This is a genomic window from Paenibacillus glucanolyticus (genome assembly GCF_037333485.1).
Classification (GTDB): Bacteria; Bacillota; Bacilli; order Paenibacillales; family Paenibacillaceae; genus Paenibacillus_AQ; species Paenibacillus_AQ glucanolyticus.
Map to the genome: position 1 here is coordinate 1219235 of NZ_CP147845.1, position 57671 is coordinate 1276905.

The window sequence follows — 57671 nt, forward strand, 5'->3', positions numbered from 1 at the left end:
CATGGGGGCAGAGGACGAATTCCAGCATCATATCTTTATGAAGGCAAATGCGGCCGAAGCACTGGAGAAGCAGCTATTGAGCGCGGCGAGGAAGTTTGATCATGATATTGAAGCGATGCGCACATCCATTGGACAGGTTACGATCGGTACGGCAACGGACCCGTATCAGCCGATCGAGGGCAAAGAGGGAATCACGCGGGAATGCTTGAAGCTGCTCGCCAAATACCGTATCTCTACCAGCATTACAACGCGCTCTCCACTCGTGCTGAGGGACATGGACATTTTGACCCGGATGGAGAATGTGTCGGTCAACATCAGTTTGAATACGCTGAACGGGGACATCATCCGGAAGCTGGAGCCTGCATCACCGCACCCAGGGGGCAGGCTTGAAGCGATGCGCGCTTTATCGGCAGCCGGCATAACGACAGGACTGTTTGTTGCACCCGTGCTGCCTTTTCTGACGGATGATGAATCAGAGTTGAAGGAGCTTTTGTCCCAGTCGAAGGAGAGGGGCATTTCTTTTGCCATGATCTCATTGCTGAGGCTGTCTCGCGATGTGAAGAAATGGTATATCGAGACGCTTAAAAACCAGTTCCCCGATGTGGTTCAGTCTTATCGCGAATTATATAGGCAAGGCGCCTATGCAGAAGAACACTACGTTCATGCTTTTAAGTCGATGGCGGCCCGACTGCTCAGCGAATATGATCTGAGCGGTCAGAGCAAGCGGGAGCCTGCTGCCATCACGGGTGCGAATGGGACGAATTCGGGCTTCTCTCAACCATTCGAAATATCGGACGAAGGGGGTCATAATCTTCATCTGCCACAGCCAGACATGGCTGGATCTCCAAAGCCGAAAAAGCTGCCCCAACCGGCTGTGCCAGTTTCCCGGGAGGAACTGATGCCGGATATTGAGCAGCTAGCCTTTCCTTTTTGACGCGTTCTTTCCTTGGGATGACAGGTGACGGATGACATTTTCGATCGGTTGCGGAGGCAATGCTTGCAGCAGATCCCCCTTTTCTTGCAGTCGCTCTACAATGTTCAGCAGGTGGAATTCTGTAGGCGAAACATCCCGATGGACCTCTTCCCAGGTCAGCGGGGTAGAGACGGTCGCAAGCTTGCGCGCCCGAGGTGTATAAGGAGCAGCAAGGGTTCTTCCGCTATAGTGCTGTAGATAATCGAAATAGATTTTATCGCCGCGATTTTTCTTAAGCCGCTCGATGGTGAACAGCTTAGGGAATTTCTCCGTCACATATTGGCCTACGAATTGACCGACTGCGCGAAGCTCATCAAAAGTTACGCCTGCCGGAATCGAGACGATGATCTGAACCCCGGTTGCGCCGGAGGTTTTTGGCACAGAGTTCAGCCCCAAGGAGTTCAGCACATTGCCAACGATTGCAGTTGCCTCCATGATCCGGGGTTCCTCTGGCAGGGTCGGATCCAGATCAATCATCCATTCGCAGGGCTGATCGCTGCCTGCCAAATGCAGCGACGGATGAAACTCAAGTGCAGCCAGATTCCCGAGCCAGAGCAGCTCGGGCAATCCATTCAGCAGCACATAATTAATGTTCTCATGCACATAGGTGTGCACAAAAGGAGGCAGCGGCTCCGGCGCATTTTTCTGATAGAACGATTCGCCTTGCACCCCATGCGGGTATCGGATGGTAGTCAGCAGCCTTCCCTGGCAATATCGAAGCAGGAAAGGCGATATCGCTGCGAGTTTTTGCAAATACATGGCCTTGGTAATGCCGACCTCCGGCCACAGCGGTTTGTCCGGATTGGTAATTTGAATCTCCTGACCTTCAATGTTCAAGGTTCCTTTGACGGTACGGGCCATGCTGCTTACACCCCCTCAATCGAGACAAGTTTGGGATGGCGCATCATGCCGTCCTGACTCCACTCGAGAAATGTAACCTGCACCGTCAGCGGCTGACTGAGCCAGGCAAGCTGTTCTTTTTTCAGGTCATTATGGAGTGCGTGCCAAGCGGCCCCAGCCTGGTGGCTTTCCGCATACTGCAGCAGCTTTTTTTTGGTCTGTTCATTAAGCCCGAGGGATGCTCTGCCGATATAGCTGCCCTCGTCATCGGCAATAACCAGGCTGGCTACGCGGCCCTCCCTCATGATGAGTCCAACAGCCGTGGCTTTCATGTTAACGGCAATTTTCTTTTTGTACCAATCCCGATGCTTCTTGCCTTCGCGATATGGAGAGCTGAGGCGCTTCATTACAATGCCTTCCCAGCCTCGTTCCTCGGCCCAATTCCATAAATGCTCGCCCTCAAGAAACAGATCTGCGATCAGCAGACCCGGCGTGGCGGAAACGGCTTCCTTCAGCCGGTGATGGCGTTCAAGATAAGGAAGCTTGCGCAGGTCCTGGTCGCCGTCCACCAGAATGTCGAACAAGACATACGTGAACAGAGGAGCGTGCGTGCTGATGGCACGCGAGCGCTCCCGCTGGAGAACCTTCTGGAACACGGGTCGACCTAATTCCGGATGAAAGTAGACAACCTCACCATCCAGGAGAAGACGCCGTTCATTCAGCCCGGATAATGCCTGAACGACTTCGGGATACAGGGAGGTTTTATCCAACAGCTTACGGGAGTACAGGGATACGCCGCTAGGGTCTACTCCGGCCAGAATTCGCACGCCGTCCCATTTCAATTGGTATCCCCACTCCTCACCCGTGGTGATCTGTTCCGTCGAGATTGGGGCCATTGGCTCCTTAGGCAGCATATTCTGCAGCTGTCCCATGCCGATCAGGAATCAGAATCGGATTTCTTGGATTTAGTGCTCCGGCGCTTCGGCTTCGGTGCATCCGTATCCGCTTCACCGCCGCTGACCTTGGCGGCAGGCTCCTTGGCCGCGGTTTTCCGGGTGGACTTACGCGGTTTCGGTTTCGTGCCGGGGTCCGTTCCGATCGGCTTCACAGCTTCGATGCTGGCCTGAAGGGCAGCCATCAGATCGACGACATTGGTCTCCTGACGGGCAGGAGCTATCTTGATCTCTTCGCCGGATACTTTGCTGTTGATAAGATCCAGCAGACGCTCTCGATAATCATCGGTATATTTCTCAGGATCGAAGGGAGTCGATAGCTGATCAATCAGCAGTTTGGCCATATCCAGCTCCTTGGAATTGACCTCGGTTTTCTCAGGCAAGTTCGGTACTTGGGAGATCGGGCGGATTTCATCGGGATAGAATATGGTCTCAATCGAAAGACATTCGTCCAGCACCCGAATCGCGGCAAGGCTGCTCTTCGAGCGGATGGCGATTTTGGCGATGCCGATCTTGCCAGACTGCTTCATCGCTTCCAGCAGCAGCCGATAGGCATTGGCGCCGGCTTGGTCCGGCGAGAGGTAGTAGGTTTTTTGAAAGTAAATCGGGTCGATTTCGGTCAAATCCACAAAGTCCAGAATGGTAATGTTTTTACTGTTCTGTTCCGCGAGCTGATCCAGCTCCTCTTTTTCAAAGAGCACGAACTTGCCCTTCTCATACTCGTACCCCTTCGTAATCTCCTCCCAGGCCACTTCCTCTTCACATACAGGGCATTTACGAATGTAAGAGAGCGGGCTGCCGCATTCCTTGTGAATGTAACGCATAGAAATATCCTTGTCTTCTGTAGCCGAGAACATCTTGACAGGCACATGCACCAGACCAAAGCTGATAGCGCCCTTCCATACCGTATGCATTCTATGAAACCTCCTATCAAATTCTAATATGTTTGAGTATGACGGTGTAGTAAACGCTATTTACTCCGACTATAAATGGTGTGTTTCAAAAAGTCAGGTTTTCAGCACCGAGAAGGTTGGATGAAGGTAGGGACTGAGGAGCGGAGCGTAGGCAAAACCTACGTGAGCACCGGAAGGCCCGTCTGAATTCAAAATTCGATGTCGATTAAGCTTCATGTGCTGCTTCGTGATCAAAAGATGACTTTTTGAATTACCTCTATTAGTGTGCCCAAAAAAAGACTCTAGTATGAGTTATAGCCCCGGATTGCATAATTAGAACTGTTTTGAGGCATATTGACGATGAACTCTGCCCGCATAAGGAGGTAATCTTCATCATGATGGAGCCTAATGAAACCAATACGTCAGAAGAGATACAGAAGGACCGGGCTTCTGATCATTCCGCTGCGCAGCCGGTCAACGGTGAAATGGTGGATTGGAACAGCCTGACCTCGGAGGAGAGCGAGCTATCTCGGGAATCTACAATGTTCGATATTGACCGGATGATCAACGAAGGTCTTGGCGGAGGCAATGTCACGCTGGACAACGGGCTGATTGGTCCTTCGACGACCGATACAATGGAGGTCGTGGACGAGTCGCCAAGAGAGACGGAGAAGGGGGATTAACGAATGGATGTACAACGCGCAGTAGAAATTTTCAACTCGAAGGATACGCATAAGGTCAACCTGGAAGGGGAGTCGGTGTGGATCGAGCATGTGGATCAGCAGAACGGGATGGCTACGGTCCAGGTGGGTTCCCGACCAACCAATACGATGACGGTCAACGTTGACCGGTTGAAAGAAGGGGAATAGTTTCCCGCTGGGTATCTGCTTCCGAGAAGCAGTATGAATACAACATGAGCATGAACACCAAAACAACACACCTTGGTCGAGATTCCATGACGCCGGAACCCGGATAAGGTGTGTTTGTGCTGGATTCGTCCGTTAAGTAATCCCCCCTGAAAAATAATCGGATATCGCCAGTCAGCAGATCAGGGGGTTACGGTGTCATTATTCATAGTGTATCTTTGTTCCGGTACAACTATAATGTTTGATCTGTGACTACATAGTATTAGTCTTCCAAACCTAGTTAACGCGTATCTTTTTTCACCTCTGTGAATCGGGAATACTCATTTTCTTGCAGCGGATTGGGAGGACCGATATAATGAAGATCAAGTATTTTTAGATATGGGCTAAATAAATAAAGGGTGGGTTATCTGTGAACAATGGCCGTACGGAAGGCCAGTTTCGAATGACTTCAAGCAGTCTGGAGGAGACGGAGCAGCTGGCTGCATGGCTGGCCATGCGGGCCGAAGCAGGGACGGTCATCGGTCTAGATGGAGATCTTGGAGCAGGAAAAACGGCATTTTCCAAACAATTTGCACAGCATCTTGGTGTGAACGGGGTTGTGAATAGCCCGACATTTACAATTATCAAAGAATATGAGGGGCGTCTGCCGCTCTACCATATGGATGTGTACCGGTTATCGGTGGATGAAGCGGATGAGCTTGGACTGGACGAATACTTTTTTGGCGAAGGGGTTTGCCTCGTGGAGTGGAGCAGCCTGATCACCGAGCTGATGCCTGAGCGGTATCTGCATATCCATCTAGAAACGACAGGGGAAGCTCACCGGAACATCACACTCACAAGCCTAGGCGAGCCCTATGGTGAGTGGTGCCGGGATTTGAATGAAAAATGGGGTAGCATGAATGAACAACAATGACACGAAGCCGCAGCAGCGGTTTTTGGCGCTGGATACGTCTACGGCATCGCTTGCGGTATCCGTGATGGAGAAGGACAAGCTGCTGTCAGAAGTGAATACGAATGCGGACCGCAACCACTCGGTGCATCTGCACTCGGTGATGGCACAAGCGCTTGCAGAAGCTGGAGTTGGTATGGACCAGATCGAGGGCATTGCTGTCGGGATCGGCCCGGGTTCATACACGGGTATCCGGATTGCGGTAACTGCGGCAAAAACGTTGGCATGGGCCAACCACATTTCGGTCGTTGGAATATCCAGTCTGCATGCCTTGGCATGGGGAGGCCTGGAATCCGGGTGGGATTCAGCTTCGGCTGAGAAGGGAACCCACTGGGTTATTCCGCTGCTGGATGCCAGGCGGGGACAAGTGTACACGGCATTATTCGCCGCAAGTGTAGAGCGCCAGGAAGAAGCCCCGGTACGTATAGAAGCAGACGGCATTCGTCTGATGCAGACCTGGGTGAATACCATTGCGGAACGAATATCCCGCCTTCCCGAAGAAGAACGACCCGTCTGCATATGGTTTGTAGGAGAAGTCGATCTCCATGCCGAGACAGCCCGTCAGCTCGAACCGGGGTTTGAAAACAGGGTGCACATCCACCCGTATTCTCTTGAAGGGCGCTGGATGGGGTACCTGGGAGCAGCCCGGCTGTTATCCGGGGAAGCGGACGATTTGCATACACTGATACCCAATTATACACAGCTTTCCGAAGCGGAAGCGAACCTGCTGCGTAAGCGGTGAAGGGAGCGTAGGATTCGTCATGGATCAGCAGAATATGCCGGCAGAAGGTGAAGACGGTTTGTCCTTTCGGTTGATGACCCTGGAGGATATACCTGAGGTTCTCGTGGTGGAGCGCGAAGCATTCACTGTCCCCTGGACCGAGGAAGCCTTTCACAATGAGCTGAAACTGAATCATTTTGCACGTTATATGATTATGGAACATGAAGGCCACACCGTTGGATATGCGGGCATGTGGACGATTGTGGATGAAGCACACGTTACGAATATTGCGCTGCTGGAGCAGTACCGCGGCCGCAAGTGGGGCGATCGTCTGCTTACGGAACTGATGAAGACCGCTGCGTATATGGGAATGGAAAAAATGACGCTGGAAGTTCGGGTATCCAACCATGTTGCCCAGCGCTTATATATTAAAAAAGGATTTAAACCAGCCGGTGTCCGGAAGGGCTATTATTCCGACAACCAGGAAGATGCACTTATCATGTGGGCAGATCTGCCCCCTTACCGGGAGGACGATGGCGAGGAAGGAAGTCATGGGCTACTATGAAGGATGAAATGACAGATCGGCAGCATAGCTGCATATTAGCGATAGAAACGAGCTGTGACGAGACTTCGGTTGCCGTTGTGAAGGACGGACACGAGGTATTGTCCAGCGTCATTGCGAGTCAGATTGAAACGCATAAAGCATTTGGCGGGGTGGTGCCTGAGGTGGCTTCCCGCAAGCACGTGGAGAGCATCACGTTAATTATAGAGGAAGCCGTGGCAAAAGCCGGAATTGACATGAAGGACTTGTCGGCGATAGCCGTCACACAGGGCCCTGGTCTGGTTGGGGCGCTTCTGGTCGGTGTTATGGCTGCAAAAAGCCTGGCGTTTGCGCTTAACAAACCCCTGATCGGCACGCATCATATTGCCGGTCATATTTATGCCAACCGATTTGTGGGAGATATCGAGTATCCTTGTATGGCGCTGGTTGTTTCCGGAGGCCATACCGAGCTGGTCTACATGAAAGACGAGGGCAGTTTCGAACTGATTGGCAGAACGCGGGATGATGCGGTTGGCGAAGCGTATGATAAGGTGGCGAGGGCGCTTGGGTTTCCCTATCCCGGAGGTCCACATGTGGATCGTATGGCACTCGAAGCCGAGGGGGTTGTGGACCTGCCGCGCGTGTGGCTGGAGCCGGATTCGTATGATTTTAGCTTCAGCGGCCTGAAATCGGCTGTATTAAATGTTGTGAATCAGAGCAAAATGCGTGGAGAGGAAGTCCGGACGGAGGCCATAGCCCGCGGCTTTCAGGAATCTGTTGTAGAAGTGCTGGTGGAGAAGGCCGTACGCGCGGTCAGAGCTTACGCTGCCAAGCAGCTGCTGCTGTGCGGTGGCGTAGCGGCCAACCGCGGGCTTCGCAAAGAACTATCTGAGCGATGCGAACGGGAAGGAATTTCACTGATCATTCCACCATTTCAGTATTGCACCGATAACGGGGCGATGATTGCTGCCGCAGCGCATTTGAAATGGAAGCAGGGCAGCTTTACGCCGCTGGATATGAAGGCCGATCCGCAAATGCCGCTCGAAATTTGGGCAGCGCTATGAAGCTAAAAGCTTCTTGACACCTCACTGCATAGCACGTATAATCATGATCAAATTCCAGATTGTTGAAACGCGATGAACAGGATTAGTATGGTTACCCTTGGATGAAGAGAACTGCGGGACGGTGCAACGCAGTCGATAGGGACCTGAACTCACCTGGGAGTGGAGCAGGGGAACCTTACGCAATGAAATGGCCTATGGTTAAGGCTTGAATGAGATTGCGGAGTTTGACTTTGCTACGGAATGGCCTCCGTGAGAATGGCTGCGCACAAATAACTTGTTATTTGGCGGCTGAGGGGGCTTCAAGGACCGGGCATGTATAGCCTGGGAGCTTAAAGTCAACAAGAGTGGTACCGCGATAGGATAGCCTGTCGTCTCTTGCATAAAGAGACGGCAGGCTTTTTTGCATGCCGGGATATCTCTAAGCAGGCTGCGGGGAACCATTGACAGATTAATGAAATCGCGCAGCGGGGGCAGGTGTCCGGAGAAGCGGTCCGCAGATAGTAAGGATTCGGCATAACAGCATATCGAATAAACGTGATGAACGGGAGCAGTAGAAGGAAGCTGTCTTACAGAGAGCTGCGGGTAGGTGTAACGCAGCGGCAGCAGCCTTTGAATCTCGCCCGGGAGCGGAGGAGGGGAACAACGCATTCGCTGATGGTTCGACAGGAACCAATGGCTCACCATGCTAAAGTACTCTCTTACGGAGAATCCTCCGTAATCAGGAGGTTCATCTTAACTCATAACCGGCCGGTATGAGGAGCAGATGGACAGTGAGTGGACGCTAATATGTCACAGCGATAGCTGTTTGTGAACAGGCGTCAATTAGAGTGGTACCACGGAGGGTCTAAGCCCGTCGTCTCTTATGTTTAAGAGATGACGGGCTTTTTTTGCTGCCGGCAGCAGCTGGGTGGGATGCGAATGCAAGTCGACGTGCGGACGTAAAGCGAACATAACTAGAATGGGATGACTGAGATTGACCCGGAATATCTATCCGGGATATACCATAACCAGGGAGGAACAAGGAAGATGACGGAGTCCATGAGAACGATCCAAATTTTTGATACCACTTTACGGGACGGGGAACAGGCACCGGGGGCAAGCCTTCAGCCTGAACAAAAGATTGTGCTGGCCGGCAAACTGGCTGAGCTGGGGGTTGATGTAATGGAGCCTGGCTTCCCAGTGTCCAGTCCAGGTGAGTTTGCCGCCGTTCAGGCCATCTCAAGACAGCTGCAGCAGGTGGAGATTTGCGGATTTGCACGCGCAGTGAAAGGGGATATTGATGCTGCTGTTCAGGCAACCCGGGACGCAGCCAGAAGACGGATCCATCTGTTCATTTCCTCTTCCGACATCCATCTTCGCCATCAACTGCGCATGAGCCGTCCCGATGTTGTAGCAAGGGCACGAGAGATGACAGCTTATGCGAAGCAGTTCAGCGATGTGGTGGAGTTCACAGCGATGGATGCCTCGCGCACAGGAATCGATGACCTGATTGAAATGGTGGAAGCCGTCATTGAAGAGGGAGCCACGATTATCAACCTGCCGGACACGGTCGGTTATGCGCTTCCGAATGAGTATGGCGAGATGTTCCGCCGTGTACGGGAAGGTGCGCGAGGCGGAAAGACGGTAGCGTACAGCGCCCATTGCCATAATGATCTGGGATTGGCTGTTGCAAACAGCCTGGCCGCCATTCAGAATGGTGCCAGCCAGATTGAGGTTACCGTAAACGGGGTAGGCGAACGCACAGGCAACTGCGCATTGGAGGAGCTGGTGATGGCTCTTTCTACACGGGGTGACATGCTGCGTGCGGAGACGGGGATTACAGCGGAAAAGCTGTACGAAGTCTCCCGCCTCGTTAGCGGAGCCATGCATTTTCCCATTGCCTTCAACAAGCCGGTGGTCGGTCGAAATGCCTTCCAGCATGAGTCTGGCATTCATCAGGATGGTCTTCTGAAGGATCGAAGCACCTACGAGATTATGGACCCGGACATATTGGGCATTCCGCGCAGCATGATCGTGCTGGGCAAGCATTCCGGCCGTCATGCCTTGAAGGATCGTCTGGCCCGTTACGGGGTTCAGCTCGATGGGGCCGAGATGGAAACCTTGTATGACACATTCAAGGAGACGGCTGACCGCCAGAAGGTGGTCAGTGATGATCAGCTGCTGCAGATGGTCAGCAGCACGCTGGGTAAACCGGCGCAGGTGTATGAGCTGACAGAGGCGCAGGTGATCTCGGGTACGGGAAGAAGCCGTGTTGCAGCCGTAACGCTTCGTCATCTGAGCGAGGAAACGGAAGCCACCTATTCCAGTGTAGCAGAGGGACCCGTGCAAGCCGTCATATCGGCGATTAGCCAAGGCATTAGCAGCTATATCACCTTTGGCGATCTGGAGCTCCATTCTTTGAGCAGCGGGGAAGATGCGCATGCGGAGGCCGCAGTTACCGTCGAGAAGGCCGGCAAGATTTTCCGCGGAACGGCTGTACACCAGGATATCGTCATGGCAGCGGGTATGGCCTATGTCGCTGCATGCAACTCGGCATTGATGTCGGTGTAGGTGGAACAGCAGAGTTCGGGATACAACCACAACCGAAAGTTTGATTACGCAGAGTTCTCGTCGCGTTGTTGATTCACATGAGAGCGGTCGATGTCATATACACCTGTCTTGATTCAGAAATGGAAGCTAAGCTCATGACATTATAAATGGGGACGGAACCGGTGGAGCCCATTACGGTGTGGATGCTGGCAAGCGTGCAGATGGAGGATTTCAGCAGATGTTGCTGCTGACGAGAATTACTTTGTAAGAAGCGGGATGTGAATCCCCGTGTAATGAGCTGTTCCCACAGCTAGTGACCTTCCGACTTTCAGAATGAGGAAGGTCGCTTTTTTTATAAAAACTCAGTATAACTTGGATTGAAATAGAAGTAATTCTATATAGCAGTTCATTATATAGGAAATATAAATCTGTCAAGTTGTGAACAACGTTATCCACATATTCGCCCGAAAATGTGCATAAGCAAAAAAAATGTCGATAAATCAGTGTTTTGCAAAGCTTTGAAAAAAGGGGACAGGATTTTCAGATTTTATGGTCAAAACTGTGGATAGTGTGCATAACTTGGTGGATAAAGTTGGATATAGGACCGGAAATGCGTGTTTAACAATAAAAAAATGGCCATTTCGGCCATTTTCAAGTTGAACTTATGCACCATTGTTGGGGATAAGTTTGTGTATAAATGCAAAACCTCATTTGAAACACTTTTGTGAAATTTTTTTTACGATTCCAGCAATGACTCCCATTCGGCAAAAATCTGCTCAAGCTGACGTTTTTTCTCCTCTAACGATTGCTGCCGTTCCTGGAGGGCCATATAATCCTGATAGATCTCAGGCAGTGTCATTTCGGTCTCCAGTTCGGAAATTTCCGATTCCAAAGTATGAATCTGCTCCTCAAGACTTACGAGCTTGCGCTGACGGTTGCGTTCCTCCCGTTTCGCTTGCTTCTCAGCTTCAAAGGAGACGGCCCCTTGTTTCTCGGCTGAAACCTCTGCTTTCCCCTCCTGTTTCAGGGTGTGGCGGGCAAACGGCTCGGAAGGCTCATCGTTCATATCCAGAATTTCCTGCTTTTTCTCCGTATAGTCGTCATAATTACCCAGGAAATGTTGAATGCCGTCCGGATGAAGTTCGAGAATGCGCTCCGCCATTTTATTAAGGAAATAACGGTCATGGGATATGAATAATAAAGTGCCTTCGTAATCCATCAGCGCCGATTCCAGAACCTCTTTTGCAAATAAGTCAAGATGGTTCGTAGGCTCGTCCAGTATAAGCATGTTGGCTTCCAGCAGCATGAGTTTGGCAAGTGAGACACGTGCTTTTTCACCGCCGCTTAAGGAGCTGACCTTCTTGAGCACATCCTCGCCGCTGAAGAGAAAGTTGCCGAGAACGGTACGAATACGCGCTTCTTCCATATGAGGATAGGTCCCCCACAGCTCTTCCAGAACCGTGTTGCTCGGGTTAAGCTCTGACTGCTCTTGATCATAGTAGCCAATTTTCACTTTTGTGCCCCATTGCAGCGATCCGGCTGAGGGCTTCATCGTACCGATCAGACATTTAAGCAGCGTTGATTTGCCGACCCCGTTAGGACCGATCAAAGCTACGGTTTCTCCACGACTGAGGTCAAAGGAAGCTTGTCTGAACAAGGGCTTGCCTTCCTCAAACGAGAGCGACAGGTCACGTACATGAAGCACATCTTTACCCGACATATACTCGGCTTCAAAAGAGAAGTGTGCCTTCTTAAGATCACCCAGCGGTTTGTCCAGCCTATCCATCTTGTCGAGCGCTTTGCGCCGACTCTGCGCGCGCTTGGTTGTTGAAGCTCGAACCAGATTGCGCTGAATAAAGGTCTCCATACGGGAGATTTCATCCTGCTGCTTCTCATATTGTTTAAGCTGGGATTCGTATTCGGCGGCTTTCAGCTCAATGTAACGGCTGTAGTTGCCCGTATATTTTTTGGAATGACGGCGTTCAATTTCAACGATGGTTGTAACAAGCCGATCCAGGAAATAACGGTCATGGGAAACGACGAGTAATGAGCCGGAATATCCGCGCAGATAATCCTCCAGCCAGGTGAGAGTCGCGATATCCAGATGATTCGTCGGCTCATCGAGCATGAGCAGATCGGGTGCCTGAAGCAATATTTTTGCAAGAGCAAGCCTGGTCTTCTGCCCGCCGCTTAATGTAGCAATGGAGGTGTCCGGCGAAAAGCTGCCAAAGCCCATGCCGTGCAGCACGCTGCGAATCCGTGTTTCGATCTCATACCCGCCTTGATCCTTGAACCAGTCGGAGCGGATTGCGTAACGATCCAGGAGCTCCTGATATTTTTTGGGGTCCTCGCTCGATTTGGGGTCGGCAATTTGCTCCTCCATCTGACGAAGCTCACGCTCCATCTCCAGCAGAGGGGTGAAGACATCCAGCATCTCATTCCATATCGACGAATCAGACTGAAGTCCGCTGTTCTGGGCAAGATAACCGACGGTGGTTTCCTTAGCCTTGAATATCTGTCCGCCATCGTAAGACATTTCGCCAGCCAAAATTTTAAGGAGCGTCGATTTGCCGGCTCCATTCACACCAACGAGTCCAATTCTTTCGCGTTCAAGCACTTGTAAATTGATCCCGTCCAGTACGGGCGTAACACCATATAATTTGGTAATGCCATTGGCTTGCAGCAGCATGTTATGTGAAACCTCCATCATTCTATATGATTCATTCTTCATTATAAGAAAAACGTCTACCGACGTACATTCTAAGAAGATAGACCGCGTTTAGAAATTGTTTCTGTTGCGATATCAGGATGGTCATGCTATTGAGGTTCATGCGCTTCTGATATCTTAAAATAAGTGTACATGAAAATGGCCGAACAATCGACCATGATTGGCGACTTCCGGCATTCTTGGCTAAAGGAAGGAACAGTGGTAAACTAAACTTAATTATGAGCGTGAGAGGAACGATCACGTTGTTGAACCCTGAAGAAGAAATTAAGCGGGTATCCGCAAAGCATGCCCTGCGCAGGAGCATGACCTTACGCAGGGATGAGTTATCCGATGAAGAACGGACCAAGCGGTCGAAGCAGGCTTGCGAGATGGCTTCGGAGGTTATGAAAGAGTGCCATGTTCAAAGCATGATGATTTATGTTCCATTCCGTTCCGAGCTGGATTCGCGGCCGCTTGTCGAGTGGGCATGGGAGCATGGGTTGCAAGTTATCGTTCCCCGCAGCCTACCCCAAGATCGATCGATGGAACTGTATGAGCTTCAGAAATGGGATGAGCTGATCCCGGGAGCATACGGTATCCAGGAGCCCGATCCGCAGAGGTCTAAGATGTTTATGAATGACGTACCTGATATCATCTGGGTACCAGGGCTTGCGTTTGACAGGAACGGCGGAAGACTAGGGTACGGCGGCGGTTATTATGACCGGCTGGCGGACAGGCTTTGTCATGAAGTGCATGATGCGGCTCGCCTCAAGGAGCCCTTGTGGGTGGGAATAGGCTACGAGGTTCAGGTGTTGGAGCATGTTCCAATGGAAGAACACGACAGAGTCTTGGACGGTTTGGTTACCGACCTGGGATATTCAGGGAAGGCCGGACCTGGTTTACGGAGGGATAACGAATGGAATTGAGTCACTTTAATAATCAAGGAAGAGCACGAATGGTAGACGTCAGTGAGAAGGATGTGACGGCACGGACAGCGGTAGCGAAGACCACGGTCCGAATGCAGCCGGACACGCTGATCCGCATCCAAGAAGGAAAGATAGGCAAGGGAGATGTACTCGCGGTAGCACAGGTTGCAGCCATAATGGCAGCCAAGAACACGTCGAACTGGATTCCGATGTGTCATCCTCTTCCGCTGACCGGTGTTAACGTGGAATTCAGTGATAATGCAAGAGATGAATTATATATAGAAACAACTGTGAAAACGACAGGCAAAACCGGTGTTGAAATGGAAGCTTTAACGGCTGCTTCGGCAGCTGCCCTCACGGTCTATGACATGTGCAAGGCATTGCAGAAAGACATGATCATCGGTCCGACCCAACTGGTGAGCAAAACCGGCGGCAAGAGTGGGGATTACATACAAGAAACAACTTAGGCATGCATAGATACAGGAGATATTCGGACGAGTGGGAAGGAGAGAGAGCAGATGGTGTGGAAAACGGCGATCCTGACGGCGAGCGACAAAGGTTCGCGGGGGGAACGCGAGGATACGAGCGCTCAGGTTATTCGGGAATTGGTGGAGGAAGAGCTGAGCGGTGAAATTATCGAATACCGGATCGTACCGGATGAGCAGGACGAGATTATTGCTGCACTGATTGAGCTTACGGACTATTACCAAGTGGATCTCGTGCTGACGACAGGGGGAACGGAACTGGCGGTTCGTGATGTTACCCCCGAAGCAACAAGACGGGTCATTGAGCGTGAGGTGCCTGGCATTGCGGAAGCCATGCGAGCTACGGTTATGCAGAAGAATCGAAGTGCAATGCTGTTTCGAGGCGTATGCGGCGTTCGCGGCCGTACCCTGATTGTCAATCTGCCGGGCTCCCCAAAAGGCGTGCATGAGAATCTGGCTGCCGTCATGGACCAGCTTCCGGAAGCATTGTTAATGGTAACGGGGCAGTATCGGGAGCAGCTCTGAGGGGAACCCTATTAGATAATTATGTAAATAAACTGTCACGATTCTAGACTGTTTATGTGATTTACATTATGGTATGATGGCGATATATGAGCTTGTCAATTGCTGTCGTGCGATAATTTCTTTGAAGTTAAAACCTGTTGTAGTGCAAGGCATGATGGATTTAGGTCATCCTGAAGTCCTTTTGAAGGCATAGAGCAGGACGAGGAGGAGAATAGATATGAGTCAAATCGGAGTGCCGGGTATTATTTTGCTCGTCATTTTGGCGCTGCTCTTGTTCGGACCGAACAAGCTTCCTGAGCTTGGACGTGCGGTCGGAAGAACTTTCCGTGAGTTTAAGGATGGTGCGCGCGAGATTATTGCTGACGATGCACCAGCGAAGAAGAAGGAAGAGGCTCCCCAGCAAGCCGTTGCCGCTGAACCGGCCAAGGTTGAAGACAAGCGTCTTCCGGAATAATACTAGAATGCAAGGCGTGAAGTCCCTTCCTTCGGGAGGGATTTTGTTTTGCCAGGGTCACATACAGGGTGGTGTCTAACATGTCAGAGCAAGTGAAAGATATGGCGCTTGTCGAGCATTTGGGCGAGCTTCGCAAACGAATCATTATCGTTCTCGTGGTATTCATAGCCGGACTGATCGCAGGGCTTTTTGTTGCGGAGCCGATCTATCATTATTTGACGGCAGCGGAAGAAGCGAAGAACTTTGAACTGCATGCTTTTTCCTTCTGGGATGGCATCGGGATTTATATGAAAATCGCTGCGATTTTCTCATTGGTTATCTCGGTTCCGCTGATCTTCTATCAGTTATGGGCGTTCGTAAAGCCTGGACTTCGCAAAGAAGAGCAGAAAGCGGCCATTCGCTACGTACCCTACGCGTTCCTTCTGTTCATCGTGGGCATTTCGTTCGGATATTACATCGTGTTTCCAATGACGCTGTCATTTACTACAGCGATTACACAGAGTATGGGGCTGCAGGAAACCTACGGGATTGCCAATTATTTAAATTTTATGTTCAATCTCGTTTTACCCTTGGCCCTGCTGTTTGAGCTGCCGCTTGTGGTAATGTTCTTAACGAAAATCCGCATTTTGAACCCGCTGCGGCTTCGGAAAATGCGCAAAGTGTCTTATTTTGCACTCGTATTCATAGCGGTTGTTATTACGCCGCCGGACTTCATATCGGATTTCCTGGTCACGATTCCACTGCTGCTGCTGTATGAATTCAGTGTGTTCCTGTCCTCTGTGATCTATCGCAAGCAATTAGAGGCGGACATGGAACGAGACAGCCGGTACATACGGGCGGACGAAGAGGATGAAGATTAATATTTACTCAAGCATGAAGAGCACCTTCGAGATCGGCAGAAGGCGCTCTTTCTTTGTATAGATGTTTGTATAGGCGTCCTTAGGACTCAGGCATATTTTGGCTGGTCATGGATACAATGGAGAAGGGGGTTGAGAGACAACCCCAACCGGAGTCCAATTTACAAAAAAATGATCAAAAAATCATGCAAAGGACTTGAAATTTTGAGACAACTTGAGTATCATAAAATTGGTTGTTAGCACTGAGGCTTGTCGAGTGCTAATACATAAAGCTTTGAAAAAAGCATCACAACATATTTAAAGGAGGCTATTTTTTCATGATCAGACCTTTAGGTGAACGCGTATTGGTAGAACCGATCGAACAAGAAGAAACTACGGCATTCGGGATTGTACTTCCTGACTCCGCTAAAGAAAAGCCGCAAGAAGGTAAAGTTATTGCTGTAGGCAGTGGCTCCCTGAAAGACGGCGCTCGTGTACCTTTGGAAGTTAAAGAAGGCGACCGCGTTATTTTCTCCAAATACGCTGGAACAGAAATCAAATACGAAGGTAAAGAATATTTGATTATGAAAGAAAGCGACATCCACGCGATCTTAGGCTAATGAACGCCTGAATATATCATGTTCCAATATTCATTAATCCACTAGGGAGGTATGTAATACCATGGCAAAAGACATTAAGTTCAGTGAAGACGCCCGTCGCGCAATGCTTCGAGGTGTAGACGCTTTGGCAAATGCAGTTAAAGTAACACTCGGACCGAAAGGCCGTAACGTGGTGCTTGAGAAGAAATTCGGAAGCCCGCTCATCACGAATGACGGTGTAACCATCGCTAAAGAAATCGAGCTGGAAGATGCATTCGAGAACATGGGTGCTCAGCTCGTTAAAGAAGTAGCTACCAAAACAAACGATGTTGCTGGTGACGGTACAACGACTGCAACGGTTCTGGCGCAAGCCATGATCCGCGAAGGTCTGAAGAACGTAACAGCTGGTGCAAACCCAATGATTATCCGCAAGGGTATCGATAAAGCGGTTAAAGCAGCGGTTATTGAGCTTCAAAACATCGCAAAAGAAGTGAAAAACCATCAGGAGATCGCTCAAGTCGCTTCCGTATCCGCAGCTGACGATGAAGTAGGTCAACTGATTGCAGAAGCTATGGACAAAGTGGGTAAAGACGGTGTTATCACTGTTGAAGAATCCCGCGGCTTCTTGACGGAGCTTGAGGTTGTAGAAGGTATGCAATTCGACCGCGGCTACATCTCTCCATACATGATTACGGATACGGATAAAATGGAAGCTGTTCTTGAAAATCCATACATCCTGATCACGGATAAGAAAGTAACCAACACGCAAGAGATCCTGCCGATCCTTGAAAAAATCGTACAACAAGGCAAACCGCTTGTTCTGATTGCAGAAGACATCGAAGGCGAAGCGCAAGCGATGCTGATCGTGAACAAACTGCGTGGAACATTCAACGCGGTTGCTGTTAAAGCTCCTGGCTTTGGCGATCGTCGCAAAGCCATGCTGCAGGATATCGCTGCATTGACTGGCGGCCAAGTGATTACCGAAGAGCTCGGTCTTGACTTGAAAACAGCTTCCATCGATCAATTGGGTACAGCTCGTCAAGTGCGCGTAACCAAAGAGAACACAATCATCGTGGATGGCGCTGGCAACAAAGAAGACATCGATGCTCGCGTGAAGCAAATCCGCAACCAATTGGAAGAAACCACTTCCGATTTCGACAAAGAGAAACTGCAAGAGCGTCTGGCTAAATTGGCTGGCGGCGTAGCAGTTATCAAAGTTGGTGCGGCTACTGAAACGGAATTGAAAGAACGCAAACTGCGCATCGAAGATGCCCTGAACGCAACTCGCGCTGCGGTTGAAGAAGGTATGGTATCCGGTGGTGGTACAGCGCTCGTGAACGTATACAACGCTGTTTCTGCTGTAGAAGTACAAGGCGATGAGAAAACAGGCGTAAACATCGTTCTGCGCGCTCTGGAAGAGCCAATCCGTACGATTGCAGCCAATGCTGGTAAAGAAGGCTCTGTCATCGTAGAGCGTCTGAAAAAAGAAGAGATCGGTATCGGCTACAACGCTGCTACAGACGAGTGGGTGAACATGTTCGAAGCAGGTATCGTTGACCCTGCGAAAGTAACGCGTTCCGCTCTTCAAAACGCAGCTTCCGTTGCGGCTATGTTCCTGACAACCGAAGCGGTTATCGCTGACAAGCCAGAACCAGAAAAACCAGCTATGCCTGATATGGGCGGCATGGGCGGTATGGGCGGCATGATGTAAAAAGGGCCTCAAAAGCCTGCCATATCAATGAAAAAGAGACCTCTCGGGGTCTCTTTTCTTGTATAAGGTCACAACAAGGTCACATTCCTTGCGAGGAAAGGCCAGCTAGGATGTCTGAAAATTGAATGTTCATCTTGCTCATCGTGACCGACGCGTTCTTCGGCTTGTTTTTTCGTATCTCCTCAACGTTTGATTTGATATTGCGTTTTCCGGTGACAATCCTTTATACATCCCCACTTAAATCCTTGTTTATTTTTTGCTGGTACCTTGAAAAAAGCTAGCCACTATTCCATCGACCTCCTAAATAATATTAATTGCTCAAGTATCGTCTCTTAATAATGGGAAAATAACAATTTACGGGATCCCAAAGCCGTCTGTCTTATTGGAAAACTGCAATCATATCATCGGTAGACGAGTCCATGGAAATGCGTAGAGGATATCTGGATCAGCTCAGCAGGGATGCTATGGAAAGGATACCTCAGCTTTACTGGATATCTGAAGGACGAGATCCCTGGGAAGTATTTCATGATGAACGATGGATCGGGAACAGTCGTGTGGCTCAGTGTTCAGCGGAACTAAAACAGAAGCTGGCACGTGAGTGGGTAGAATCAAGGTACGGCCCTGATGAAGCCTTGATATATGTCGGCAATTGATTGGATGGAAATACATCGTATGGAGGCCATACAGCGCGGTTGGCCTTATGAAGTAAAAGCAATGATGACGGAAGTCCCATATTGGGACAAACACGAAATGCTTAAGGCTCTAAAACAGGATGGGATACGCAAGCCACGACTTTATGATATGGGATTCGCTCATAACAACTGCGGTGGATTCTGTGTACGAGCTGGACAGGGACATTTTATAAATCTGCTGCAAAAAAAACGGGATTTATATCTATTCCACGAACAGAAAGAGCTTGAAATGTAAGAATATCTCGGACGTACTGATGTTTCCATCTTGACAAGAGAGGTAAAGGGCGATGAGGAAAAATTAACCCTTCGTCAGTTACGCGAGGAATGGGAGTCTGGACTAGGAAACCAAATTGACTTGAACGACTTAGGTGGATGCGGTTGTTTCGCATCCGATGCTTAACCCTTGGGGAGAGTAATCCTCCCAAACTATATACGAAATAGGTTTACCAATTAAACGCAATCCAAAGAAAACCATAGATAAATGCAAAGCAACCCAATATACCAAGTGCTGAGGCAAGTAAAATTATTAGAACCACCTTTTTACCGCTCAAAAAAACACCTCCAGAAAAGTGAAAAGCCCCCCTAATCCTTGGCTGGGGCGGGGGTCAATCGATAATATATTCCTCTCAACGATTATATCACAAAGGGGATTGAGGGGACTGGCGATGTCATGGGGGCAAGGGGAACTCTTTCCAACAGCGAATGAAGCGGAGATCCAGCGCACAAAATTCCTGCTCGGAAAATATAAAGAGATGATAATGCTCATGCAAGATTTTGAAAAATTCGAAAAAGAATTAAGGCAAGTGGCTATTGATGGTGAAGCAGCTCGCCGCATCGACCAGGAGGATCTGCATGCTGATTAGACGGCCAATGCTACGATTCTGATCGAAAAGTAGCGTTGGGTGTATCAGCGGTACCAGTTTTATACTCATCAGCTTCGCAGGGCTTTCAGTTTGATCCAGGACGATGAGGCAAAGAGAGCTGTCGATTACATGTTCATGCAAGGTTACTCTCCTACAAGGAGACGCTGCTGTTTTTCCGGCATGGTCTAAGTGACAGCACCATTCGGCGGAAGATATCTGAAGGCACTGAAAGCATGGCAAACAGTATGAAACTCATGGGGTTCTTTGAGCAGGATGACGCGGAGTTTTAGTGAGCATGAAAAAAATGAGTAATTTCCATTGATTTCTTAGTCCAATTCAATTTTAGCCACCTTCATATAATGTATTAACTCTTTTATGGGAGGAGGAATATCTCATGAGACATCATCATAAAAAAGTTATTGTTGTTATCCTTAAACCTGGGCAAATAGCAGTAGTTAAGTGCGAAAAGCACAGAAAACATCGTCGCGTATAATTTTTTTTGTCGGTGGACCTTATCTTAAGATAAGGTCCACTACCACTTTTCAAAGGGTTCATACGTTCATACTATTTCTTAATTAATGGTTTGGTTTGTTGCCTTTTTTGACTCTAAAATGAACACAACCTGAACGTAATTTGACCGTATGTTGAGCACTACATGACGGTTTTTCCGTGATAGTATGTAAGCATAGAAAAAGGCGAGAATGACACGCACCGCTGCATGAATGCGGCATATGACCGGGGCGTAACTCTTCTCGCTTTTTCTATTCAGTATTTTATTACTGGAACTAATTGCTGGATGAGATCGGGCCGCTGTATGAAGACATAAAAGTAACGAAGCCCATTTTCTTAGATATCAAACTCAATGACCACTTTCATTTCTTTGTTCAGAATAAATCATTAAATGTGTAATAGCAAAATAACAAGAAACTGGAAGGTTATCTAATACATCTGAGGTAATGGAGTTCCTGGAGGTCTCCACCAAGATTCAACAGTTCTCCAAGCAGTATCATAATCGTAGCCTTTTCCCATTAAATATCCAATGGCAACTGCTTCTGTTAATGCATGTTGATACCCAAGGTAGTGGGCTTCTCGTAATCCATGTCTAACAGCCGGGCTTATGGTTGCAAGAGTTTGATGTTGAAGATGTTGTTGATTAGTCATATTCATTTTGTTACTCCTCACTTTTAATAAATGATTTGTAATAATTTATGAGGGTATAGGTAGAGGCGGAACATGTCCTTTAAATATTTCAAGTGAGATTGTGAGGCTGCTCGTTCAACTAATGGAACACGATAACTCAATAAATCAGATTAGCAATTACAAATTCAAATTTGGCTACCGAGGACTAATTGGATAGTAAAGATATTTGAACTGACTCGGAAACCTTTATTGTTTAGAGGTAAACGTCTAATTTGGGCGGTTTTTCTTATGTTAAGGCAAATTAAAAGGAGGACGCTGTAACGTCCTCCCCATAGACCAGGGTATCCCCCGGCTGAGATAGCGGCCCGCCGCGCGCGGCATTTATCGACTCCGCCGCTATCTCGCATTCCATCATAACGGAAAGCCGAGGGAACGACAATGGGAACACCTGAGAATAAGGATTTGCTTATGCAGCATGAGCTCGCAGTCATGGAAGGTATCCTCGAGAGCAAGGGCAATACCGGAAGATCGTCAAGGCAGGCATAGCCAAGTGGGTAAAGGACTTTCAAGATGGCCGGATTGAGATCAAGACGGTGGATGACCTGAAGAAGCTGATTGAAATAGATATTGAGATACAGAAAGACACATTCTAAGCTGTCAGAAAAGAGGCCCTGAAAAGCCATTTAGTCGGGCAATTACTCCGATTTGTCCCACATGATAAGTCTCGTGATCGAACACATGATGAAATATCCAGCGTAGAGTTGGAGGAGAGGGCGGTTGCCAACCATCGGAATATGTAGGTAGCGGGATAGCCGGATCATTCTCAAGATAATGGATTGAATTGAGCTTGAGATCAGTCTGTTTCCGAATGTCTATGTAGGCTTGTAAAAGCTGCTGGGGGCTTTCAATTTTTCGAGGTAATTGTAGCTCTGTCTTCGAAGCAACAACATTGATCCATTCATCTTCGCTACGAGCGATATGTTCAACGATCCAAGCTATTGAGTTAGGGTGATCGGGGTGTGCTCCATACCACTGTTCTACGGTCAGTTCTTTTAAGTACGGAATTAATGTCTTTCTTACATCATTTCGATAGGGGAAAAAAGTTGCAAGGTTCATATGATTCCTCCTGATAGATTTGTTCGTTCTGGTTAAGTCTATCAAAACCTATAGTGGCGTCAAGGAGCATTGAGCAATTGATATATCGGGGGTGGTGATGGTGTAGCATGGCTGGAGAGAGAAGTCCCGAACGGGACAAGGCAAAACTGATGTGGCTGGGGAACGGCGGGACGATGAAGCTAAAGGACATCGCTGCTGCTCTTTCTATTGGGGAGACTCAAGTTCGTAAATGGAAGTTCCAGGACAAGTGGACTGCCTGATTTGAATAGTAACGTTACCAATGAATCGAAAGGTAACGTTACTAAACGTGGCGCTCCCAAAGGGAACAAGAACGCTGTCGGTAATCGCAGCGGAGCACCCCCGTGCAATAAAAGAGCAGTTGGTAAAATAAGGGCGGGTCTGGAGGACCGCCAAGAAACAAGAAGGCCGTTACAACGGGGGAGTATGAAACGATTTGGCTTGATGCTTTGGGCGAAGATGAGCGGGATCTGGTGATCAAGTAGATACTGATCCAATTCAACAGGCGGATGAAGCGATAAAACTGCTGTCTATCCGTGAGCGCCGGATGCTTCAAGCCCTGAAGGAGATTACAGAGCGGCATAGAGCGAAGCAAACGGAGCGTTAGCCGATGAGTAAGCCGTATAACGTTGTTACTGATTTGCTTGATCTATATTGGGATGACCCGGTTGCTTTTGCTGAAGATATGATGGGCTTTGATCCAGACGATTGGCAGTGTGACGTCATGATGGATGTCACTCAGTTCCCGAGGACCAGTGTCCGCTCTGGTCAGGGTGTAGGGAAGACGGGCCTTGAGGCTGCATTGGTCATTTGGTTTCTGTGTTGCCGTCCGAATCCCAAAGTGGTATGTACGGCGCCAACCAAACAGCAGCTGCATGAAGTTCTTTGGGCCGAGGTGTCTAAGTGGCTGGAGAACTCCATGGTGAAGAATCTCCTGAAGTGGACCAAGACCAAGGTCTATATGATAGGCCATGAACAGCGGTGGTTTGCAACGGCCAGGACGGCCAACAAACCCGAGAACATGCAGGGTTTCCACGAGGATTACATGCTTTTCATTGTTGATGAAGCATCGGGTGTGTCCGATCCCATCATGGAAGCCATCCTTGGTACGTTGTCCGGTGCTGAAAATAAACTGTTGATGTGTGGAAACCCGACTCGAACGAGTGGGGTTTTTTTTATGATTCGCACAACCGGGACCGTAGTCGTTTCCGTTCTCATAAAGTGGATATTGGTGGCGGCGGTGCTGCTTATTGTATCGGCAGCTGGAAATGTGTTCGGGTTTGAAATTTCCGAGGAATTAAGCACAAATATTACCGGGTTAGCGATGCAATCCTCGGCCTCCTGGTGATCCTCGGGATCATCTCCAATCCCAAAGAGGGAACAGGATACACCGATAAGGAAGACAAACCGAAAACGAACAAGTTTCTGTAAAAAGCGGGACCCTACCGGCTACGTGCTGGTAGGATCATTTTGCGTTCATTTGTTTTATTTACCGCTTCGCCTTTACCAAGCCACGATTAATTCATAAGCTATGATGTACTCTAAATTAAAGGAGGAAATACTCGTGAGTGAATTTGTAGGCGGAGTTGGCGCAGGTCCCTGTGCAGGTGGTTACGGTTTTGGTGGTGGAGGTATAGGAGCAATTTTGGTTCTTTTTATCTTGTTAGTGATAATTTCTAGTGCCTTCTGTGGTTGGATATAATAATAATCTATCACGGCTTTTATGCTCGGTTATACTCGCCTTAACATTAACGGTAGAACAGTGGTGTAATCCGATGGCATCGGTAAAAGAAGCCTGCTGGCATAGGCTGGCGGGGTTCTTTTATATTTCTTCTCATCCTAGTTCCGTTAATACTGGCGTCCGCAACAGCCCCGATTTGAACCAGTTTCTAAATCTAACCCGCCAAAGGCTATTCTTCCGCTTACCTACCATCCCTTCAAGTTTTCGGTTCACTATCTGATCAAACAATCCTTCTCCCGCACCTTCCACGAAGGGTATGACGCAGAAGTGCTGATTCGGCATACGTATGCCGGCAAGGATCTCTTTACGCTGCAGCAGCGGCATCTTCCGTAGGTCCTGATTTTTATACTGCAGGATATCGAACACCACATATGTTACTGGGGACGTCGCTACCAGATGCTTGATGCGTTGATCCTTACTAGCCTTAAACCGGGTCCTGACTTCTTCAAAGTCCACGCCCTCTGGCCCTGTGCATGCTACCTCACCATCCAGGAGAATGTCATCATCAAACGGAACCAATAATTCGGGGTATTGTTGGGTACATTCCGTCTCATGACGTGTATAAAGCCGGATCCGGCCGGACCGTTGGGAGAACAGGAGCCTATGTTCGTCAATCTTTGGTTCGAATATATAGTGCGAATCTGAAAAAGGAGCTGGTGCGGTTGCGAGTAACATCGGATCAATAAACATAAACAACACCTCTTTACCGAATTATAGTGCTTGGCAATGTGATAGAGAGGTGGTAAGTAATGGTGGTAGCCTTGATGTCATCTAGCTTAGTTGCTCGAACAAATGGAAGATTCGACAAAACATTTAACATGATTATACCAAATTAAGGTTCTTTAAAACTATATACTCCAATAATATCCAAATGTTACAATTGAAAACAAAGTTAATGTGAATTAACTTTATAAATATCGGGAGGTGTTAGTATGGTTAAGATGGGAAAAAAATTAGTAATATTCTCTTCGATCATTGCAGCTTTTATGACTGTAGCAGCACCAGTATCTGCAAGTTCTATCTCACAGACAGAATCTGAGATAACGCCTCAATATTGTAACCCATGTAAAGTAAAAGCAGGTTATATGTACCCGAAAAGCCAGTATAGCAGAGACTATTTTACGCCATTACATTACATTACTGTTGATGGAGTGGAGTACTTTTTTTGGTACATAGATGATGATAAATCTACAGCCACACATTGGTATACTGTTTGGAAAGAAGAATAACAAAAAAAACGTTGGGGTTTTGAATGCATAACCTTAAGGATTTTTTTGGAGTACACAATAAGGAAGAAAGCGTAAGTGTTTAGAATTACGAGAAGTCTCAAGAGTTCAAACCCTATCGGTTATACTGGTAGGGTTTTTTATTGATATTAGCCAACTTACGCTGTATATCTGTGAGAGCTATGTATTTCTTTATTCAGAATTTTACAAATTAAAACGAACGGTGTGGTTCGATAGAATACCCTCCCAGTCCCCACCCCAAAGCCTAACATTAACCAACTTCAGTTTTTGATCGCCAAATCTAATTCTTTACCACACATATTTACTATTCGCCTTCTGTCCAAGAATTAATTTGCCAGTTACGTGCCTTTTCCTCCATTTTACATTGATAAAGGAACTAATGTTCGCATATAGTACAAACAAATGTTCTCGTAACAAGAGGTGGAATTAATAAGCATTGGTCTGAAGCCAGATGAATCAAAATTAGTGAAGGATTTTATCTTGTTACCTCTCTTGCTCGATGTGATGGAAAAAGATCAAGGTATCCTGTCCGCTGCAGCCTTAAAGATGCCTGTAATAACAAACACCATAATTAAACGACTGCAGAAAGCGGCACTAGCTGACTTGTCACAGGTACGTCAAGACATGCGTCAGCGAGGAATGAAGGTGTACGAGGAGCGAAAGACCCGTCTTGGCGTGGAAGTTGAATTTTTATGTAGAGGATATCACCATAAATTGTCCGTGCTTTGGGGGCTGGTTGAAGCAGAGAGTGAGCAGAGGTCGTACACGTATTTGGGGTTCGATATCTCAGACAAGAGGGGGAATATCAATTGACAACGCGCAAAAAGCTGGAGGGTAATAGGCTATGGGAATCAAGTCGGATGATGCTGCCAGAGCATAAGGAAACAATAATCCGCCGGCAGCTGGAGGAGGGCAGGAAAGATCGAACGACATTGGATCCACAGGAAATGGAATTAATCGAACAAGCGCTGGCTGAATCTTTTCATGAACACCGTGCCCTTACTGTAAGGCTGTTTGATGAGTATGAAGATACAGAGTTAACAGGTATTGTCGTACTGATCCACACGTTCAGACGGGAAATCAAATTGTCCATCTCTGAAGGAGGTTGGCAATGGATCAAGATCGATGAGAATTGTTTCTGCTCACTGAACCTATTTTCAAAGAGGACGATGTGGCCATATTAAAGGACAAAAAAAAGTCACAAAAATTCCGGTCGAATATGAATACTGGCGATTGATTAATTTCGAGTAAGTCAAATTCGACTTTGATTTATACCTAAAATTTCAAAGGTGAACCGAAGCGAATTATAGTCAAATATGGGCGGCATGATGTAAGTAAGGCCTTAAAAACCTTATAATACCGCTATTTAAAAGGCTCCCGAAAGGGAGCCTTTTATTATATATCACAAAAAAATCACATTCTCTGCAAAAATCAGAAATCAAGAATAACAGCGAAATGGCTTTTGATCTTCTCATCAGCATTTTTTTCATCTTTTCAGTCGGAACCTCTGAATGAAAAAGGTATGGATTGATGCAGGACATGGTGGTAAAGATCCGAGGGCAGTCGGTAACTGGGCTGAAGGACAAGAATATTGTTTAGGTTTCCTTGGGTAAACAGCGTCTTGCTGCCGAGTATGACGGTGTGCAGGTGTTGTTATCCAGATCAAGACCAAAGCGGTAAATAAAGCCGGAGCTGAGTAGTTCAATTTCTTCCAAAGGATATATTGTTTTCAACCAGATTCCTTCTTTGACTTGGTTCCTCACCTCATGTTTATTGGTTATCGCCAACCCATATGTTTTCAGTCCCTGTGCGGGTGTCGGTCCAAGCTGTTACGAGCCGACCTGTTTGAGGAACTATCGCATTTCCGATGTAGTCTCCTATCACTTGTAACCCCGCGACACTAAACGAAGTTGTCGTAATACGGGTGTTGATGAACGTAGTTCCACCGTCCCTGGACGTGGCAAGAAATACGTCAAGATTCAGCGGACTTACCCGATTGGTGTAATAGGATACGAATACCGCTCCATCTGTTGGCGAGACGGTGATGGCCGGGAAAAAATTTTGGGATCCCACCGGACTGTTTGCAATGGGTTTAGGCGCTCCCCAGGTCTGGCCAAAGTCTGTGGAAATTGAGAGAAAGATATCGGAATAACCTTCACGATAATCTTGCCACACGGCATAGACGTTCCCTCGTGATGCTGGTGCATTAGAGATGTCCGCTGCAAGTGAAGGATACGTCAGGCAACGGAATTGATAACCAGGAAGCGGCGAGGGTACTACAACAACAGATGTTATTATAGTCTGAGCCGCAAATGTTGATCCACCATCTTGTGAGATGCGAACGATAAATTCAGATGTTCCTGGAGGTTGCGTAATCCATCCTACAATGAGTATTCCATTTAACGTGATTGCGATACCAGGAAATTCTTCAAATACATTTACTGAAGATAGGAGCAGTGGCCTTTCATACGAGTTTCCGCCATCTTGCGATCGATTGAAGAATATCGTATTCCCCGGGATGAATTGCGTGTTGTAATCATGCGTATAACCAGTATAAATGTTTCCAAAGAATGGGCTGGACCCAGCCTTGTCGCTGATAACCACCACCTGATCGTCATTAACGAACTGTCCGAATCCTTGGTTCACGATGACAGGTGCTCCAAAAGATGAAGCGTTATCGTTAGAAATATAACTTACGATCGAACCGCTAAGTCCATCAGCATCAAAGGCGTGTGCTGCCACGACAAACGTATTAGGGAAAATATAATCAATATGAGGAGCTTCTATTCCAGCGAACCCAGCTGGTAAAGGCAGCAACACCGTGCTCCACGTTGCGCCGGCATCGATAGACTTGTATAATCCAATATTTGCCGGACCTGCTCGAAAATCTACAGCCACCACCACCATAACAGAGGGGTTAAGCCAATTTACAGCGATGGTTGGCTCAAACTGGCTACTCGCACTTGGCGAGATTTGGATATTTACCATGGTCACCACCCTTGTTAACATGAAACAGATCATTCTTATTTTTTCAGATTACGGGTTGAGCTGCCCAATTTGAGTGAGTTCTTGCTGTAACACCTTTTGGTAATGAATAACATTGCCGGATGAATCAGTTCCGAATACGTTGATAACAGTGTCTGTCGGAACCGTCCCTGTCACAAGAAATTGGACCTCATATGAAGAGTTGCCAGCGATATTGAAATTAAGAATTTGGCTGGTATTTGCGTTGATATTTAGCATATTGGAATAAATCAGCGCCTTACTCACCAAAGTATTCCACACGTAAATGTGATAAACCACATTAGATGAGAAACTGAGATTATCATTAGCAATGTTAATTACAATGTTCGAAGCATTAGGAGAACCAGTATTCGTAATCATGCCTGTTGTTAACGCCATATAACCACTGCCCTTCAATTAGTTTTTACTAGTATACGTATTTAGATCTCCGGGTTGTGTGGACAAAGCTATATAGCTATTAGCCTTTTTGTTATCTCAGTCTGTTTCTGTTAACTCGACGACCTTGGTCTAGATGATTCAACATGGTGCTAAACCGATTAGCATATACGCTACTGGAAAAATGCCTTTTGATATGAGCTTCTGCGTTAACAATCAGTTGCTCTCTCTCATTCTTGTTAGTCAACAGTGATATTGCCTCCAGAGTGGCTTCCTCTATTCTACCTTGAGTATAAAACTTACCCGTCTTGTTATGAGTGATAAATCGCCTAACCCCTCCTGAATCAGTAGACAGAACCGGGCAGCGGCACAACATAGCTTCAGCAACAGCATATCCAAATCCTTCAGAAATCGAGGTCGAAAGAAGGAATCCCCCTGAATCGCCAATGATGCTTAGATAGTCCGCCATAAGATCATGAGGTACGTTTGAGTAACGGATAAGACGAGCCTTGAGAGTTGGGTTATTCGCAAGTATCTCGTTAAAATCCTCAAGTTCTGCAGGATCGGCCATCGTTTCGTCTTCAAAGAGCCACAAATATAGATCTGGATACAAACCGATGAGCGTCTGTCCTAACAATAAAAAATCACGCCAATTTTTATTAGACTGTAAACGCCCCACCCAGCCTAAAATCGGGAAGGATTTTCTGGGATAGGCTGTATATCCGAAGTATTCCCAATCCAGAGGATCATCAAAACTGTATTGAGGGATTTCGGGATAGTTCGAACTCATGAGTTCTCTCAGTTGTTGATTATAAGGATAAAGTATTGCATCCGCGTGCTCATAAATTTGATCTTTGAAGGACTGCGTTAGAAGGAGCCGCTCTTCATGTCTTCCCAAACCCTGCAATTCAAAAATGAGTCGGCCGCTGTACCCAAAGCTTCTTAACTGTGCGAGCATGTTAATGTCAGAGCATACCGTTATTGCATCATAACCTTCGCGCTTAATGATTTCCCGGATGGTTTCCTTTTCACAAGTAACAAATGTCGTGATGTTCTTGATGTTGTTTCTGCCCTCCCCATCGAATTTATAGAGAAGATGGGATTCAACTCCGTGCGCTATCAACGCTTTGCTTCGAATCCGGTTTAGGGTCTCCATCCCTCCGCTCGGGTTGTAAAACATAAACAACACTTTCATGATGGATCACCAACGTGTTTAACCCTTTCTTCAAGTAAATGAACTAGATTATTGGTTCGGAACAATTCATTGGAAAGCACGGGCTTAATCAAATCCACGGTACGGTAACCAATGACCGCGTGATTATCCGTATAATACGTGGACCATATGTTATGGCCTGATTTATGGAGCTGGTTGATCAGAATTTGTAAATCCATTACATTCTGAAAACCTTTTAAATCGAGCAACATGGTAAAAGGAGTATGAAGACTTCGAACAGTAGCCAGAACAGCCACATCCTTCTCCCAATTCGGGTACGTTGCATAGACTGAACATGGATGCGGGATCTGTTTCAGGGCAGCACTCACATGTTGATCTGAAGAGAGGTCCAACACATAACATATATAGTTACTGAAAACTTGCTCATAGAGATTTTCAATTCGATCTATCGTTTCTTCCGAAACTTCACGCAGTGGAAGCAGAATACTAATTTCCGGGGCAATTCCCCTCCGCCTTCTTGCATCATGTCTGGCCAGATGATAAGCATATCGCCATTTCCGATGAGCATCCGTGGTCTTAAGTTGTGCTGAAACGCTGAAGGTCGAGTCCACTCGATATTCCATTAGCTCAACTGGAATATATTTGATGTCACAGTAGTCCGTAAGCTTTAGCCAATAATCATAATCCTCAACCGGAGCCAAACTGTAACCTCCTGGTACTTTCTTAGCGTAGCATGATTTATACATAAATGAGACACCAACGATGGAGGAGTCAAGCAGCGCCTCTTTGGGTTTCCCTTGATACTTACGCAATGCACTGAGTGCAACCTCATCGTTCAAAGGTTTATTGTCGTTATCAATTGATTGGAAAGAACTATACACCAGTCCCAGTTCCACAGGGCCTTTCAGTAAGGCAGCACGGAGCACCTCCAAAAAATGCGGACCATAGATATTATCGCTCGATACCCAAGTCAAGAATTGGATTCTTCTATCCTTAAACAACTCTGCAAACCCCGTATTAAGTGCATGTGGAACTCCTTGGTTGATGGCGTAAGAGACCGTGTTCACTCGGGAATCGTTACCTACGAGAGACTGGACCAACGGTTCCATTTCGGGAGCCCCATCGATGACAATGACCATTTTAAACTGCTGGATTGTTTGGTTCAGCACGGAATGAAGTGCCGCTTTCAGGAATTCAGGCTTTTGCTTATAAAGAGGCATGACAATCCCCAAATCCACCAAGGCTTTCACCACTTCCCTTAAGGATTTATTAACAGTGTATTGAGGCCTTTAGTCCTTGCTTGTGCGAATAACCATCTATGTATCACTAAAATGCTCTTAGTTTAGAAAACGATAGGTTTCATTGTTCTTGAATCGATGAATAAGTGGCCGAGCAGCTTATTTTTACATTGATAAAAGAATGAGTGTTCGTATATAATACAAACAAACGTTCTCATAACAAGAGGGGGAATATCAATTGACAACGCGCAAAAAGCTGAAGGGTAACGGGCTATGGGAACCAAGTTGGATGATGTTGCCAGAGCATAAGGAAACAATAATCCGCCGGCAGCTGAGAAGAGGGGAGGAAAAGATCGACCAACGTTGGATCCTCAAGAAATGGAGTTGATCTAACAAGCACTGGCATGAGAACTCCTTGAGTGCTAGTAGGGGTCAGATTATCAAAGCAACTATAGGCGTGGCGACATCACCACGACAAGCAAACAAAATCTTCGAACTTCTCTCGCTGCCTGAATAATCGACCGCACGGAATTCATCGAGAACGCTACCGGGTACTCCTATAGCTCTAGGAATCAAGGGAGAGTGCGAATTACCTCGGTCTATCTCTAGATTTTAATGTTCAAAGTTACTCCGTTTGCACTTCGGGTTATAATTATTAATGAAAATTAAGGATGGGAGGGTGGTGCTTTATGGATTCATCTAATTATAGGAACGAAATTAATCAGATGTTAGACAGCTTACCAGAAGAAGAATTGAGGAAAGTTTTCTGGTTTGTTAACGTTACCCTTGGAAAGCACTTATACAATAAAAATTTGCTGGATAAAGGTGTAGTTATATTAGAACTAATTGAGGAAGCAAAAGAAATTATAGATTTATGGGATAGGGCTTTTGCTAAAAACATTAGCGATGAAATCAAAAAAGAGATCCATTATCATCAATATAAGTGGCACATATTTAGCTACAAAAAGAAAGAGTGTTTAGAAGGAGAAGCAGCGAGGGATGCATTTGATATTCTTACTAAAAATGAATTATATGTTATGTATCAAAACTCCCCCGATATCGTATTTGAGTATAAAAAAGCTAAGGATGTAGTATCGGCCAATTTTGATTCTGAGCAAGATATCTATATATTCGACAAGAGTTTCAAATGGACTTACGTACATACCCATGAATCAATGTGTGGGCCATACTTTTATAAAAAATGAACTTGTATAGAAGTAGTGGCAGTAATGTTCGGTTGTGGTTATATGCAAAAAAAGTGATAGACCAAGTTTTGGTTATCCACTTTTTTATGAACGTTCTATTTCGCGTAACAAGGGCCTTTGCATTAATCAACTATGACGGAGGGTCTCTTTTAAAGCAAAGTCAACAGCACTTTTAGCATGGAGTGTTGCTGTATCATATACGGGTATATTGCAATCATCCTGTGAGATGAGCAGCGTTATTTCTGTACATCCCAGAATAATACCTTCTGCGCCTTGTTGTATAAGATGATTTATGATCTTTAAGTAGGTTTGCTTAGACTCTTCACTAATGATGCCAAGACAAAGCTCTTGATAGATTATGTCATGTATAACCAATCGATCGTCTTCATTTGGCACAATAACCTCGAGCTCAAACTTTTCTGTAAGTCTGCCCTTGTAAAAATCTTGTTCCATGGTAAATGCAGTACCCAATAACGCGACCTTCTTAATTCCATCTGTAACGATTCTCGTTGCTGTCGAATCTGCAATATGGATTAACGGAATCGATATCGATTCTTCAACTTCTTTTGCCATCTTATGCATGGTATTCGTACAGATGACAAGTAAATCCGCTCCAGCCGTTTCAAGTTTTTGTGCTATATCAATCATAATTCTCGCAGCCTCATCCCAGTTCCCTTGATGCTGCAAAGTCTTAATTTCTTGGAAATCCACCGAATACATGAGGCTTCTTGCAGAATGATGCTCGCCTAGACTTTCCTTTACATATTGATTAATGATTTGGTAGTAGAGCTGTGATGACTCCCAACTCATGCCGCCAATAAGACCTATAGTTTTCATCATAAACACCCCGTTTTATGTAGAAATTATCGGTGAAATAACTCTGCCGTTATTTTTTTTGCACTGTTGAATGATTGCTTTTTTCCTCTTTCGTTTTCAAATTCATATAGAGCAGTATGCTTCCAAAGAATGATATTTCAATTGCCCCCGTAATGATCCGCATGGGGCGTGTTTCTTTAAAATCAAATAAAATATGTCCCAGACAGTACAATGCCGAGAGAGCAATGATCCACCGAAGTATTACTTTTTTCACTAGCAGTCACTCCCTTACCTAGAAACAATAATACTACAAGTGAGGGGAAAAACCACCTTTTTCGGATGTTTGCAGATTTAGTTCAATATATTATATATTCATTCGTTTGGCTGTTGAAGTGAATGCCTGTAATGAATGGAATGGGAACAGCTTCCTGCTTTTCGCAGGAGCTGTTTTTGGTTTGGAGTAAATTTACATTGATAAAAGAACGAATGTTCGCATATAATACAAACGAATGTTCCCATTGCGAGGTGGATATAAATATGTTGAGCATTGGACTTAAGCCAGATGAAAGCAAGTTAGTAAAGGACTACACATTATTGCCTTTATTGCTTGATGTACTGGAAAATGATCGCAGTGTTCTTTGCCAATCTGATTTAAAGACATCCGAAGTGACCCGTGTTATGATCGACCGTTTACAGACTGCAGCCTTAGCCGATTTAACGGCAGCGCGAAGGAGCATGCGTGAGAATGACTTAAAAGTGTACCAGCATCGAAAGACCAATCTAGGCATTGAAGTTGAATTTGTGTGCAGAGGATACCACCATAAACTGTCCATGCTTTGGGGACTGATTGAAGCGGAAATTGAGCAGAGGTCCTATACCTATTTAGGGCTGAACATTGCAGACAAGGGGGGGCCGCATTGAAATCAAACAACCGGGTAATCATGCTGGCGGATTGCCAGTCCTTTTATGCTTCTGTTGAAAAAGCCGATCATCCAGAGTATAAAAATCGCCCCCTGGTAGTTGCTGGTGATCCGGAAAGGCGTTCCGGAATCGTGTTGGCTGCATGCCCACTTGCAAAGGAAAAAGGAATAACGACAGCCGAGAGGCTGGGCGAGGCGCTTGCCAAATGTCCAGACCTCGTTGTCATCAAACCACGTATGCAAAAGTATATAGACGTCTCGATGCAGATTACTGAGATATATAAAAGCTACACGGATTTAGTCGAGCCCTACAGCATTGATGAACAGTTTCTCGATGTCACGGGTTCCTTACACCTCTATGGAACGCCAGCGGAGCTGGCCCAGATCATTCAGCGGCACGTCATGGAGGCGACAGGTGTTCGTGCTCGGTTTGGAATTGCCGAAACCAAAATACTTGCCAAGACGGCATGTGATAACTTCGCGAAAAAGAATCCCTCGGGACTCTACATTTTGTCAAAGGATACGCTTGCAGATACCTTATGGAAACTGCCGGTGAGCAGCATGTTTATGGCCGGCAGCAAGATGACGCGCCATTTTAACGTAATGGGTTTGCCTACGATCGGCAGCGTTGCTCAGACTCCCCTCTCTAAGCTAAAACAAATGATGCGTCGTAAGTTTGGCAAAAACTCCGATATCTCCGCTGAAATGTATTGGCGCATCGCTAATGGAATCGACGATAGCCCCGTGCGTCCGGGAACGCACCAGGTAGACCCCAAGTCAGTCGGTCATATGATGACCTTGCCTCGTGATTATGCAAAGCTGGAGGAGATCAAGGTCGTGCTCCTTGGTATCTATATAAAAACATGTGTGCATAAAGGGTCTAATCTTTTAATTCTTTGGAGGAATAATATTTTTCAAGTTGTTTGATATAGAGCACAAATAAAAAATGAGCATAATTCTATCTATTTATGCTCATTTTTAGTCGAATGAAGGACGTGTTCTATTGACAAACATAGATGGTCGGAGTTTGATTCTATGACATACGCGTCCTTGGATTAAAAGAAGGAGGGATATGTGTTGAAATCATCTAAACGTGTGGTCATGCTCGTTGACTGCCAATCCTTTTATGCGAGTGTAGAAAAGGCCGAACATCCTGAGTACAAGGATCGGCCTTTGGTGGTTGCTGGGGATCCGGAACGTCGTTCAGGAATTGTGCTGGCAGCTTGCCCTATTGCCAAGTCAAAGGGGATTACTACCGCAGAGCGCCTTGGGGAGGCAGTGGCAAAATGCCCGGATCTTGTTGTTATTAAGCCGAGGATGCAACGATACATCGATGTGTCTATGCTGATCACGGACATTTACAAGAGCTACACAGATCTGGTCGAGCCGTACAGCATTGACGAACAATTTCTAGATGTGACCGGCTCGATGCATCTGTTTGCGGATACACCAAAAGAAATGGCCCGGATCATTCAGGCTCATGTACAAGCTGCGACAGGCGTTTATACTCGCTTCGGGATTGCCGAAACCAAAATCCTTGCAAAGACTGCATGTGACAATTACGCCAAAAAGAATCCATCCGGCATATATACCCTCACCAAAGAGATGCTGCCCGAGACGTTGTGGAAACGTCCCGTCAGCGACATGTTTATGGCCGGCAGTCGTATGACCCGACATTTCAATGCTATGGGACTCCTGAATATTGGAAGTGTAGCTCAGACACCTCTTGTAAAGCTGAAGCAGATGATGCGGCGGAAGTTTGGCAAGAACTCCGACATCCAGGCGGAAATGTATTGGCGCATCGCAAACGGAATCGACGATAGCCCAGTGCGATCAGGCACACACCAGGTTGCACCAAAGTCAGTAGGCCATATGATGACCCTCCCTTTTGATTATCGGGAGTTTGACCACATCTTAACTCCATTGCTCGAGCTAACAGAGTTGGTCTGTCAGCGCTGCCGGGCACTAGGGTTCATGGGGCATGTTGTGTCGGTGGGGTGTATGGGAGCTGACTTCGATCGGCCAACGGGATTTTCAAGACAAATGAAGATGGAGGATCCATCCAACATCACCAATCAGGTTTATCATTGGGCACGCCGATTGCTTGAAACTTATTGGGATGGCTTACCGATCCGGCGGATAGGCGTTAGTTTGACTCAGCTCACCCCCGACAATGAATATCAGTTATCGCTGTTTGATACTGACCGGGAGAGACAGATGGCACTTGAACGGACAACCGACGCATTAAAACTCAAATACGGTAATGCAATTGTAATCCGAGCAGTCTCAAAAACAGCAGCGGGCCAAGCGCTCGATCGATCAGCTAAGATAGGAGGACACTATAAATGACAATACGCAAAAAGCTGGAGGGTAATGGGCTGTGGGAGTCTAGTCGCATGATGCTTCCTGAACATAAAGAAACAATCATTCGCCGGCAATTAGAAGAGGGCAGGGAGGCTCGGCCCACGCTTGATCCCCAAGAAATGGAGTTAATCGAGAAGGCGTTGGCCGAATCTTTTCATGAGCACCGCACTGTTACAGTAAGGATGTTTGTTGAGTATGAAGAAAGGGAGTTAACCGGTATTGTCGTACTAATCCATACGTTCAGACGAGAGATCAAACTGTCTATCTCTGAGGGTGAATGGAATTGGATAAAAGTAGATGATATTACTTCTGCAAGCACATTTTGAAAAAGGAACGCTTATCGGCATATAGCTGATAGCGTTTCTTTTTATATTGATTTAAAGATTCCAAAAAAAATTAGGATTCTGCTAACTTATTAATCTATTTAGCGTTTATATATATGAAGGTCTAAAAATTGGGAAAAGAGGTTGATTAATCATGAAAAGTAAATTTAAAATTTCTTTGGTATCATGTATTATTTTATCTGCAATGTTAACTGGTTCTGCTTTTGCTGATCCAACAATCTCTTCCGAAGATGCCTCTCTAAGCCAATCCTCTACTGGGAGCAACGTTAGCGAGGAAAGTAATTCAGGCGGAGATTTTGAAACGCAAGTTTTTCAAGAATATGGACCTTTCGGTGGCCTATACCAATATAGCGGTGCTATACATGGAGCTTTAGTAAAACCTAACTCTAACCATAGTATGGAGATCAGAAACCTTAGAGTTTATGGTGTTAATTCAGGAAACCCAGCATATTTCACTCTGCGTGTAGCTGATGTAGATGGAAATACAATATATTCAAAAACCTACATGACAGACCAAGACCTCAGAAATAAACCGCCGATTTTGGTACCGGTTGTTAGCTATAAGAATTATCAAGTTATTATAGAATCACACACTAACAACCTTATGCAGGGGGGCTTCTATCTCGGCGTCGACGGGAACGTGTCACAGTTTTAAAAAAATACTCAGTATATTAAAAAAGAACTGCAACCCGTGTGGTCAAGACCCCATTTTGTGGACATTGGAAAAACACCTAAGCTGCAAACTGGCGTCGGTACTCTACCGGCGTCAGTTTGTTTAATTTCCGCTGCGGTCGTCTCTGGTTGTAAAATCGTATGTATTTTTCAATTCGGTTTTGTGCCTCTGCCAGATTTCGGATATTATAAGGGTAGAGCCCTTCCGTTTTGAGATGCGAGAAGAAGCTCTCCATGGAGGCATTGTCTAGGCAATTGCCCCGACGAGACATGCTGATTTGGGCGCTAACCTTTGGCAGCATGTCATGGTAAGCATGAGACGTGTACTGGAACCCTTGGTCGCTGTGAACGACCAATCCGGTCACGTCTTTTTGCTTGGCAAACGCTTTGGCGAACGTCTTTAGTACCAGTTCGTTGTCGTTGCGTTCGCTAAGCTGGTAGGCCACAATCTCGTTGTTGAATAAATCTTTGACTGCCGAAAGATACAGCCAGCGCTCACCTACCCGGTATTGCGTCACATCTGTTACCCATTTCTGGTTCGGTTTTTCTGCTGTGAAATTTCGCTTCAACAGATTCTCCGCCACGCGTTCCCCCGCATGGTACGCCGTGTTAAAACGGCGTTTGCGGCGAATGTTGGATTGAAGTCCGAGCTTTTGCATCAGACGCAATACTTTCTTGTGGTTCATCCATATGCCCTCATCCTGCCACAAGAACAACTGGATTTGGCGGTAGCCGTATTTCCCTTCGTAGCGCGCATACACCCGACGAATGAGCAATGCAGCTTCCTTGTCCCGGTCCATATGTTTGCGCTTCAGATAGGCGTAGTAGCCGCTACGAGAGACCTTGAAGAGTTTGCAAAGGCTGCTGACGGGGTAGCTAGAGGCAGCTATCTCAATGACTTTATATTTCTGTTTTTCACCTCCTGCATCCAGATTTCCAAGCACTTTTTTAGCATTTCGTTTTCCCGCTTGAGCTTTTGAACATACCGATCTTGGTCGATGTATGCTTCCCGTCGACCTCGCTGATCCACCAGTCCAAACTCGCCCTGTTCCCGAAACTTCCGCATCCATTTCTTCATCCGCTGAGGATCATTAATCCCCAAGTGTTCATTAATCTTTCGGTAAGTCCATCCCTCGATAACATGCAGACGAACCGCCTCTTTCTTGATCTCTTCCGAATACGTTTTATACTTTTGTCCCTTAATTGCCATACAAAAATGCACCCCCTAGAATTTCATCGGATAAACCAGGGGTTTATTCCAATGTCCATTCTAAGGGGTGCACTTCAGTGAGGCTGCAGTTCTTTTTTTATTCTTTAACTTGCTTTGTTATGGTTTCTGCAATTGTAATCATTTCATCTACGTTTAGTGTGAAGCTACTCATTTCAAAATAAACATCGCCCTTAACCCATCTAAGAACCCATCCGCGTTGTTTGCTTTTCCAGGGGTAAAAAGAATAGGTAGTATTATTGATTACCGTTTGTTCTGACTGAGCTACAGGGACCATTGATCTTCGATTTTCTTCAAATATGGTCATAATTAAATCATTATCATCAGAGTCAAAATAAGCTAATAAAATGCTGTTTTCAAATTTTTTTGTTTCAAGTCTCCAACTCTTAGGCACTTCAGGATGTATTGGTTTTTTTATTCTTAATGGTGCATCATAGCCATAACCAACCTCAGGCTTCTTATCGTGAACAGGTTCAGCATGGACAACAGGATGAACTGTGAAAGCAAGCAAAATACAAATCAAAAGCTTCTTCATAATACCTCCGAAAAAGTTAAGTTTATCTTTAGTATTACAATTAAAGCTTTTTTTATGTGGAGGGATTTTAAGTATCACTATACTTTGGCAAGTAATTGTCGGCATTCTCTAACCGTAATAGCCTTTTGTTTTCAGAGAGATGGATTTGGAATTAGAACGCAGCACTTTACCACTCTTTTTATTCACAACAAATTATTTTAGTTCATCTTTGTCCGAGCTATATGAGAGTTCCTTAAAGCTTAGTTGTTCAGCTAAGGATTAATCCGATTTTTTTACTCAAATCGAGACGCAAGCCTAGCGCATCTTCCCACCATCAATTATCAAATAGCTCTGGATACATTTTTACAATATCAGCATTTAAGGCACGATCTTCTGATTTTTTATTTTTAGTGATGGATATGATTTTTTCTAGTGCCTCTTCATCCTGGAAGGTTTTATAAGTACTTTTAACAGCAACTTCAAGGTACTGTTGTCTGAGTAATTTAATTTCGTTCTCAAGCATTTTAATCTGCTTTTCCTTTATAGACAAGTTAGCGGCTAAGTCTTGATTTTGCTTGAGGATTGTATCTGACTCCTTCGCTTTTTGATGCAAAGCATTTAGCATCTGATTGAAATGAGATAACGCGCTAATCAAGCCTGATTTATTATTCCAGTATGTTTCGACAAGTTCCACAACATTAGGTAAGGGAAGTGAAGTTTCAGTTTCTGTATTTTCCAGCTGCATGGGCTCGTTAATCATTGCGATTTGTTCGGACATTCTTCTTTTCCATACAAAGCGGTTTACCCCAGTCTCTCTTTCCAAAATAGAAGGGTTAATCTTCTTCCCAGGATTTTTTGATATATATTTTAACAAGATGTCTTTTAATTGCTTATCCGTATATTTTTGTGGCGCACCTTTTTTCATAATTCGTCCTCCAGCAAATAAGAATCGACCATCGCCTTTTGATCCATCAATCTTCGCAGTTCATTACTCGCTGAGGATAGCCTTTCTTGACTAGTATGCTGATATGTCAACGTAGCACAATCGTAATTTGTGGATTTTGTGACATATCGTATGAGTTCCAATTGTTCCTTTAATCTGCTTTCAAGAGCATCAGAACAATCTTTCAACCAGGCTAATCCCTTTTGTTTGTCTTCTGGTGAGAAAAAATAAAATTCACAAAACCGGCAATCCCCAACCTGACAGCGAGATGGGTGATCCGTACAAAAGCCATGTTCCACTTTGTGCGTCTCTTGGAAATCACTTATTTGATAAATTCTACTTTTAGCAATTATGCCCTGAGTCGCAACATCCCAATTTGATCTCCATAAGTTCACACGTTTCATTCGAAGCATCTGCGCCGCGTGATGGACAAAAGATTGAGCGAAGTGATCCAAATGTTTATGATAATGTAATTGGGTTTCTAATTGACTATGTCCACCCATGCGAGCAATAGTTAACATATTAAACCCTTGCAACATCATATTGCAGAAGGCAAAATGTCTGGTATCGCCAGGCTTTATTCTTTCCAAGTCGCCATACTTCGCAGTAACGATTTCATCATAAAATCGATCAATCATATTAATAAATTGGGAAGCTCCTATCTTTTCTCGCGTTATTTCCTTTGATTTTAATTTAACGTACTTTCGATAAGCTTTATACGATATCAAGTAGGAAGATTCAGTTGCATAAGCTAATGTAAGTCGTTTATAGTCCTCAATTAATTCGAACACTTCCCGATTCACTTGGATAGTATCCGTGACCGCTAGCTTTCCTGGACGGCTGGATAAATTCTTTCTTCGAGGTACAATCATCCAATATCTATCCTCATCATCCTTCATTGTGCAGTCCCTGCTTAAAGAGTAAAATTCGACGGGGCGCATGGGAATAATCCGAGTAATCCTCCACCATAAAAAAATCGGATAATATTGCAATTTTTCTTCGTCTGAAGTACATGTTATAAAATAGTCATCCAAAGCAACATCGAAAAGCAAGATATCATGAAAATTAGGTAATTCACGTACATTGGAGACTTTCGCATTATAATTAGCACATAAGTCGCAATACAACTCAGTATGAGGATGATTATAAAAAATCAGAAACTCCTTTATACTGGTAGCCATGGCAAACTGTTTATGGTCTCCGAAATGATTTAACGTATCTTCTAAATGTTTGAGATGGTCTAATCGAAAACCTCGGGTAATTCGTATAGCCTCTTTTATTTGTCCTATATTTTGGCGAACGGTTTGCGTAGTAATGCCGTTATACATTTTTTGGACAGAATAGCATTTCAAAGCTTGATTGATTTCACCATAGATTTCACAATCAAACTGAAAAAGAAAATTACTGGATTCCCCTTTAGCCGACCACAAGAAGTCTTCAAAATCGCCTGTTACAATAAGCCCTTTGCGTTCCAATTCTCTGAACATATCCTTGTAATCGTGAAGTTCTTCTAAACTAAAGGTGACAGACTCAATACTTTCTAAAATTTGTCTATCGCTTAATTCCTCTAGGGTTCTTCTTCTGTGTAATGCAGCGTGGAATTTAGCCATTAAACTTCCTCACTAATTAAATTTTGAATAGCAATCATCTTTTCCTTTAAATTGTTAAGATCGATAAAAGTCTGAACATAGGTTTTGCCGAATTGCTGTATCGCCTGACTTAAAAGATCTAGAATTTGAAACAAAAACTTGCGGTCCCTGACCCGAACGGCAGGATACTTGGTATTTTTAATCGATACGATCAATCGATCAAGTTCATGATGAATAGAAATTAGAATATATATCTTCGGTATTGCGTTCTCACAATGTAAGCAAGTCGTTGCCGTTGGTGAAGTGCAACTTGGGAAGGTCAAGCATTGAACATGCTGCAGTTTGGCTGGCATCTCACCTTTATAGATTTTATGCAACAAAGTCATCAGCTCTGTTTCAGTAAGATTCGATAGTTGCAAAGCCAATGAATGTTTACTTTGTTGCTGGCGTACTAAGAATTGGCCAAGTTGTTCCAATTGATAAGGAGAAAGTTCTTTTCGAAACTGTTCGATCAGTGCGGTACTTTGCTCTACCTCTAACTGAGGCGCGTTTGGCATAGATAGACGAATGAGATGATGGTACAGCCATCCAAAGTGCCCTCGGTTAAACAAGTTTAAACTTACCCGTTCAATTGAACCATCTTTGTTTACTGCTTGAATATAGGTTGCAGTCGAGTTTTTATCGGTATGCCCCCTCATTCGTTGAGACAGTTCGTACGCGATATCCGCACTTCCTTTCCCCTCTACGACACTATAAAAGAAATAGGTCAAGAGAGTTCTATTCATTTTTCGACTTTGGAAATCAACAAGATCCGGCCGCTTATCGAAAAATAATCGGATATACGTTTCTTTTTCAAAGTGGACGAATCTTCTTTGGCCCAGTCTGAGTAGTTGTTGATCTCCTTGCATTCTACGATGGATTTCTGTGATCACAAGAACGGTAGCCGTGGGAACAATCATGTCCTGATTAACGAGGAAATGCCCCAGGGCACCAGTTTTGCTAATATACATTCGTTCTACCCGTTTATACAGATGGTTGATGACAGCTTGCGCTTGCTCCTTTGACAGTTTCGTTTCCCTTAGTTGATCAAAAGTCTGTAAATTGCAGACCTCCAGCTCAATATTCGGCAGCTTAATAATGTCTGATGGTCTCCACGCATCAATGACATGCATTAAGACATATAACCATGTTACAGCGTAATCCCTACTTTGGATGGCCTGCTCAATGTGAAGGTCGACATCCCTAACATAACTGTAATAAGCTAAAAATTGTTCCGGACTGTACATCTCTCTTTCTTCTATAGGAAGGGAAGTGATAGCATAACTTTTCGAGAATGAACATAGCCCTTTACCTGTGCAATATTCCAAAAAATAAATGAAAGTGCTTTTATCCCGAATTCCCATTCCAGGATTTCGAAAGATAGTTTCTAATTGTTCTGCATTCATCAAGAATACTTCAGTCTTTAGTAGACGGAATAAACGCTTTAATGTGCTGATATACTCCAGAGCCTTATTGTGGATTGTTTTGCTGTTACCGTGGCTGCTATTAATTTTTAAGATAACAAATTCACGATAGAGATCTACTGTTTTTTGCAACGTATCAGGCACTTCCAGTTCAGCCAACCTGTATTCAAATAAATCAATTGGTCCCGATAGTTCCGCTAATTCTTGTTTTCTATTTCTTTCCTTTTCAATATGTTTAATGGACTCATCAGAAGGTACCATCCACTCATTGTTATGTTTTATACCTCCAGGAATTACTCCCTCCCGAATCAACTCTGACACCCATTTTTTACTAACACCCAAACTTGCGGCAATATCAGTAGGAGGTACATAATCACTTAAAAAAGATTGCGATTCCTTAAACTGATTTATGGACTCAATAGGAATAATCCATCCCGCGTGATGATAGGGAATTTTTTGTTTTTTTGCACCCGTGAATGCACCTTCATTAGCTAATGAGCTAATATTTGCTTTACTCAGTGATAATACTTGTGCAGCTTGATCCGCGGAAAGATATCCTTCAGGTGGTGAAATCGATAATAAATATTCGTCCACACATTCTATTCGAATGTAACGAACACCATTGATGACTTCGACACCCGATAAAATGTTTCTTAATACTAATTTTCTGATCCATGATTCACTTACGGATAAATATTCAGCTGCTTCCGGGAAGGAGAGGAATCCTTCGGGAGAAGAGGACGACTGAATATATTCCTGCACAGACATGGAAGGCACTATCCAAGAACCTCTATGTTTCTTTGCCCCAGCAAATGTTCCTCTCTTAATAAGTCTGCCAACCCAAAGCTCGGAAAGATTAAGTCGTTCAGCAATCTCGGCAATAGTCAAATATTCATCGGGCATGTTTAATAATGCCTTGTAATCCTCCACAGACTTCAGAGGGATTTGCCACGAACCCAATACTTTTATTGCTCCTGTAAACGCGCCGTTTTTCACCAAGCGTAGTAGGCTTCTATAGCCTATTCCTAATTTTTCTGCAGTTTCAGCAGGACTTAAATAAGACATGTTTCTTCTACTCCAATAATCAATTTTTTATTAATTTTGGTAGGTAATCTTTATATAAATGTTGCATCCGGTTCTCAAGTTTCTTTCTCATTCGTTCCGTGTTTCCTTGATACACAAGAGATGATGCAAGATTGGAGTCTCCTCTTGGCAAAGCAATATCGTATGGATTATCAGCTTCTTCGGCTAGGAGATTTGTAAATATGCCTCTGCCTAGATGAGTGGACCATTTATATTCTTCCAGTTTGACTGCATAAATCAGATCATCTGGATTAGACGATTTCCTCAGTTGCTTCAAAAATTCTTTTTTTAATTTACTGAAGTAGGCCCTGTAACTTTGTCCTGACATGGCTTTCCCATCCCGATTTACAAATAACGCATCAGATCCATCCATAGGAGGATAATTTTCAATGTGATTACGATACAGCATCTGCAACCAATCTTGAATTGGGAATACGATTTGTCTTCTTGGTTTTTTTACACCACTTGAACCAGCACTATCTTTAATATCCATTCGCAAGGTTTTTTGTTCTAGGCGAACTACTAAACCGAATTCTCCATAAGAGCCGATAGAATTTACATCGGATTTTCGAATGTTCACAAGCTCTCCTTGTCTAATTCCTCCGAAACACTGCATATAAATTCCCAAGGCAATGGGATTCGCGGTTTTCACAGCCAGCTCAATAAAAGGTAAAATATATTGTTCAGGCAAATCATGAGCTATATGGCCTTGCTTATTTCTCGGCATTATCACTCCTTTAAATGGGGAGACCGTATATTTTTGGTTTGATTTTCCGTACAGGAGCCTTTTTTTAAAGGAACTTTCGTTAACATGAACCAACAGTTTTTTCTTCGCCAAGAACTCAAAGAATAAGGTTAAGGTTCTTTCCGCCTTTCTAAGTGTCATTCTTGATTTGTCTTTTTTCGTTAGTTCGTTCAAATAGTCAGTTCCATGAGAAAAACGAAGTTCTTTTAAAGAAGAAAGCTTATATTTTTGCTGATTATCAATAAGTATGTAATTTAAAAAAGAGCAAAGGTAATTAGCATGGAGCCTTTGAGAATTATACGCTCTATATTTCCAGTAGTGAAAAATAAACTCTGTAAGAGGATGGATGCATAGTCTACCATTCATTTTGTTTTGCAAAACAATTACAGCATGCTTATTAAGGACAGGTTCGCTATCTCGATACCTTTTCCAAAACTCAATTCCAACACTTTGTACACTAAAACGTAACTCATCAATCTTTCTTGAAAAAGGCAAGATTGAACTATTCAGGCTCATTTAAACACCCCCACATCTAATTCAGTAAATAATTATGCTCATTCATGAATTCGAAATATTTAATATGTTACCATATCATTGTTATCGTGTTAAGCAATCAATAATGCTCATAAAGAAAAGGTCCTCAAATTAGTATAAAGCCTTGATAAATCAAGGTTTATGCTAATTATTAATGCACACAACAAAATATGCTCAAAATTTTATAGATACTGCTTGAGCTCACGGAGCTGGTTTGCCAGCGATGCCGTGGTCTTGGTTTTATGGGGCATGTAGTATCAGTCGGTTGTATGGGGGCTGACTTTGACCGTCCCACAGGATTTAGCCGACAAATGAAGATGGATGATCCCTCGAATATAACGAACCAGGTTTATCGCTGGGCATGCCGGTTGCTTGAGTCCTATTGGGACGGCTTGCCGATCCGGAGGGTGGGTATTAGTTTGTCGCAGTTTTCCCCGGATACGGAATATCAAATGTCTTTGTTTGATACAGGACGGGAGCGGTCGATGGCTCTTGAGCGCGTGACGGATGCCCTTAAGAATAAATATGGGAATTCGATTGTTATTAGAGCGGTATCCAAGACAGATGCAGGCCAAGCGCTGGACCGATCAGCTAAGATAGGAGGACACTATAAATGACAACACGAAAAAAGCTGGAGGGTAACGGGTTATGGGAATCAAGTCGGATGATGCTTCCAGAGCATAAAGAAACCATTATTCGAAGACAACTGGAAGAGGGAAGAAAAGAACGACCGACATTGGATCCACAGGAAATGGAATTGATCGAAAGCGCGTTGGCCGAGTCTTTTCACGAGCATACTGCAATTAAAGTTCGATTATTCGATGAGTACGAGGATAAGGAGCTGACAGGCATTGTCGTTCTTATTCATACGGTTAGACGAGAGATCAAGCTGTCCATGGCTGACCGTGAATGGCATTGGATTAAGATCGATGAGATTATTTCCGTTCGATAAAAAACAAGTCGCATGAACAACAGGATAGCCATTTGCTCCATTCCAGGCAGGGAAAACCCGACTGATGTCGAAGTTTGTAGTGGGGGGGTGCTTACATGCTAAAAACATTGAAAGTTGAACTCTTTAGCGATTCTGATTTGGATCAGCTGCAGGATCAGGTTAATGAGTTCCTCTATAAACTTCATCCTGATGATGTCAAGGATGTTAAGCTTTCATCTGCCGATGGAACATATGATATTTTAATCATTTATAAACAATAAAGAAAAAAAGCACCTGCGCGGTGCTTTTTCTTCTGAATCCATATCATTATTCTGGAACAGGGCATGTCCAGGAACACTATTCGTTTATTCAACCTTATCAATAGTCGAAACGCCCAGAAGAATTGAAATGGTGGTTCCACCACTAATATTATCAAATGAATAATATGTTGCCGGCACTCCTCGCAAAGTTACATAGTCGTCTTCCAGAATATCGCCCGTAGAGTTGGCATAAAAACCAACGATGGAGTTATCGTTATCATCGATGATGTGTATTTCTGCAATGGTAATGCCCCCGTCGAGTTCTTCTTCTGTGATATCAATAACGTAGCCACTTACCTCCATCATTTTATCAAGATAAGGATTTAAATTTTTGAGGAGGTGACGTGAAGTAATTGTTGGATCGACTTCAGCCTTTGCACTCTTTTGATCCTCAGGTGTTACCGCTGGGAATAACTGATGATGTTGAATAATATAGTTATACGTTTTTTCATCAAGAGCTCCGTCTTCAATTTCCGTAGGGATAATGTAAGCCATCATTTCGGCAAATATATTTTCTTCCGTAAAGCCCTCAAGACTACTGTCGGCGTTTGCACTGGTATCAATGCTATTCATAGCACTTTCTGTAATCTTGAATGAGTCCAATATGTTTTGGATCGTCGCTTTTCCACCGTTATCGTAGGACGTTTTGGAGTAGGAAGTCGAAAGAGTATAAAGCGCATTGCCATTGGAAACAAAATATTGAGTCAATACTACCTGTTGGTTTAACTCTCCGTGAGTGTATTCAGCCTCTAAAATTCCCGCTGCTTTCTCTGGAACGTCGACGTAATTCAACTTCTTGTAATTTTGAATTAATTCAACGCCATCTCCATTCGATAAACCTTGCGCCGATAAATTAGCCGCTTCCTCAGGGGTGGCAGATGATTCCTCGATAATCAAATTTAAATTATCAACAAAACCTCCCTTGGGATTAGGATTTACAAATGCAGCAACAACTTGAGGTATGTTAAGGTCTGCGTCTTTCCAGGATGATGGGTAAGAAAACGAGAAACTCTCACCCGTAAAGAGTTGGGTTTCTTCTTTTGCTTCTGTACTTGCAGAAACTGTATTGTTCACCACTTCGTTTTCTGCTGGTGCAGGAACGGATGAAGTTCCGGTTGTATCTTCCTCAGCACCGCACGCAGTAAGAAGGGCCAATAGGAATAGAATGAATATCGTTGATTTTACTGTGCTTTTCATTTGTTCTTCTCATTTCTTAAGTCCCCATCGGTTAGGGTATTTGCTCCACCGGAAATGATTCCGCTTGTTGTCAATCTGGTGCATCTTTGTTTCCGTTATACTTATAAGAGAAAAATAAGGATATTACAAAGTAGTCTATCAGAACTAGGTATATTTTTCTATAATTAATCTGAAAAAAGAAGAAAATGTAGAAAAATAGAATTCGGTAGGATTAAAGAACTATTTCTGATGAATACCGGACGTTCTCGATGCTTGGCACAGTGTCGATGACCCACCCACACTTTTTATGTCCCCCTAATGAAGCTTTAAGGTTCCATTAAGCTACATCTCTTATGATGGAATCACCTCTTAACATATAGATCAGGAGCCCCTCTAATTCCGTGGTTAGAGGGGCTTCTCTTGTCTGCATATGTTGTACAGACCATAAACGCATGCAAAAACCCGCCTCCGGTAGATCGCTGAACCGGAGGCGGGTTTATTTTTATTTTACGAGGTCGTTCAACTGTTCTTTAAAGGCTTCCACGATCTCGCCATTCCGCTCTTTGCGGGCGGATTGGTGGGAGACGGACGCCTCCTGGATGTCACCAAAAGCCCAGAAGCTCTTAGGTACATCCGGCCAGGTAGGATCGATGTCCACCAGCGGTCCGCGGTACAGCATGCGGTTAATTAAGGCTACTGCTTCGGAACGGACGATGGCTTGGTTCGGTCGGAAGGTTCCGTCCGAATAGCCTTGAAGCATACCGTGACGAGCCAGTGTTTCAATGGCGGAGGTAGACCAGCTGCCTGCCGTTACGTCGTTGAAGTGAAGCTCCAGCGACGTCGCTTGGTCCAGCTTCAAATAACGTGCCATGACAGAGGCGAGCTCGCCCCGGCTGACAGGCTGGTCCGGATGGAAGGAGCCATCCTGGTAGCCTTCAAATATTTGATGCTTGGTGACGGTACGGATGTATGAATAGGCCCAGTGGCCTTTCGGTACATCCTTATAGCTGTCGGCTGCACTCTCGTAATCCCCAAGCAATCTTGCGATAATAGCGGCAAGCTCGGCGCGGGTCAATGATTTATGCGGCTTGAAGTCGCCGTCCGGGAAGCCAAGAATGTAACGCTCATGCTTCAAAACTCCCGCATTTGCACCATACACGAGCAGCTGAAGCCGATCGTTATTGGCTTTGCCCGATACATGGTCTCCAGATGCTGTATATTGAGCGGACAGCGTAAATGCTTGTTCATCTACGCCTTGAGCCAGTTGTGGCCATTTAAGTTTAATATGATAACTCTTCAATTGGCCGGCATCCAGCTTGTCTACGTCCCATACGATCTTGCCGTCGATCACTTTACCGCCGGCGGCATCGATGACTTCAACGCCTTTTGGCAGGATAAGTTCAATTTGTCCACCATGAACGGTGGAGCCGGAAAGATTCTTGTAGCTTAATTTTACAGAGGCCTGGCCTCCATCCGGATGGATAGAGCGGCTGATCTCCAGGTTCACATTTACGGCTGATAGATCAATGGGCACCGGTTTTGGTGCCTCAGGGTCAGGCTTTGGCTGAGGTTGGATAGGTATTCCAATGCCGCCGGAAGAGCCTGAATCGTCGGAACCTCCAGAGTTGGCCGACCGGATGGTGAACGTACGGATCGACACCGTACTCAGATTGCCAGCCATGTCCATGGCAAGAGCCTCTACACGGTACGTACCGACAGAGGAGATCGGACGATCCGGCGTGAATGTCCATTGATCCCCGGGACCCGGAATAGCCAGGCCTTGTGCAACAACGCGATTGTTCCGGTCGTAGACCGAAACGGTTACGCTGGTGGCGGGTTCATTAGGACTCACAACGATTTTATCCACCGGGGCGTTTGGACTTCCAATGTAGCCGTCTGCCGGTGAATCAATGGTAACTACAGGTGCAACCGTATCGATGGTAAAAGGATAGGCTTCGCTGGAAAACGCATCACCATTCGTGTCTCTTCCTTTGGAGATAACGGTATAGGTTCCGTCAGCAGCTATCGGCTCATCCGGTATGAAGGTCCAGCGCTCCGGATCGTTTGACAGCTTAAGGGCTTGCCCCGGAATCAATTGGCCCAGTCCATCTCTGACTTCAACTTCAATCAGATCGGCAGAAGACTCGATCATACCGGTAATTACGGTTACGGGACCTTGAATGTGTTGACCATACTGCATAGGGCCAGTAACCGAGATGCGAGGTCCGACAACGGTGAAGGTCATGGTGTCATTCACGATTTTGCCGAGTACGTCCTTCGCGGTGGCTGTCACCGTATAGATATCGTCTCTCCAGTACGAGTCTGGCGTAAATGTCCATTCTCCATTAGGAAGAACGGTTACGGTTCCATTTACAGGACCATAGGTTGCGCCAGTCACAGTCACCACAACATGACCATGAACCGGAGTGCCAGCATCCCTGTAAGTCCCCTGAACAGGCAGTGTAATGTGCTGAATCGTGGAGCCGTTTGCCGGAGCGGTTATGGCAATCCCCACATTGCTTACCGGAAAGTCTCCGTTCACCCCGGAAACCGGTCCAAGCGGCCGCAGAACACGAGACGGGTCAAGATGATCGATAATGCGATCCCCTGCCTTGGGAGTATACGTTAGTTGTACATTGGCGTTCTCCGGTATTTCGATACCGTTCGGGAGAGCCAGAACCAGGGTATCTTGATCCGTTGTCCCATTTCCGATCATATCAACCGGATATACCGTGGCACCGTTATCCCATGTGAGAGATAGTTCGGGCTGACCGATCACATCCACGGTCCGTTCAAATTTGACGGTCACGGTATTGCGGTCTGTACCCACAGCAGCAGCGGCCGGTTCAAAAGCCGAGGTCTGGTTCTTGACATCAAAATGTTCGAGCCATCCCAGACTGCGCTGAAGGGGGAGGAGTTCCTTGATATCTGCACCGGCAATGCCTGTGCTGTAATTCATGGTGATATTGGTTGGCGCGCTGTCATCTGCTTTGAAAGGAATGCCTGTTGCAGGCAGATTGGCAGCATCCAACGTGAAGATCAGCGTTTGGCCTGTCGGATCGGCCGGATCCATCTCCACATTTATTGCACTCACCGGAGCAGCGATCCCATCAAGCTTGAAGCTAAATGCCGGGGCGCTTCCAGGGAGACTCGCCGCGTTCAGCGGCTCCGCAAATTCCACCTTGACCTTGTTGCGTGACTCATCATTGATCACTTCAGCCGCTGTCGGCTGCATCTGGTTGCGCACCGGGTCGTTCAGGAACAGATCCAGCTGCTCGTTCGAACCGTCGGCCTTCTTAATGAGGTCAGCAGCATTCAGCTTACCGGGCTCATACGAAATGCTCACTTCAGCAGCCAGTGGGATCTTCCCGTTCCAAGCTGGCGGTACGCCAGGAGCACTGTTCAGATCCAGCTTAAGCGTTAAATGCTTGTCCGTATCCTGCGTGAATGAAGTTCCCGCTGGCGACAACGCCAGTTTCACCGGCGGCAGCACACCGTCGTTAATCGTCACTGTGAACGCGGTCATAGCATTAGCTGCCACAGGTTCGATAGAATCAGGGAACGTGATGCGGATCGAGTCGCGATCCTGAGTATTCACGACCTCATGACTTACGGGAGCAAAGCGGTTCTCAACAGGCACGGTAACGCCTCCATTGACCGGGAAGCTCTCCAATGGGAGGCCGCCTGTACCGGTTCCGGTGACAGAGCCCTTATCCTTGTCATAGTTCAAGGGCGTTTGCACATTGGGAGGTATCACATAATCCACCGGCAGGCTTGGAGGATAGTCGGGAGAATCGGCATCGATCTCCAGTACAAGCCGGAAAGGATCGTCTTCATCCTGAGAGTCCTTGGCATGCCCCTTTACAACAAGCGGAATCTTCACCGTTGCTGAGGGATCCGCCGGGTCAGGAACTTCAATGTAAAAGCCGCCGGTATCATGAGGATCGTAAGTTACCGGCATATCAAGTGTGGTGACAATCGTTTTACGGTCGTCACCGACCTTGGCATTTGTGACGACCGGAGCGCTTCCTGACTCGAAGTAGACAGGCGTCGTATCGAAGTTGCCGCCGCCATACACTTTGCCGTTCAGCTCGCCGCCGATCCGTGCCTTGGCATAGCTCAGGTGCGGGTAGTCGCCAAGGTTCCAGAGGTTGACGCTGGCAACACCGTTGGCATCACTCGGAACGGTGATTTCCCGGACCAGAACCTCTTGTCCATTCCGATCATAACGCTGTGTTCGAACCTCGTACCCGTCTGCGGTCAGATACATATCGGAATCGTCGGCAAGCGTTTCGGACCATACCTTGCGTCCGCTGCCGATGTCGACCTGAGTATTTGCCAATACATAATACATGGAGAAGGTAACCGGATAACCGGCGATAAGGTCCCCATCGATAGTTCGGACCTCCGCTTGGATCTCTGCAGTAGATCCCCCGGCTTTTATGCCGTCCATTGGAGTATCTCCGGCTGCACCGGTCACAGGCTTAACGCCCAGTACGCCGTTACTGCCATTAGTATCCTTCTGGAAGAAAACAGGTAGGCCGCTTGCATTTCTTAAAGGCACCGTATTTACAATTTGGATATGGGTCGGGGCCTGCTCTACTTCCTGTTGTCCTTGATTCGTGCCAGGCACAATCAGTCCGCTGTAGTTGTTAAACTGCCAGGAATAGATGTCATGGTCCTGATAGGAACCGCCCGTGGCTGCCGTAAATCCGATGTAGGCATCATCCTGAAGCAGCATGGACGAAAGGTCCTGCGTGTCAGACATGATGGGTTTCACGGGAATGACAGATCCGCCCGAAGTACGGGATACGAGCTGTCCATTTTCCAAATACGGGAATTGGGTAACCTCCTGGGTTGCAACTTCGTTCCCGGCGATAACCAGTTTGCCGTCGGTTCCGACTTGAGGCACAAGATAGGTGCCGTTATTGTTCTCGCGGATCAGATAGACATTAAACTTCTTTGTCAGTCCGTCATAGTCGATCCAGGTATGGAACAGCTTGTACGGATCCGATGCCGCCTCGCCAGGAGTTTGGGCAAGGGACAGCTTTTTGATATCCATATTGGCGATGTTCTTGCCGTCGACCGCACCTTTCGGTTGAGCATCATGATCCACGTTGCCGTCCAGGACGAGGGCTACGTGGGAGGCGCGGTTGCCGCTTGAAGTTCCAATAGCTCGGGGATCATTCCGCGGTGTGCCGTTGTCCAGACCCTTGTTGTACCAGGTATCGTATTCCACACCGATGCTCTTGGCTACGCCGGAATAACCGAGCCCGCCGCCGCTGGCACCTGCTTCGTTGGACGCAGTTTGTACCACGAACACGATGCCGTCCGCTTGGGTTCCCCCATGCATTTTAAAACTGAAATACGTACTGAATGAGCGGTTGTTGGATAAGGTTACGCGCTCTTTGTTAAACATGCTTCCAAACGATTCCGGCTTGTTGGTAGCCAGACGCATCGGAAACAGGCCGTTTCCGGCATCCTTGAAGCCCACAATATTGTTTGGGCTCTTGATTTGAGAATCGCTGTATGGAGCGGTGCTGGTTCTCACACCGTAGTTATACTGCAGGTCTTTAGCGATGACTTTACCCAATTGGGTTAGGCCGGTTGGAGGTGTTTCGGTTTGGTACGCAAAATTCGCATAATTTCCGACCCTCGGATTGTTTGACGAAAAATCGGTGTTCTTGAGTGATATGTAGTTTTTCGTCTCATCCACTGCTACATTCGCGGCCGCTGAAGCTGTACCGGTCGACCATAGCGGAAAAACAGCAGTGAAACAAAACACAAATGCCAGGCAGGAGCTGATCCAGCTCTTGGCGCTGCGCCTTGGTCCTGATTCAAATCTTTTCAAAACTTTACCCCTTTCTACTCTCATATTGTTGTATCCCCTGCGGAAATGAAACAGGGACGCCTCCTCCAAAAACCGCAAGAAATCACTAAAGCAGTATATAAAATCGATCTCTACAAAAACTCGACAAAATCTGTCGTTTCTCTACAATATATCAACATACACATAGGCGAGGTTTGATTGTTGCTATTTTTTTGGGCTATGATAGACTAGTGTTTTTTATAAGAAACACAAATGTTTCAAAGAGAGTAGGAGAGTTATGGAAGATTTGATCTTGTGGTTGAAGTACTTGCTGCTGGGCATCGTGCAGGGGGTTACGGAGCCGATTCCGGTATCCTCTAGCGGTCATCTGATTGTAGCCCAACGATTAATGGGCATGGAGCAGAATGGGCTGTCATTTGAAATTTTGACCAATACGGCGTCGCTGATTGCGATTGTGTTTATTTTTCGCAAGGATCTGCAGAGATTGATTGTGAATGGCCTGAATTATTTGCGCACACGAAAACCGGAGTATAAATCCGATTTCATGTTCATTTTGTATATTGTTGTGGGTACGATCCCCGCTGTGCTTATTGGCTTGCTGTTTAAGGATCAGATCGAGTCGATATTCTCCTCCGTACGTACGGTAGGAATCGCGCTGCTGTTCACGGGAGTTGCCCTCTGGCTGATTCGGAATCTTCGCGGCCGCAAGCAGGATAATGACCTGTCCTTCAAGGACGCGCTTATCGTAGGGCTGGCCCAAGCTGTTGCGCTGATACCAGGCATTAGCAGATCTGGCTCAACCGTAATCACTTCGATTGCTGTGGGCATGAAGCAGGAGACAGCGCTGCGGTTTTCTTTTATGCTCTATATTCCAATCAGCCTTGGAGGCATGGTGCTGGGCATTTTGGATATTGCGTCCGATCCTGACATTTCCTCGCTGAGGATGCCTTATCTGCTCGCGTTTATAGCTACACTGATCTGTACTTATTTTGCAATGAAATGGTTCATGAACATTATGGCGCGTGGGAATTTGAAGTATTTTGCATATTATTGCTTTGTTGTCGGTATTCTGCTGCTGGTGTTCTTATAAGAATGAAGAAGGGCTTCGCATAGGTTCCGTGAACTTGTGGGGAGCTTCTTTTATACCGTATCTACCGTACCAGCAGCCGAGGATGAGAAACAGATAGGGTACTTTTTGAAGTTAGGTATCTAATGGGAGAGTGATTCTGATGATAAAAGGACCTTTTCAATCCGTGATGACATCGGAGGAGGAGCTTCGCGGTTTGTTCGGGGAATCCAGTCATGTGGTCAAGCATAAAACGTTGGATCGAATGGATCATCACTGTAAAGACTTCATAGCAAAGAGTCCGCTGCTGTTTATGGCAACCTCCGATGCATCGGGATATTGTGATGTCTCACCGAGGGGAGATGCGGCGGGGTTTGTTCACATCATGGATGAATCCTGGTTGGTCATTCCGGAAAGGCCGGGTAATCGACGGTTTGATTCGCTGCGAAATATACTGTCCAACCCGAGGGTCGGCCTCGTGTTTGTCATTCCCGGTTTGAAGGAGACTTTGCGGATCAACGGCAGCGCCGTCTTAATCAGAGATGAGGACCTGCTTGACCTGCTGAGCGTACAGGGAAAAAGGCCATGGCTTGGGATTGGGGTACGAGTGGAGGAATGTTTCATTCACTGCGCAAAAGCTTTTATGCGTTCACAGGTTTGGGATTCTGGTTCCTGGTTATCCAGAGAACAGCTGCCGAATCCGTCCAGGATTATAGCGGATCATGTGAATCAAGACCATGTGACGGAAGAGTCCGTTGCCCAGGCGCTTCAGGACAGTTATAAGAAACGTCTCTATTAAAGTTGGTTTATAATAGGTTCAGCGGCATTAGGAAACGATACATATAAGCCCGGTCACATTGAAGATAAGGGGACCAGTAGCTTGATAACGACCAGAGAACAGATTTTAGATACATTACATAAAGGAATCCAGACCCAGGAACGAATCATCGGCGTTGCAGTCGGAGCCGGGATCTCGGCCAAATATGCGGTAAAGGGCGGTGCGGATCTTATACTGGCCCTGAATTCAGGGCGTTTCCGGCAGATGGGGCTCGGCTCCCTCGCGGGGCTGATGCCTTACGCGAACTGCAATGATATGGTGATGGAGTTCGGTTCACGGGAGATCCTGTCGGTGGTCCGGGATGCGCCGGTTATATTCGGTTTGTGCGGAACGGATCCGACCATTCATCTGCCGGGTTACCTGGATTTAATTCGGAGCAGCGGTTTTTCCGGCATTATCAACTACCCTACGCTGGGATTGATCGACGGGCAATTCCGCGAAGCCCTGGAGGAAGAGGGAATCACTTACCGGCAAGAGGTGGAAGCCATCCGGCTCGCCCATGAGCATGGAATGTTTACGATGGCTTTTGTGTTTAACCCGGAGCATGCCTTGTGGATGCTGGACGCGGGAGCCGATATCATCTGCGCACACTTGGGCGTCACGGCGGGCGGTTTGATGGGAACCAAAAAAGCATGGTCGCTGGAGAAGGGAGCCGAGATCGCCAGAGAAATTTTTGACGTATGTGACGCTTCGGGCAAGAAGCCGATCAAGCTGTTGTATGGCGGTCCGGTCCACACGCCGGTGGATGTCCAGTATATGTATGACAACACATCGGCTATGGGCTACGTGGGCGGCTCCAGCTTTGAACGGACACCGACGGAGGAAGCCATCGTGGATGCAACACATCGCTTCAAGGCGACCGGCCATCTGGAGCAGGACCAGCAGCTGATGGATAAGCTTGCACACCTCGCGGAGCCGATGGATTATGTAACTTACGTAAAAGAGTATATTGCTGACCATTATGCGGACAATATTTCATTGACGGAGTTGGCAGAACAGATTCATGTTTCCAGAACGCATCTGAGCGCGCTGTTCAACAGAGAAGTGGGGTGCAGCTTTCCTGAATATATAGCCAAATACCGCATCCACAAAGCCCAGGAGATCATGAAGCAGAGCAAGCTGGCGCTCGCTCGAATTGCGGAGCTGGTCGGCTATCTCGACTATGTCCATTTCAGCAAAACCTTCAAAAAGTACGCGGGAACCTCTCCCCAAACCTATCGTCAGCACATCGAAGACAAATATACATAAAGATCGTACATGGATACGATCTTTTTTATTTGAAAGCGCTGTATTATTTATGTATAGGGATCACATGCCGGGCCTCTTTAGGACTGGTGCAAACGATCCTGATAAGCGACATTGAGGAGGTCTATACGGTGAAGACAATAGCCATAGCGGGAACATTGGATTCCAAGGGTGCCGAGTTTTTATACGTGAAATCCGTTATCGAGAGCCTGGGGCTAAAAACGTTTACGATCCACAGCGGTGTGTTCGAGCCGATGTTTGCGCCGGATGTATCCAACATCGAAGTTGCAGAGGCGGCTGGGGCGGATATACGCGAGATCGCTGCCCGGAAGGACCGGTCGGCCGGGACCGAGGTTTTGGCTCAAGGGATGGAAAAAATCGTGCCGAAGCTGTATGCCGAGGGGAAATTCGACGCCATTATGTCTTTCGGCGGTACAGGGGGAACGTCGATTGTAACCGCAGGCATGAGAGCCTTGCCGATCGGAGTTCCGAAACTGATGGTATCTACCGTTGCATCCGGGAATACGGCACCTTACGTAGGGACGAGTGACATTATCATGTTTCCCTCCATTGTGGATGTATCCGGTCTGAACTCGTTCTCCACGAAGATTTTTACCAATGCGGCTCATGCGGTAGCAGGTATGG

General features: G+C 46.1%; 55 protein-coding genes, 4 pseudogenes and 1 other annotated feature (2 of these 60 running past the window's edge). Of the genes and pseudogenes, 37 read left to right on the forward strand and 22 right to left on the reverse strand.

Annotated features, from left to right (window positions below; all coding sequences use genetic code 11):
- Positions 1 to 934, forward strand: partial view of an SPL family radical SAM protein gene (locus tag WDY75_RS05830; protein ID WP_063477692.1) — the 3' portion only. It extends 155 nt beyond the left edge of the window; 934 of the gene's 1089 nt are visible here — the last part of the coding sequence; its start codon lies off the left edge, out of view; its stop codon occupies positions 932 to 934.
- Here WDY75_RS05830 and ligD read toward each other — a convergent pair.
- The 3 genes from ligD to WDY75_RS05845 are packed head-to-tail and all read right to left on the reverse strand — an operon-like array spanning position 917 to position 3680.
- Positions 917 to 1834: a non-homologous end-joining DNA ligase gene (gene ligD, locus WDY75_RS05835; RefSeq protein WP_063477691.1), complete on the reverse strand. Its 918-nt coding sequence runs from the start codon at positions 1832 to 1834 to the stop codon at positions 917 to 919. The genes WDY75_RS05830 and ligD overlap by 18 nt on opposite strands.
- A 5-nt stretch (positions 1835 to 1839) precedes the next feature.
- Positions 1840 to 2709 carry a DNA ligase gene (locus WDY75_RS05840; RefSeq protein ID WP_338841947.1) on the reverse strand — a complete coding sequence of 290 codons (870 nt, stop codon included), beginning with the start codon at positions 2707 to 2709 and terminating at the stop codon, positions 1840 to 1842.
- Between the two features lie 41 nt (positions 2710 to 2750).
- Positions 2751 to 3680 carry a Ku protein gene (locus WDY75_RS05845; protein WP_006212468.1) on the reverse strand — a complete coding sequence of 310 codons (930 nt, stop codon included), beginning with the start codon at positions 3678 to 3680 and terminating at the stop codon, positions 2751 to 2753.
- 374 nt (positions 3681 to 4054) lie between these two features.
- On the opposite strand from WDY75_RS05845, the gene WDY75_RS05850 reads away from it, so the two are divergent.
- From WDY75_RS05850 to WDY75_RS05880, 7 genes are all read left to right on the forward strand, one after another.
- On the forward strand, positions 4055 to 4342 hold the full coding sequence (locus WDY75_RS05850) for a hypothetical protein (RefSeq protein WP_036640687.1): 288 nt from the start codon (positions 4055 to 4057) through the stop codon (positions 4340 to 4342).
- A gap of 3 nt (positions 4343 to 4345) precedes the next feature.
- Positions 4346 to 4528, forward strand: a complete 183-nt coding sequence (locus tag WDY75_RS05855) for an H-type small acid-soluble spore protein (RefSeq protein ID WP_006212466.1) — start codon at positions 4346 to 4348, stop codon at positions 4526 to 4528.
- A 439-nt stretch (positions 4529 to 4967) separates the two neighbouring features.
- On the forward strand, positions 4968 to 5438 hold the full coding sequence (tsaE, locus tag WDY75_RS05860) for a tRNA (adenosine(37)-N6)-threonylcarbamoyltransferase complex ATPase subunit type 1 TsaE (RefSeq protein ID WP_063479687.1): 471 nt from the start codon (positions 4968 to 4970) through the stop codon (positions 5436 to 5438).
- Positions 5425 to 6216, forward strand: coding sequence for a tRNA (adenosine(37)-N6)-threonylcarbamoyltransferase complex dimerization subunit type 1 TsaB (gene tsaB, locus WDY75_RS05865; RefSeq protein ID WP_063477690.1), 792 nt, complete (start codon positions 5425 to 5427; stop codon positions 6214 to 6216). Before tsaE ends, tsaB begins: the two co-directional genes overlap by 14 nt.
- A 19-nt stretch (positions 6217 to 6235) precedes the next feature.
- Positions 6236 to 6760 carry a ribosomal protein S18-alanine N-acetyltransferase gene (gene rimI, locus WDY75_RS05870; RefSeq protein ID WP_063477689.1) on the forward strand — a complete coding sequence of 175 codons (525 nt, stop codon included), beginning with the start codon at positions 6236 to 6238 and terminating at the stop codon, positions 6758 to 6760.
- Positions 6757 to 7800, forward strand: a complete 1044-nt coding sequence (gene tsaD / locus WDY75_RS05875; protein ID WP_063477688.1) for a tRNA (adenosine(37)-N6)-threonylcarbamoyltransferase complex transferase subunit TsaD — start codon at positions 6757 to 6759, stop codon at positions 7798 to 7800. Before rimI ends, tsaD begins: the two co-directional genes overlap by 4 nt.
- A 528-nt stretch (positions 7801 to 8328) precedes the next feature.
- Positions 8329 to 8664, forward strand: a binding site (T-box leader).
- A 162-nt stretch (positions 8665 to 8826) separates the two neighbouring features.
- Entirely contained in the window at positions 8827 to 10350 is a 1524-nt protein-coding gene (locus tag WDY75_RS05880) for a 2-isopropylmalate synthase (RefSeq protein WP_063477687.1), read from the forward strand.
- A gap of 715 nt (positions 10351 to 11065) precedes the next feature.
- Here the strand turns inward: WDY75_RS05880 and WDY75_RS05885 are convergent.
- Positions 11066 to 13018 (reverse strand): ABC-F family ATP-binding cassette domain-containing protein, encoded by a 1953-nt coding sequence (locus WDY75_RS05885; protein ID WP_006212460.1) that lies wholly within the window; start codon positions 13016 to 13018, stop codon positions 11066 to 11068.
- 281 nt (positions 13019 to 13299) lie between these two features.
- Between WDY75_RS05885 and WDY75_RS05890 the strand changes: the two genes are divergently transcribed.
- The 9 genes from WDY75_RS05890 (at position 13300) to WDY75_RS05930 (ending at position 20127) form a co-directional block, all read left to right on the forward strand.
- Positions 13300 to 13962, forward strand: coding sequence for a 5-formyltetrahydrofolate cyclo-ligase (locus WDY75_RS05890; protein ID WP_006212459.1), 663 nt, complete (start codon positions 13300 to 13302; stop codon positions 13960 to 13962).
- Entirely contained in the window at positions 13953 to 14429 is a 477-nt protein-coding gene (gene moaC / locus WDY75_RS05895) for a cyclic pyranopterin monophosphate synthase MoaC (RefSeq protein WP_006212458.1), read from the forward strand. The genes WDY75_RS05890 and moaC overlap by 10 nt, the downstream gene beginning before the upstream one ends.
- Positions 14430 to 14480: 51 nt before the next feature.
- Positions 14481 to 14972: a molybdenum cofactor biosynthesis protein B gene (locus tag WDY75_RS05900; protein ID WP_006212457.1), complete on the forward strand. Its 492-nt coding sequence runs from the start codon at positions 14481 to 14483 to the stop codon at positions 14970 to 14972.
- 217 nt (positions 14973 to 15189) lie between these two features.
- Positions 15190 to 15426 carry a twin-arginine translocase TatA/TatE family subunit gene (locus WDY75_RS05905; RefSeq protein ID WP_063477686.1) on the forward strand — a complete coding sequence of 79 codons (237 nt, stop codon included), beginning with the start codon at positions 15190 to 15192 and terminating at the stop codon, positions 15424 to 15426.
- Positions 15427 to 15506: 80 nt separating this feature from the next.
- Entirely contained in the window at positions 15507 to 16286 is a 780-nt protein-coding gene (gene tatC, locus WDY75_RS05910) for a twin-arginine translocase subunit TatC (RefSeq protein ID WP_006212455.1), read from the forward strand.
- 314 nt (positions 16287 to 16600) lie between these two features.
- The gene (gene groES / locus WDY75_RS05915) at positions 16601 to 16882 is read left to right on the forward strand and encodes a co-chaperone GroES (protein WP_006212454.1); all 282 of its coding nucleotides are present in this window, start codon (positions 16601 to 16603) and stop codon (positions 16880 to 16882) included.
- A 61-nt stretch (positions 16883 to 16943) separates the two neighbouring features.
- Positions 16944 to 18572: a chaperonin GroEL gene (gene groL, locus WDY75_RS05920; protein ID WP_006212453.1), complete on the forward strand. Its 1629-nt coding sequence runs from the start codon at positions 16944 to 16946 to the stop codon at positions 18570 to 18572.
- Positions 18573 to 19211: 639 nt separating this feature from the next.
- Complete coding sequence (locus WDY75_RS05925) at positions 19212 to 19499, forward strand: hypothetical protein (RefSeq protein ID WP_063477684.1); 288 nt, start codon at positions 19212 to 19214, stop codon at positions 19497 to 19499.
- Positions 19500 to 19929: 430 nt separating this feature from the next.
- On the forward strand, positions 19930 to 20127 hold the full coding sequence (locus WDY75_RS05930; protein ID WP_231887933.1) for a hypothetical protein: 198 nt from the start codon (positions 19930 to 19932) through the stop codon (positions 20125 to 20127).
- Positions 20128 to 21066: 939 nt separating this feature from the next.
- On the opposite strand, the gene WDY75_RS05935 is transcribed toward WDY75_RS05930, so the two are convergent.
- On the reverse strand, positions 21067 to 21294 hold the full coding sequence (locus WDY75_RS05935; RefSeq protein WP_063477683.1) for a hypothetical protein: 228 nt from the start codon (positions 21292 to 21294) through the stop codon (positions 21067 to 21069).
- Between the two features lie 411 nt (positions 21295 to 21705).
- Here WDY75_RS05935 and WDY75_RS05940 point away from each other — a divergent pair.
- Positions 21706 to 21920: pseudogene (locus WDY75_RS05940) on the forward strand (hypothetical protein).
- A 4-nt stretch (positions 21921 to 21924) separates the two neighbouring features.
- On the opposite strand, the gene WDY75_RS05945 reads toward WDY75_RS05940, so the two are convergent.
- On the reverse strand, positions 21925 to 22383 hold the full coding sequence (locus WDY75_RS05945) for a DinB family protein (protein WP_063477682.1): 459 nt from the start codon (positions 22381 to 22383) through the stop codon (positions 21925 to 21927).
- A gap of 107 nt (positions 22384 to 22490) precedes the next feature.
- Between WDY75_RS05945 and WDY75_RS05950 the strand changes: the two genes are divergently transcribed.
- From WDY75_RS05950 to WDY75_RS05960, 3 genes and pseudogenes are all read left to right on the forward strand, one after another.
- A complete protein-coding gene (locus WDY75_RS05950; RefSeq protein ID WP_082834241.1) occupies positions 22491 to 22643 on the forward strand; it encodes a phage terminase small subunit-related protein in 153 nt (50 codons plus the stop codon).
- A 368-nt stretch (positions 22644 to 23011) separates the two neighbouring features.
- Positions 23012 to 23625 (forward strand): annotated as a pseudogene (locus WDY75_RS05955) (DEAD/DEAH box helicase family protein); the annotation flags it as partial.
- 340 nt (positions 23626 to 23965) lie between these two features.
- Positions 23966 to 24103, forward strand: coding sequence for a hypothetical protein (locus WDY75_RS05960; protein ID WP_172963889.1), 138 nt, complete (start codon positions 23966 to 23968; stop codon positions 24101 to 24103).
- A 132-nt stretch (positions 24104 to 24235) separates the two neighbouring features.
- Here WDY75_RS05960 and WDY75_RS05965 read toward each other — a convergent pair whose 3' ends face one another.
- Positions 24236 to 24832 (reverse strand): hypothetical protein, encoded by a 597-nt coding sequence (locus WDY75_RS05965; RefSeq protein WP_063477680.1) that lies wholly within the window; start codon positions 24830 to 24832, stop codon positions 24236 to 24238.
- Positions 24833 to 25074: 242 nt separating this feature from the next.
- Between WDY75_RS05965 and WDY75_RS05970 the strand changes: the two genes are divergently transcribed.
- The 3 genes from WDY75_RS05970 to WDY75_RS05980 all read left to right on the forward strand — a co-directional run bounded on the left by WDY75_RS05970 (position 25075) and on the right by WDY75_RS05980 (position 26573).
- A complete protein-coding gene (locus WDY75_RS05970) occupies positions 25075 to 25371 on the forward strand; it encodes a hypothetical protein (protein WP_006212440.1) in 297 nt (98 codons plus the stop codon).
- A gap of 498 nt (positions 25372 to 25869) precedes the next feature.
- The gene (locus WDY75_RS05975) at positions 25870 to 26202 is read left to right on the forward strand and encodes a hypothetical protein (protein ID WP_063477679.1); all 333 of its coding nucleotides are present in this window, start codon (positions 25870 to 25872) and stop codon (positions 26200 to 26202) included.
- Positions 26199 to 26573, forward strand: a complete 375-nt coding sequence (locus WDY75_RS05980) for a YolD-like family protein (RefSeq protein WP_082834240.1) — start codon at positions 26199 to 26201, stop codon at positions 26571 to 26573. The genes WDY75_RS05975 and WDY75_RS05980 overlap by 4 nt, the downstream gene beginning before the upstream one ends.
- Before the next feature lie 586 nt (positions 26574 to 27159).
- On the opposite strand, the gene WDY75_RS05985 is transcribed toward WDY75_RS05980, so the two are convergent.
- The 4 genes from WDY75_RS05985 to WDY75_RS06000 form a co-directional block, all read right to left on the reverse strand.
- Positions 27160 to 28377 carry a sialidase family protein gene (locus tag WDY75_RS05985; protein WP_063477678.1) on the reverse strand — a complete coding sequence of 406 codons (1218 nt, stop codon included), beginning with the start codon at positions 28375 to 28377 and terminating at the stop codon, positions 27160 to 27162.
- Between the two features lie 48 nt (positions 28378 to 28425).
- Complete coding sequence (locus tag WDY75_RS05990) at positions 28426 to 28791, reverse strand: hypothetical protein (protein ID WP_006212436.1); 366 nt, start codon at positions 28789 to 28791, stop codon at positions 28426 to 28428.
- 91 nt (positions 28792 to 28882) lie between these two features.
- A complete protein-coding gene (locus WDY75_RS05995; RefSeq protein ID WP_063477677.1) occupies positions 28883 to 29983 on the reverse strand; it encodes a glycosyltransferase family 4 protein in 1101 nt (366 codons plus the stop codon).
- Positions 29980 to 31182 carry a glycosyltransferase family A protein gene (locus tag WDY75_RS06000; RefSeq protein ID WP_338842206.1) on the reverse strand — a complete coding sequence of 401 codons (1203 nt, stop codon included), beginning with the start codon at positions 31180 to 31182 and terminating at the stop codon, positions 29980 to 29982. Before WDY75_RS06000 ends, WDY75_RS05995 begins: the two co-directional genes overlap by 4 nt.
- Before the next feature lie 707 nt (positions 31183 to 31889).
- Between WDY75_RS06000 and WDY75_RS06010 the strand changes: the two genes are divergently transcribed.
- Positions 31890 to 32405, forward strand: a complete 516-nt coding sequence (locus WDY75_RS06010; RefSeq protein WP_063477675.1) for a DUF4275 family protein — start codon at positions 31890 to 31892, stop codon at positions 32403 to 32405.
- A 126-nt stretch (positions 32406 to 32531) separates the two neighbouring features.
- On the opposite strand, the gene WDY75_RS06015 is transcribed toward WDY75_RS06010, so the two are convergent.
- A complete protein-coding gene (locus tag WDY75_RS06015; protein ID WP_063477674.1) occupies positions 32532 to 33242 on the reverse strand; it encodes an aspartate/glutamate racemase family protein in 711 nt (236 codons plus the stop codon).
- Between the two features lie 49 nt (positions 33243 to 33291).
- Positions 33292 to 33495, reverse strand: coding sequence for a hypothetical protein (locus WDY75_RS06020; RefSeq protein ID WP_006212431.1), 204 nt, complete (start codon positions 33493 to 33495; stop codon positions 33292 to 33294).
- A 263-nt stretch (positions 33496 to 33758) separates the two neighbouring features.
- Here WDY75_RS06020 and WDY75_RS06025 point away from each other — a divergent pair, with 263 nt between their 5' ends.
- The 5 genes and pseudogenes from WDY75_RS06025 to WDY75_RS06045 all read left to right on the forward strand — a co-directional run bounded on the left by WDY75_RS06025 (position 33759) and on the right by WDY75_RS06045 (position 37504).
- A complete protein-coding gene (locus WDY75_RS06025; protein ID WP_036640751.1) occupies positions 33759 to 34142 on the forward strand; it encodes a hypothetical protein in 384 nt (127 codons plus the stop codon).
- Positions 34143 to 34162: 20 nt separating this feature from the next.
- Positions 34163 to 35008, forward strand: a pseudogene (locus WDY75_RS06030) (DNA polymerase IV); the annotation flags it as partial.
- 210 nt (positions 35009 to 35218) lie between these two features.
- Positions 35219 to 36490, forward strand: a complete 1272-nt coding sequence (locus WDY75_RS06035; protein ID WP_006212427.1) for a DNA polymerase IV — start codon at positions 35219 to 35221, stop codon at positions 36488 to 36490.
- Positions 36487 to 36831, forward strand: coding sequence for a YolD-like family protein (locus tag WDY75_RS06040; RefSeq protein ID WP_006212426.1), 345 nt, complete (start codon positions 36487 to 36489; stop codon positions 36829 to 36831). Before WDY75_RS06035 ends, WDY75_RS06040 begins: the two co-directional genes overlap by 4 nt.
- Before the next feature lie 151 nt (positions 36832 to 36982).
- Entirely contained in the window at positions 36983 to 37504 is a 522-nt protein-coding gene (locus WDY75_RS06045; RefSeq protein ID WP_063477318.1) for a hypothetical protein, read from the forward strand.
- Positions 37505 to 37580: 76 nt separating this feature from the next.
- Here WDY75_RS06045 and WDY75_RS06050 read toward each other — a convergent pair whose 3' ends face one another.
- The 7 genes from WDY75_RS06050 to WDY75_RS06080 all read right to left on the reverse strand — a co-directional run bounded on the left by WDY75_RS06050 (position 37581) and on the right by WDY75_RS06080 (position 45602).
- Positions 37581 to 38465: an IS3 family transposase gene (locus tag WDY75_RS06050; RefSeq protein WP_210190097.1), complete on the reverse strand. Its 885-nt coding sequence runs from the start codon at positions 38463 to 38465 to the stop codon at positions 37581 to 37583.
- Complete coding sequence (locus tag WDY75_RS06055; RefSeq protein WP_006210604.1) at positions 38408 to 38731, reverse strand: helix-turn-helix domain-containing protein; 324 nt, start codon at positions 38729 to 38731, stop codon at positions 38408 to 38410. Before WDY75_RS06055 ends, WDY75_RS06050 begins: the two co-directional genes overlap by 58 nt.
- Positions 38732 to 38828: 97 nt before the next feature.
- Complete coding sequence (locus tag WDY75_RS06060; RefSeq protein WP_036642935.1) at positions 38829 to 39284, reverse strand: DUF4367 domain-containing protein; 456 nt, start codon at positions 39282 to 39284, stop codon at positions 38829 to 38831.
- A 313-nt stretch (positions 39285 to 39597) separates the two neighbouring features.
- Positions 39598 to 40188, reverse strand: coding sequence for a hypothetical protein (locus tag WDY75_RS06065; RefSeq protein WP_063477317.1), 591 nt, complete (start codon positions 40186 to 40188; stop codon positions 39598 to 39600).
- Positions 40185 to 41816: a tyrosine-type recombinase/integrase gene (locus tag WDY75_RS06070; protein WP_063477316.1), complete on the reverse strand. Its 1632-nt coding sequence runs from the start codon at positions 41814 to 41816 to the stop codon at positions 40185 to 40187. Before WDY75_RS06070 ends, WDY75_RS06065 begins: the two co-directional genes overlap by 4 nt.
- Complete coding sequence (locus WDY75_RS06075) at positions 41816 to 44323, reverse strand: helix-turn-helix domain-containing protein (RefSeq protein ID WP_063477672.1); 2508 nt, start codon at positions 44321 to 44323, stop codon at positions 41816 to 41818. Before WDY75_RS06075 ends, WDY75_RS06070 begins: the two co-directional genes overlap by 1 nt.
- Before the next feature lie 19 nt (positions 44324 to 44342).
- Positions 44343 to 45602 carry a hypothetical protein gene (locus tag WDY75_RS06080; RefSeq protein WP_006212418.1) on the reverse strand — a complete coding sequence of 420 codons (1260 nt, stop codon included), beginning with the start codon at positions 45600 to 45602 and terminating at the stop codon, positions 44343 to 44345.
- A gap of 206 nt (positions 45603 to 45808) precedes the next feature.
- Between WDY75_RS06080 and polYB the strand changes: the two are divergent.
- The 3 genes and pseudogenes from polYB to WDY75_RS06095 form a co-directional block, all read left to right on the forward strand.
- Positions 45809 to 46237: pseudogene (gene polYB, locus WDY75_RS06085) on the forward strand (DNA polymerase IV); the annotation flags it as partial.
- On the forward strand, positions 46234 to 46572 hold the full coding sequence (locus tag WDY75_RS06090; RefSeq protein WP_006212416.1) for a YolD-like family protein: 339 nt from the start codon (positions 46234 to 46236) through the stop codon (positions 46570 to 46572). The pseudogene polYB and the gene WDY75_RS06090, both read left to right, overlap by 4 nt.
- Positions 46573 to 46667: 95 nt before the next feature.
- Complete coding sequence (locus WDY75_RS06095; RefSeq protein WP_006212415.1) at positions 46668 to 46832, forward strand: sporulation protein Cse60; 165 nt, start codon at positions 46668 to 46670, stop codon at positions 46830 to 46832.
- An 84-nt stretch (positions 46833 to 46916) separates the two neighbouring features.
- Here WDY75_RS06095 and WDY75_RS06100 read toward each other — a convergent pair whose 3' ends face one another.
- The gene (locus tag WDY75_RS06100; protein ID WP_063480501.1) at positions 46917 to 48068 is read right to left on the reverse strand and encodes a PsbP-related protein; all 1152 of its coding nucleotides are present in this window, start codon (positions 48066 to 48068) and stop codon (positions 46917 to 46919) included.
- Between the two features lie 481 nt (positions 48069 to 48549).
- On the reverse strand, positions 48550 to 53898 hold the full coding sequence (locus WDY75_RS06105) for an S-layer homology domain-containing protein (RefSeq protein ID WP_063480500.1): 5349 nt from the start codon (positions 53896 to 53898) through the stop codon (positions 48550 to 48552).
- 256 nt (positions 53899 to 54154) lie between these two features.
- Here WDY75_RS06105 and WDY75_RS06110 point away from each other — a divergent pair, with 256 nt between their 5' ends.
- The 4 genes from WDY75_RS06110 to WDY75_RS06125 form a co-directional block, all read left to right on the forward strand.
- Entirely contained in the window at positions 54155 to 54967 is an 813-nt protein-coding gene (locus WDY75_RS06110) for an undecaprenyl-diphosphate phosphatase (RefSeq protein WP_063480499.1), read from the forward strand.
- A 139-nt stretch (positions 54968 to 55106) separates the two neighbouring features.
- Positions 55107 to 55742, forward strand: coding sequence for a pyridoxamine 5'-phosphate oxidase family protein (locus WDY75_RS06115; protein WP_006212409.1), 636 nt, complete (start codon positions 55107 to 55109; stop codon positions 55740 to 55742).
- An 81-nt stretch (positions 55743 to 55823) separates the two neighbouring features.
- Positions 55824 to 57029, forward strand: a complete 1206-nt coding sequence (locus WDY75_RS06120; RefSeq protein ID WP_197477177.1) for a phosphoenolpyruvate hydrolase family protein — start codon at positions 55824 to 55826, stop codon at positions 57027 to 57029.
- A 128-nt stretch (positions 57030 to 57157) separates the two neighbouring features.
- Positions 57158 to 57671, forward strand: partial view of a Tm-1-like ATP-binding domain-containing protein gene (locus WDY75_RS06125; protein WP_036642618.1) — the beginning only. Its footprint extends 698 nt past the window's final position; only the first 514 of its 1212 coding nucleotides appear in the window; it begins with the start codon at positions 57158 to 57160; its stop codon lies beyond the right edge, outside the window.

What these genes read in the sequence shown, in the direction of transcription:
- ligD (WP_063477691.1), bottom strand. Translation starts at nt 1,834, where the DNA reads ATGGCCCGTACCGTCAAAGGAACCTTGAACATTGAAGGTCAGGAGATT.
- WDY75_RS05840 (WP_338841947.1), bottom strand. Translation starts at nt 2,709, where the DNA reads ATGGCCCCAATCTCGACGGAACAGATCACCACGGGTGAGGAGTGGGGA.
- WDY75_RS05845 (WP_006212468.1), bottom strand. Translation starts at nt 3,680, where the DNA reads ATGCATACGGTATGGAAGGGCGCTATCAGCTTTGGTCTGGTGCATGTG.
- WDY75_RS05850 (WP_036640687.1), top strand. Translation starts at nt 4,055, where the DNA reads ATGATGGAGCCTAATGAAACCAATACGTCAGAAGAGATACAGAAGGAC.
- WDY75_RS05855 (WP_006212466.1), top strand. Translation starts at nt 4,346, where the DNA reads ATGGATGTACAACGCGCAGTAGAAATTTTCAACTCGAAGGATACGCAT.
- tsaE (WP_063479687.1), top strand. Translation starts at nt 4,968, where the DNA reads ATGACTTCAAGCAGTCTGGAGGAGACGGAGCAGCTGGCTGCATGGCTG.
- tsaB (WP_063477690.1), top strand. Translation starts at nt 5,425, where the DNA reads ATGAACAACAATGACACGAAGCCGCAGCAGCGGTTTTTGGCGCTGGAT.
- rimI (WP_063477689.1), top strand. Translation starts at nt 6,236, where the DNA reads ATGGATCAGCAGAATATGCCGGCAGAAGGTGAAGACGGTTTGTCCTTT.
- tsaD (WP_063477688.1), top strand. Translation starts at nt 6,757, where the DNA reads ATGAAGGATGAAATGACAGATCGGCAGCATAGCTGCATATTAGCGATA.
- WDY75_RS05880 (WP_063477687.1), top strand. Translation starts at nt 8,827, where the DNA reads ATGACGGAGTCCATGAGAACGATCCAAATTTTTGATACCACTTTACGG.
- WDY75_RS05885 (WP_006212460.1), bottom strand. Translation starts at nt 13,018, where the DNA reads ATGCTGCTGCAAGCCAATGGCATTACCAAATTATATGGTGTTACGCCC.
- moaC (WP_006212458.1), top strand. Translation starts at nt 13,953, where the DNA reads ATGGAATTGAGTCACTTTAATAATCAAGGAAGAGCACGAATGGTAGAC.
- WDY75_RS05900 (WP_006212457.1), top strand. Translation starts at nt 14,481, where the DNA reads ATGGTGTGGAAAACGGCGATCCTGACGGCGAGCGACAAAGGTTCGCGG.
- WDY75_RS05905 (WP_063477686.1), top strand. Translation starts at nt 15,190, where the DNA reads ATGAGTCAAATCGGAGTGCCGGGTATTATTTTGCTCGTCATTTTGGCG.
- tatC (WP_006212455.1), top strand. Translation starts at nt 15,507, where the DNA reads ATGTCAGAGCAAGTGAAAGATATGGCGCTTGTCGAGCATTTGGGCGAG.
- groES (WP_006212454.1), top strand. Translation starts at nt 16,601, where the DNA reads ATGATCAGACCTTTAGGTGAACGCGTATTGGTAGAACCGATCGAACAA.
- groL (WP_006212453.1), top strand. Translation starts at nt 16,944, where the DNA reads ATGGCAAAAGACATTAAGTTCAGTGAAGACGCCCGTCGCGCAATGCTT.
- WDY75_RS05925 (WP_063477684.1), top strand. Translation starts at nt 19,212, where the DNA reads ATGTCGGCAATTGATTGGATGGAAATACATCGTATGGAGGCCATACAG.
- WDY75_RS05930 (WP_231887933.1), top strand. Translation starts at nt 19,930, where the DNA reads ATGTCATGGGGGCAAGGGGAACTCTTTCCAACAGCGAATGAAGCGGAG.
- WDY75_RS05935 (WP_063477683.1), bottom strand. Translation starts at nt 21,294, where the DNA reads ATGAATATGACTAATCAACAACATCTTCAACATCAAACTCTTGCAACC.
- WDY75_RS05945 (WP_063477682.1), bottom strand. Translation starts at nt 22,383, where the DNA reads ATGAACCTTGCAACTTTTTTCCCCTATCGAAATGATGTAAGAAAGACA.
- WDY75_RS05950 (WP_082834241.1), top strand. Translation starts at nt 22,491, where the DNA reads ATGGCTGGAGAGAGAAGTCCCGAACGGGACAAGGCAAAACTGATGTGG.
- WDY75_RS05965 (WP_063477680.1), bottom strand. Translation starts at nt 24,832, where the DNA reads ATGTTTATTGATCCGATGTTACTCGCAACCGCACCAGCTCCTTTTTCA.
- WDY75_RS05970 (WP_006212440.1), top strand. Translation starts at nt 25,075, where the DNA reads ATGGTTAAGATGGGAAAAAAATTAGTAATATTCTCTTCGATCATTGCA.
- WDY75_RS05985 (WP_063477678.1), bottom strand. Translation starts at nt 28,377, where the DNA reads ATGGTAAATATCCAAATCTCGCCAAGTGCGAGTAGCCAGTTTGAGCCA.
- WDY75_RS05990 (WP_006212436.1), bottom strand. Translation starts at nt 28,791, where the DNA reads ATGGCGTTAACAACAGGCATGATTACGAATACTGGTTCTCCTAATGCT.
- WDY75_RS05995 (WP_063477677.1), bottom strand. Translation starts at nt 29,983, where the DNA reads ATGAAAGTGTTGTTTATGTTTTACAACCCGAGCGGAGGGATGGAGACC.
- WDY75_RS06000 (WP_338842206.1), bottom strand. Translation starts at nt 31,182, where the DNA reads ATGCCTCTTTATAAGCAAAAGCCTGAATTCCTGAAAGCGGCACTTCAT.
- WDY75_RS06010 (WP_063477675.1), top strand. Translation starts at nt 31,890, where the DNA reads ATGGATTCATCTAATTATAGGAACGAAATTAATCAGATGTTAGACAGC.
- WDY75_RS06015 (WP_063477674.1), bottom strand. Translation starts at nt 33,242, where the DNA reads ATGAAAACTATAGGTCTTATTGGCGGCATGAGTTGGGAGTCATCACAG.
- WDY75_RS06025 (WP_036640751.1), top strand. Translation starts at nt 33,759, where the DNA reads ATGTTGAGCATTGGACTTAAGCCAGATGAAAGCAAGTTAGTAAAGGAC.
- WDY75_RS06040 (WP_006212426.1), top strand. Translation starts at nt 36,487, where the DNA reads ATGACAATACGCAAAAAGCTGGAGGGTAATGGGCTGTGGGAGTCTAGT.
- WDY75_RS06045 (WP_063477318.1), top strand. Translation starts at nt 36,983, where the DNA reads ATGAAAAGTAAATTTAAAATTTCTTTGGTATCATGTATTATTTTATCT.
- WDY75_RS06055 (WP_006210604.1), bottom strand. Translation starts at nt 38,731, where the DNA reads ATGGCAATTAAGGGACAAAAGTATAAAACGTATTCGGAAGAGATCAAG.
- WDY75_RS06060 (WP_036642935.1), bottom strand. Translation starts at nt 39,284, where the DNA reads ATGAAGAAGCTTTTGATTTGTATTTTGCTTGCTTTCACAGTTCATCCT.
- WDY75_RS06065 (WP_063477317.1), bottom strand. Translation starts at nt 40,188, where the DNA reads ATGAAAAAAGGTGCGCCACAAAAATATACGGATAAGCAATTAAAAGAC.
- WDY75_RS06070 (WP_063477316.1), bottom strand. Translation starts at nt 41,816, where the DNA reads ATGGCTAAATTCCACGCTGCATTACACAGAAGAAGAACCCTAGAGGAA.
- WDY75_RS06075 (WP_063477672.1), bottom strand. Translation starts at nt 44,323, where the DNA reads ATGTCTTATTTAAGTCCTGCTGAAACTGCAGAAAAATTAGGAATAGGC.
- WDY75_RS06080 (WP_006212418.1), bottom strand. Translation starts at nt 45,602, where the DNA reads ATGAGCCTGAATAGTTCAATCTTGCCTTTTTCAAGAAAGATTGATGAG.
- WDY75_RS06090 (WP_006212416.1), top strand. Translation starts at nt 46,234, where the DNA reads ATGACAACACGAAAAAAGCTGGAGGGTAACGGGTTATGGGAATCAAGT.
- WDY75_RS06095 (WP_006212415.1), top strand. Translation starts at nt 46,668, where the DNA reads ATGCTAAAAACATTGAAAGTTGAACTCTTTAGCGATTCTGATTTGGAT.
- WDY75_RS06100 (WP_063480501.1), bottom strand. Translation starts at nt 48,068, where the DNA reads ATGAAAAGCACAGTAAAATCAACGATATTCATTCTATTCCTATTGGCC.
- WDY75_RS06110 (WP_063480499.1), top strand. Translation starts at nt 54,155, where the DNA reads ATGGAAGATTTGATCTTGTGGTTGAAGTACTTGCTGCTGGGCATCGTG.
- WDY75_RS06115 (WP_006212409.1), top strand. Translation starts at nt 55,107, where the DNA reads ATGATAAAAGGACCTTTTCAATCCGTGATGACATCGGAGGAGGAGCTT.